The 57,236-nt window shown below is 70.4% G+C and carries 57 protein-coding genes and 1 pseudogene (2 of these 58 only partly in view); 17 read left to right on the top strand and 41 right to left on the bottom strand.

The annotated features are described in order from the left end of the window. Positions 1-88: the beginning of an LPXTG cell wall anchor domain-containing protein gene (locus tag BW982_RS10355; protein ID WP_254845586.1), read on the bottom strand. 200 nt of this gene lie to the left of the window's left edge; 88 of the gene's 288 nt are visible here — the first part of the coding sequence; it begins with the start codon at positions 86-88; the stop codon falls past the left edge of the window. 226 nt (positions 89-314) lie between these two features. On the opposite strand from BW982_RS10355, the gene BW982_RS10350 reads away from it, so the two are divergent. After that, positions 315-1,184, top strand: coding sequence for a pyruvate, water dikinase regulatory protein (locus tag BW982_RS10350; protein ID WP_076492962.1), 870 nt, complete (start codon positions 315-317; stop codon positions 1,182-1,184). Beyond that, the gene (gene ppsA, locus BW982_RS10345; protein ID WP_076492960.1) at positions 1,181-3,598 is read left to right on the top strand and encodes a phosphoenolpyruvate synthase; all 2,418 of its coding nucleotides are present in this window, start codon (positions 1,181-1,183) and stop codon (positions 3,596-3,598) included. Before BW982_RS10350 ends, ppsA begins: the two co-directional genes overlap by 4 nt. A gap of 48 nt (positions 3,599-3,646) precedes the next feature. Here ppsA and BW982_RS10340 read toward each other — a convergent pair whose 3' ends face one another. Beyond that, on the bottom strand, positions 3,647-5,773 hold the full coding sequence (locus BW982_RS10340) for an MMPL family transporter (protein ID WP_076493662.1): 2,127 nt from the start codon (positions 5,771-5,773) through the stop codon (positions 3,647-3,649). An 82-nt stretch (positions 5,774-5,855) separates the two neighbouring features. On the opposite strand from BW982_RS10340, the gene BW982_RS10335 reads away from it, so the two are divergent. Together BW982_RS10335 and BW982_RS10330 are read left to right on the top strand one after the other, a co-directional pair. Beyond that, complete coding sequence (locus BW982_RS10335) at positions 5,856-6,350, top strand: MarR family winged helix-turn-helix transcriptional regulator (protein WP_254845574.1); 495 nt, start codon at positions 5,856-5,858, stop codon at positions 6,348-6,350. A 186-nt stretch (positions 6,351-6,536) separates the two neighbouring features. After that, positions 6,537-6,944, top strand: a complete 408-nt coding sequence (locus BW982_RS10330) for an NUDIX hydrolase (protein ID WP_076492958.1) — start codon at positions 6,537-6,539, stop codon at positions 6,942-6,944. 28 nt (positions 6,945-6,972) lie between these two features. Here BW982_RS10330 and BW982_RS10325 read toward each other — a convergent pair whose 3' ends face one another. The 10 genes from BW982_RS10325 to BW982_RS10285 all read right to left on the bottom strand — a co-directional run bounded on the left by BW982_RS10325 (position 6,973) and on the right by BW982_RS10285 (position 17,438). Beyond that, on the bottom strand, positions 6,973-7,554 hold the full coding sequence (locus tag BW982_RS10325) for a TetR/AcrR family transcriptional regulator (RefSeq protein ID WP_254845573.1): 582 nt from the start codon (positions 7,552-7,554) through the stop codon (positions 6,973-6,975). 25 nt (positions 7,555-7,579) lie between these two features. After that, positions 7,580-8,365, bottom strand: coding sequence for an HpcH/HpaI aldolase/citrate lyase family protein (locus BW982_RS10320; protein ID WP_076492956.1), 786 nt, complete (start codon positions 8,363-8,365; stop codon positions 7,580-7,582). Then, positions 8,362-10,338: an ATP-binding protein gene (locus BW982_RS10315; RefSeq protein WP_175611087.1), complete on the bottom strand. Its 1,977-nt coding sequence runs from the start codon at positions 10,336-10,338 to the stop codon at positions 8,362-8,364. The genes BW982_RS10320 and BW982_RS10315 overlap by 4 nt, the downstream gene beginning before the upstream one ends. Before the next feature lie 5 nt (positions 10,339-10,343). Further along, positions 10,344-11,894 carry a carboxyl transferase domain-containing protein gene (locus tag BW982_RS10310; RefSeq protein ID WP_076492954.1) on the bottom strand — a complete coding sequence of 517 codons (1,551 nt, stop codon included), beginning with the start codon at positions 11,892-11,894 and terminating at the stop codon, positions 10,344-10,346. 212 nt (positions 11,895-12,106) lie between these two features. Beyond that, entirely contained in the window at positions 12,107-13,594 is a 1,488-nt protein-coding gene (locus tag BW982_RS10305; protein ID WP_076492952.1) for an SDR family oxidoreductase, read from the bottom strand. A 52-nt stretch (positions 13,595-13,646) separates the two neighbouring features. Continuing rightward, complete coding sequence (locus tag BW982_RS10300; RefSeq protein WP_139327409.1) at positions 13,647-14,045, bottom strand: hypothetical protein; 399 nt, start codon at positions 14,043-14,045, stop codon at positions 13,647-13,649. 8 nt (positions 14,046-14,053) lie between these two features. Continuing rightward, a complete protein-coding gene (locus BW982_RS10295) occupies positions 14,054-14,683 on the bottom strand; it encodes a nucleotidyltransferase family protein (RefSeq protein WP_076492950.1) in 630 nt (209 codons plus the stop codon). A 217-nt stretch (positions 14,684-14,900) separates the two neighbouring features. Next, positions 14,901-15,062: a hypothetical protein gene (locus BW982_RS18245; RefSeq protein ID WP_175611086.1), complete on the bottom strand. Its 162-nt coding sequence runs from the start codon at positions 15,060-15,062 to the stop codon at positions 14,901-14,903. 145 nt (positions 15,063-15,207) lie between these two features. After that, positions 15,208-16,377 (bottom strand): acyltransferase family protein, encoded by a 1,170-nt coding sequence (locus BW982_RS10290; RefSeq protein WP_175611085.1) that lies wholly within the window; start codon positions 16,375-16,377, stop codon positions 15,208-15,210. 455 nt (positions 16,378-16,832) lie between these two features. After that, positions 16,833-17,438 (bottom strand): TetR/AcrR family transcriptional regulator, encoded by a 606-nt coding sequence (locus BW982_RS10285; RefSeq protein ID WP_254845572.1) that lies wholly within the window; start codon positions 17,436-17,438, stop codon positions 16,833-16,835. A 106-nt stretch (positions 17,439-17,544) separates the two neighbouring features. Between BW982_RS10285 and BW982_RS10280 the strand changes: the two genes are divergently transcribed. From BW982_RS10280 to BW982_RS10260, 4 genes are all read left to right on the top strand, one after another. After that, entirely contained in the window at positions 17,545-18,375 is an 831-nt protein-coding gene (locus tag BW982_RS10280; RefSeq protein ID WP_076492945.1) for a sugar phosphate isomerase/epimerase family protein, read from the top strand. Next, positions 18,372-19,499: a Gfo/Idh/MocA family protein gene (locus tag BW982_RS10275; protein ID WP_076492943.1), complete on the top strand. Its 1,128-nt coding sequence runs from the start codon at positions 18,372-18,374 to the stop codon at positions 19,497-19,499. Before BW982_RS10280 ends, BW982_RS10275 begins: the two co-directional genes overlap by 4 nt. 336 nt (positions 19,500-19,835) lie before the next feature. Beyond that, a complete protein-coding gene (locus BW982_RS10265) occupies positions 19,836-20,297 on the top strand; it encodes a GNAT family N-acetyltransferase (protein WP_076492939.1) in 462 nt (153 codons plus the stop codon). A 154-nt stretch (positions 20,298-20,451) separates the two neighbouring features. Further along, positions 20,452-21,972: an HNH endonuclease signature motif containing protein gene (locus tag BW982_RS10260; protein WP_139327408.1), complete on the top strand. Its 1,521-nt coding sequence runs from the start codon at positions 20,452-20,454 to the stop codon at positions 21,970-21,972. 286 nt (positions 21,973-22,258) lie between these two features. Here BW982_RS10260 and BW982_RS10255 read toward each other — a convergent pair whose 3' ends face one another. From BW982_RS10255 to BW982_RS10230, 6 genes are all read right to left on the bottom strand, one after another. Beyond that, the gene (locus BW982_RS10255) at positions 22,259-22,990 is read right to left on the bottom strand and encodes an MBL fold metallo-hydrolase (RefSeq protein ID WP_076492937.1); all 732 of its coding nucleotides are present in this window, start codon (positions 22,988-22,990) and stop codon (positions 22,259-22,261) included. A 133-nt stretch (positions 22,991-23,123) separates the two neighbouring features. Beyond that, a complete protein-coding gene (gene yicI / locus BW982_RS10250; protein WP_076492935.1) occupies positions 23,124-25,355 on the bottom strand; it encodes an alpha-xylosidase in 2,232 nt (743 codons plus the stop codon). A gap of 58 nt (positions 25,356-25,413) precedes the next feature. Continuing rightward, positions 25,414-26,301, bottom strand: a complete 888-nt coding sequence (locus tag BW982_RS10245; protein WP_083696632.1) for a carbohydrate ABC transporter permease — start codon at positions 26,299-26,301, stop codon at positions 25,414-25,416. Further along, positions 26,298-27,263, bottom strand: coding sequence for a carbohydrate ABC transporter permease (locus BW982_RS10240; protein ID WP_076492933.1), 966 nt, complete (start codon positions 27,261-27,263; stop codon positions 26,298-26,300). The genes BW982_RS10245 and BW982_RS10240 overlap by 4 nt, the downstream gene beginning before the upstream one ends. Beyond that, complete coding sequence (locus BW982_RS10235; protein ID WP_076492931.1) at positions 27,263-28,585, bottom strand: ABC transporter substrate-binding protein; 1,323 nt, start codon at positions 28,583-28,585, stop codon at positions 27,263-27,265. Before BW982_RS10235 ends, BW982_RS10240 begins: the two co-directional genes overlap by 1 nt. 115 nt (positions 28,586-28,700) lie before the next feature. Beyond that, positions 28,701-29,717: a LacI family DNA-binding transcriptional regulator gene (locus BW982_RS10230; protein WP_076492929.1), complete on the bottom strand. Its 1,017-nt coding sequence runs from the start codon at positions 29,715-29,717 to the stop codon at positions 28,701-28,703. 88 nt (positions 29,718-29,805) lie between these two features. On the opposite strand from BW982_RS10230, the gene BW982_RS10225 reads away from it, so the two are divergent. The 3 genes from BW982_RS10225 (at position 29,806) to BW982_RS10215 (ending at position 34,357) form a co-directional block, all read left to right on the top strand. Continuing rightward, positions 29,806-31,452 carry a helix-turn-helix transcriptional regulator gene (locus BW982_RS10225; RefSeq protein ID WP_139327407.1) on the top strand — a complete coding sequence of 549 codons (1,647 nt, stop codon included), beginning with the start codon at positions 29,806-29,808 and terminating at the stop codon, positions 31,450-31,452. Between the two features lie 149 nt (positions 31,453-31,601). Then, entirely contained in the window at positions 31,602-33,431 is a 1,830-nt protein-coding gene (locus tag BW982_RS10220; RefSeq protein ID WP_076492925.1) for an AMP-dependent synthetase/ligase, read from the top strand. Continuing rightward, positions 33,428-34,357 (top strand): DUF1295 domain-containing protein, encoded by a 930-nt coding sequence (locus BW982_RS10215; protein WP_076492923.1) that lies wholly within the window; start codon positions 33,428-33,430, stop codon positions 34,355-34,357. The genes BW982_RS10220 and BW982_RS10215 overlap by 4 nt, the downstream gene beginning before the upstream one ends. A gap of 19 nt (positions 34,358-34,376) precedes the next feature. On the opposite strand, the gene BW982_RS10210 is transcribed toward BW982_RS10215, so the two are convergent. The 10 genes from BW982_RS10210 to BW982_RS10170 all read right to left on the bottom strand — a co-directional run bounded on the left by BW982_RS10210 (position 34,377) and on the right by BW982_RS10170 (position 43,197). Continuing rightward, a complete protein-coding gene (locus BW982_RS10210) occupies positions 34,377-36,182 on the bottom strand; it encodes an ABC transporter ATP-binding protein (RefSeq protein ID WP_254845571.1) in 1,806 nt (601 codons plus the stop codon). Next, positions 36,179-37,318: an ABC transporter permease family protein gene (locus BW982_RS10205; RefSeq protein WP_076492921.1), complete on the bottom strand. Its 1,140-nt coding sequence runs from the start codon at positions 37,316-37,318 to the stop codon at positions 36,179-36,181. The genes BW982_RS10210 and BW982_RS10205 overlap by 4 nt, the downstream gene beginning before the upstream one ends. Next, positions 37,315-38,019 (bottom strand): ABC transporter ATP-binding protein, encoded by a 705-nt coding sequence (locus BW982_RS18240; protein ID WP_076492918.1) that lies wholly within the window; start codon positions 38,017-38,019, stop codon positions 37,315-37,317. Before BW982_RS18240 ends, BW982_RS10205 begins: the two co-directional genes overlap by 4 nt. Then, entirely contained in the window at positions 38,016-38,834 is an 819-nt protein-coding gene (locus tag BW982_RS10195) for a class I SAM-dependent methyltransferase (protein ID WP_076492915.1), read from the bottom strand. The genes BW982_RS18240 and BW982_RS10195 overlap by 4 nt, the downstream gene beginning before the upstream one ends. Then, complete coding sequence (locus tag BW982_RS18600; protein WP_303046684.1) at positions 38,831-38,959, bottom strand: hypothetical protein; 129 nt, start codon at positions 38,957-38,959, stop codon at positions 38,831-38,833. Before BW982_RS18600 ends, BW982_RS10195 begins: the two co-directional genes overlap by 4 nt. Before the next feature lie 11 nt (positions 38,960-38,970). Then, positions 38,971-39,540, bottom strand: a complete 570-nt coding sequence (locus tag BW982_RS10190) for a hypothetical protein (protein ID WP_076492912.1) — start codon at positions 39,538-39,540, stop codon at positions 38,971-38,973. Further along, positions 39,540-41,381: an alpha/beta fold hydrolase gene (locus BW982_RS10185; protein ID WP_076492908.1), complete on the bottom strand. Its 1,842-nt coding sequence runs from the start codon at positions 41,379-41,381 to the stop codon at positions 39,540-39,542. The genes BW982_RS10190 and BW982_RS10185 overlap by 1 nt, the downstream gene beginning before the upstream one ends. Before the next feature lie 37 nt (positions 41,382-41,418). Continuing rightward, entirely contained in the window at positions 41,419-41,628 is a 210-nt protein-coding gene (locus tag BW982_RS18235; RefSeq protein WP_076492905.1) for a hypothetical protein, read from the bottom strand. A gap of 2 nt (positions 41,629-41,630) precedes the next feature. Then, positions 41,631-41,867, bottom strand: a complete 237-nt coding sequence (locus BW982_RS10175; protein ID WP_139327404.1) for a hypothetical protein — start codon at positions 41,865-41,867, stop codon at positions 41,631-41,633. Between the two features lie 142 nt (positions 41,868-42,009). Further along, on the bottom strand, positions 42,010-43,197 hold the full coding sequence (locus BW982_RS10170; RefSeq protein WP_076492899.1) for a sensor histidine kinase: 1,188 nt from the start codon (positions 43,195-43,197) through the stop codon (positions 42,010-42,012). Positions 43,198-43,408: 211 nt separating this feature from the next. Here BW982_RS10170 and BW982_RS10165 point away from each other — a divergent pair, with 211 nt between their 5' ends. Then, on the top strand, positions 43,409-44,068 hold the full coding sequence (locus BW982_RS10165; protein WP_076492897.1) for a response regulator: 660 nt from the start codon (positions 43,409-43,411) through the stop codon (positions 44,066-44,068). A gap of 16 nt (positions 44,069-44,084) precedes the next feature. Here the strand turns inward: BW982_RS10165 and pdxH are convergent, their stop codons facing one another. Further along, a complete protein-coding gene (gene pdxH / locus BW982_RS10160) occupies positions 44,085-44,726 on the bottom strand; it encodes a pyridoxamine 5'-phosphate oxidase (RefSeq protein WP_076492894.1) in 642 nt (213 codons plus the stop codon). Positions 44,727-44,936: 210 nt separating this feature from the next. Between pdxH and BW982_RS10155 the strand changes: the two genes are divergently transcribed. Beyond that, on the top strand, positions 44,937-46,013 hold the full coding sequence (locus BW982_RS10155) for an alkene reductase (RefSeq protein ID WP_076492891.1): 1,077 nt from the start codon (positions 44,937-44,939) through the stop codon (positions 46,011-46,013). Positions 46,014-46,093: 80 nt separating this feature from the next. On the opposite strand, the gene BW982_RS10150 is transcribed toward BW982_RS10155, so the two are convergent. The 9 genes from BW982_RS10150 to BW982_RS10110 all read right to left on the bottom strand — a co-directional run bounded on the left by BW982_RS10150 (position 46,094) and on the right by BW982_RS10110 (position 52,437). After that, complete coding sequence (locus BW982_RS10150) at positions 46,094-47,281, bottom strand: ABC transporter permease (RefSeq protein WP_083696631.1); 1,188 nt, start codon at positions 47,279-47,281, stop codon at positions 46,094-46,096. Continuing rightward, positions 47,278-47,991: an ABC transporter ATP-binding protein gene (locus tag BW982_RS10145; protein WP_175611084.1), complete on the bottom strand. Its 714-nt coding sequence runs from the start codon at positions 47,989-47,991 to the stop codon at positions 47,278-47,280. The genes BW982_RS10150 and BW982_RS10145 overlap by 4 nt, the downstream gene beginning before the upstream one ends. A 3-nt stretch (positions 47,992-47,994) precedes the next feature. Continuing rightward, the gene (locus BW982_RS10140) at positions 47,995-48,609 is read right to left on the bottom strand and encodes an efflux RND transporter periplasmic adaptor subunit (protein ID WP_139327403.1); all 615 of its coding nucleotides are present in this window, start codon (positions 48,607-48,609) and stop codon (positions 47,995-47,997) included. A gap of 206 nt (positions 48,610-48,815) precedes the next feature. Next, complete coding sequence (locus BW982_RS10135; protein WP_139327402.1) at positions 48,816-49,217, bottom strand: hypothetical protein; 402 nt, start codon at positions 49,215-49,217, stop codon at positions 48,816-48,818. A 142-nt stretch (positions 49,218-49,359) separates the two neighbouring features. After that, the gene (locus BW982_RS10130; RefSeq protein WP_076492878.1) at positions 49,360-49,794 is read right to left on the bottom strand and encodes a hypothetical protein; all 435 of its coding nucleotides are present in this window, start codon (positions 49,792-49,794) and stop codon (positions 49,360-49,362) included. Positions 49,795-49,979: 185 nt separating this feature from the next. After that, entirely contained in the window at positions 49,980-50,441 is a 462-nt protein-coding gene (locus BW982_RS10125; protein ID WP_076492875.1) for a hypothetical protein, read from the bottom strand. A gap of 16 nt (positions 50,442-50,457) precedes the next feature. Then, the gene (locus BW982_RS10120) at positions 50,458-51,315 is read right to left on the bottom strand and encodes a hypothetical protein (protein ID WP_139327401.1); all 858 of its coding nucleotides are present in this window, start codon (positions 51,313-51,315) and stop codon (positions 50,458-50,460) included. A 128-nt stretch (positions 51,316-51,443) separates the two neighbouring features. Next, complete coding sequence (locus BW982_RS10115; RefSeq protein ID WP_076493646.1) at positions 51,444-51,950, bottom strand: RNA polymerase sigma factor; 507 nt, start codon at positions 51,948-51,950, stop codon at positions 51,444-51,446. A gap of 178 nt (positions 51,951-52,128) precedes the next feature. Next, positions 52,129-52,437, bottom strand: a complete 309-nt coding sequence (locus tag BW982_RS10110) for a hypothetical protein (protein ID WP_076492870.1) — start codon at positions 52,435-52,437, stop codon at positions 52,129-52,131. Positions 52,438-52,522: 85 nt separating this feature from the next. On the opposite strand from BW982_RS10110, the gene BW982_RS10105 reads away from it, so the two are divergent. Further along, on the top strand, positions 52,523-52,966 hold the full coding sequence (locus BW982_RS10105; RefSeq protein ID WP_076492867.1) for a helix-turn-helix domain-containing protein: 444 nt from the start codon (positions 52,523-52,525) through the stop codon (positions 52,964-52,966). A 56-nt stretch (positions 52,967-53,022) separates the two neighbouring features. Further along, the gene (locus BW982_RS10100; protein WP_175611082.1) at positions 53,023-53,310 is read left to right on the top strand and encodes a HepT-like ribonuclease domain-containing protein; all 288 of its coding nucleotides are present in this window, start codon (positions 53,023-53,025) and stop codon (positions 53,308-53,310) included. Here the strand turns inward: BW982_RS10100 and BW982_RS10095 are convergent. Further along, positions 53,277-53,861 (bottom strand): dihydrofolate reductase family protein, encoded by a 585-nt coding sequence (locus tag BW982_RS10095; RefSeq protein ID WP_076492863.1) that lies wholly within the window; start codon positions 53,859-53,861, stop codon positions 53,277-53,279. The genes BW982_RS10100 and BW982_RS10095 overlap by 34 nt on opposite strands. Positions 53,862-54,037: 176 nt before the next feature. Between BW982_RS10095 and BW982_RS10090 the strand changes: the two genes are divergently transcribed. Next, the gene (locus BW982_RS10090; protein ID WP_076492860.1) at positions 54,038-54,874 is read left to right on the top strand and encodes an aquaporin; all 837 of its coding nucleotides are present in this window, start codon (positions 54,038-54,040) and stop codon (positions 54,872-54,874) included. Between the two features lie 50 nt (positions 54,875-54,924). Here BW982_RS10090 and BW982_RS10085 read toward each other — a convergent pair whose 3' ends face one another. Next, positions 54,925-55,263: a dihydrofolate reductase family protein gene (locus tag BW982_RS10085; protein WP_175611081.1), complete on the bottom strand. Its 339-nt coding sequence runs from the start codon at positions 55,261-55,263 to the stop codon at positions 54,925-54,927. 836 nt (positions 55,264-56,099) lie between these two features. Between BW982_RS10085 and BW982_RS10080 the strand changes: the two are divergent. Next, positions 56,100-56,891 (top strand): annotated as a pseudogene (locus BW982_RS10080) (restriction endonuclease). Positions 56,892-57,068: 177 nt separating this feature from the next. On the opposite strand, the gene BW982_RS10070 reads toward BW982_RS10080, so the two are convergent. Next, on the bottom strand, positions 57,069-57,236 hold the end of the coding sequence (locus BW982_RS10070; protein ID WP_076492855.1) for a DEAD/DEAH box helicase family protein. The gene runs 2,331 nt beyond the window's last position; only the last 168 of its 2,499 coding nucleotides appear in the window; its start codon lies off the right edge, out of view; the stop codon is at positions 57,069-57,071.

Raw genomic sequence — 57,236 nt, 5'->3', positions numbered from 1 at the left:
CGATGACCTGGCTGTCCGGCGTCGAGCCGACCTCCGCCGCGGGCGGCGGCGAGACCGCGGTCGCGAAGACCAGCGCGAGCACGAGCATCACGGGCACGTCGGACTCCTTCCCCTCGCCACCGTGGCGCCCCCAGGTGGACGCCGACCTCTTCGCGCTCGGCCGGGCGGGAAACGCCGGGGGAAGAACGCACGACGGCGAACGGGCGGCGCTGTGGTCTGACCACAACGGAGATCCTTAGCACGGAGACAAGATTTTCGTTTCTTTCGTTCATTGAGTTCGTGAAGATCGCGAATCAGGCCCCTAACGTCGTCGCATGGCCCCTCCTTTCGACGCGTCGATCGCGCACGCCACTGCGGCTCGTGCGGTGTTCTTCGTGTCCGACAGCACCGGGATCACCGCGGAGACCCTCGGCAGTGCCCTGCTGGCCAACTTCCCCGGCGCGCACTTCACGCGGCACACGATCCCCTTCGTCTCGTCCGCGACGGCCGTCGACGGAGTCGTGGCCGCCCTGCAGCGCGCAGCCGCGGACGGGCACGCCCCCATCGTGTTCGCGACGCTGAAGGACGCCGGCGTCCGCGCGCGGCTGGTCGCGGCGGGGGCCGTCGTGATCGACCTGCTGGCCGGACACCTCACCGAGCTCGAGGCCGAACTCGGCGCGACCGCCGAGACCCGTGCCGGTCAGTACCACGGCCTGGGCGACCTCGAGCAGTACTTCCGCCGCATGCGGGCCGTGGAGTTCGCCATCGAGCACGACGACGGCCAGAGCGGGCGCGATCTCGCCAGCGCCGACGTCATCATCGTCGCGCCGTCCCGCTGCGGCAAGACGCCCACCACGATGTACCTCGCCCTGCACTACGGGCTGCTGGTGGCGAACTACCCGCTCACCGACGACGACTTCCCCACCGACGGCCTTCCGCGCATCGTCGCGCCGCACGCCGACCGCTGCTTCGGACTCACCACCACCGCGCTGCGCCTCAGCCAGGTGCGCCACGAACGCCGACCGCATTCGACGTACGCCAGCCTCGCGCAGTGCACCCTCGAGATCCGCCGAGCCGAAGACCTGTACCGCCGCACCCACATCCCGTTCCTCAGCTCCGCGACCCGGAGCGTCGAGGAGATGTCCGCCGTGATCCTGCAGTCCATGAACCTGCGCGACCGACCCCACGAAAGGCCCCTCACATGACCAACATCCTGCGCTTCGACGAGATCGGCATGGGCGACCTGGCTCGCGTCGGCGGCAAGAACGCCTCGCTCGGCGAGATTGTGTCGCACCTGGCATCCGCCGGCATCCGCGTCCCCCCGGGGTTCGCAACCACCTCGGATGCCTTCGGGCGCTTCCTCTCGCACGGCGATCTCGCCGCGCGCATCCGCGACGCGGTCGAGGGGATCGACGTCGACGACGTCGCGGCCCTCAGCCAGCTCGGCGGTCGCGTGCGGGCCTGGATCGAGGAGCAGCCTTTCCCGGCCGACCTCGAAGCCGACATCCGCGACGCGTACGCCGTGCTCGTGGCGGGCGAGACCGACCCCGAGACGGTCACCTGGGCCGTGCGCTCCAGCGCCACCGCGGAAGACCTCCCGGATGCCTCGTTCGCCGGGCAGCAGGAGACGTTCCTCAACATCGGCGGGATCGAGAACATCCTGCAGGCGATCCGCCGCGTCTTCGCGTCGCTCTACAACGACCGCGCGATCGCGTACCGCGCGCACCACGGCTTCGACCACCACGAGGTCGCCCTCTCCGCCGGCGTGCAGCGCATGGTCCGCTCGGACGTCGGAGCCTCCGGCGTGATGTTCACACTCGACACCGAGTCGGGCTTCGACGAGGCGGTGTTCCTCACCAGTTCGTACGGCCTGGGCGAAGCGGTGGTCCAGGGCGCGGTGAACCCCGACGAGTTCTACACCTACAAGCCCGCCCTGCGCGCGGGCCGGCCCGCGATCCTCAAGCGCTCCGTGGGTGAGAAGGCCATCGCCATGCGGTACACCGACGGACGGCACGTCGACGGCAGCACGGCCTTCGTCGAAGTGGATGCCGACGACCGCCGCCACTTCTCGATCACCGACGCGGAGGTCGAGGAACTCGGCCGCATCGCGCTCGTCATCGAGGAGCACTACGGCCGCCCGATGGACATCGAGTGGGGCAAGGACGGCATCGACGGGCACCTGTACGTGCTGCAGGCCCGCCCCGAGACGGTCGTGTCGCGCAGATCCGCGAACGTCCTGAGCCGGTACGTGCTGGCCGAGCGCAGCGCCGTCCTCGTCGAGGGGCGCGCGATCGGGCAGCGCATCGGCGCCGGCCGCGTCCGCGTGCTGCGCTCGATCGACCAGATGGCGGACTTCGCGCCCGGCGACGTGCTCGTGGCCGACATGACCGACCCCGACTGGGAGCCCATCATGAAGCGCGCCGCCGCGATCGTCACCGACCGCGGCGGGCGCACGTGCCACGCCGCGATCATCGCGCGCGAGCTGGGCATCCCCGCCGTCGTCGGCACCGGCGTCGCCACCCACGCCCTCACCGACGGACAGGGGGTGACCGTCTCGTGCGCCGAGGGCGACGACGGCGTCGTGTACGACGGCATCCTGGACTTCGCCGAGGAGGTCACCGAGCTCGACCGGATGCCGGAGGCCCCCGTCAAGATGATGATGAACGTCGGCACACCCGACCAGGCGTTCGCGTTCTCGCGCCTGCCGAACGCCGGGGTGGGCCTGGCACGGCTGGAGTTCATCATCAACCGGCAGATCGGCATCCACCCGCGCGCGCTGCTCGAACTCGACCGCCTCGACGGCGAGCTCGCCGACGACATCCGCGCCCGCATCGCCGCCTACCCCTCGGCGGAGGAGTACTTCATCCAGCGCGTCGCCGAGGGGGTGTCGATGATCGCCGCGGCGTTCGCACCCGAACCGGTCATCGTGCGACTGTCGGACTTCAAGTCGAACGAATACGCCAACCTCATCGGGGGGACGCTCTACGAACCCGACGAGGAGAACCCGATGCTCGGGTACCGCGGCGCCGCCCGGTACGTCTCGCCCGAGTTCCGCGCGTGCTTCGACATGGAGTGCGAGGCGCTCCGGCGTGTGCGCGACGAGATGGGGCTGACGAACGTCCAGATCATGGTGCCGTTCGTGCGCACGGTCGGCGAGGCCGCGGCCGTCGTCGAGCTGCTCGCGCAGAACGGCCTGCGTCGCGGCGAGAACGGGCTCAAGGTCGTGATGATGTGCGAGCTGCCGGCCAACGCGATCCTCGCCGAGCGGTTCCTCGAGCACTTCGACGGCTTCTCGATCGGTTCGAACGACATGACCCAGTTGACCCTGGGACTGGACCGCGACTCCGCGCTCATGGCATCCGCCTTCGACGAGCGCGACCCCGCCGTTCTGCACCTGCTGGGCCTGGCCATCGACGCGTGTCAGCGGCAGGGCAAGTACGTCGGCATCTGCGGGCAGGGCCCCAGCGACCACCCCGACTTCGCCCAGTGGCTCGTGGCCCGTGGCATCCAGTCGCTGTCACTGAACCCCGACACGGTCGTCGAGACCTGGCTCGCCCTGGCGGCGGACGAACGGCCCAAGGCGGAGATCCTCGCCCAGGTGCACCTGTCGCGGTTGTGACGGGCTCCGGGCCGGGAGGTATCTGGGGCATCCCCCGGCCCGGAGGTCTCAGGAGACCGGCTCGCGCTTCCGGCGCGCGGCGCGGGTCTGCGGGATCTCGGGCTCGGCCTGGGCGGCGGCCTCGGCATCCGTCACCGCCGGGCGGCGCGGCCACCAGAACCTGTCGCCCGCGATGAAGGCCATCGCGGGGACGATGACGGTGCGCACGAGGAGCGTGTCGATGAGCACGCCGATGCAGACGATCACGCCGATCTGGGTGAGCGTGATCAGGGGGAGCACGCCCAGCACCGCGAACACGGCGGCGAGCAGGATGCCGGCACTGGTGATGACCGCGCCGGTGGCGGCGAGCGCACGGATCATGCCGTTCGTCGTGCCGAGGGTGCGGGTCTCCTCCTGCGCGCGGGTGACGAGGAAGATGCTGTAGTCCACGCCGAGGGCGACGAGGAACAGGAAGCTGAACAGCAGCACGTTCGTGTCGATCGCGGGGAACCCGAACAGCGGCGTCTGGAACAGCCACCACGCGGCGCCGACCGCCGAGAAGAAGCTGGCCACCACGGCGATCAGCAGCAGGATCGGCGCCAGCAGCGCCCGCAGCAGGATCACGAGCACGAGGAACACGAGCACGAGGATCAGCGGGATGATCAGGTCCTGATCGCGCTGCTGTGCCCCGGCGACGTCGAGGGCCTGCGCGTCGAGACCGCCCACGAGCGTCTGACCCGAGCCGATCGAGTCGAGGTCGGCGCGCAACCGCTCGATCGTGGCGAACGCTTCCGGCGTCTCGGCCGACGCGTTGAGGGTGACGTCGATGCGGGTCCAGTCGGTCGTCTCCTCGACGACGCGGGCGGAGTCGACGCCCTCGATCTTCCCGGCCGCGTCGACGACCGCCTGGGCGTCGTCGACCGGCGCCATGACCGTCGCGGGCGACGTCGCCCCCGCCGAGAACGCCTCGGCGAGCACCTCCTGCCCCTTCACGGCGTCGGGCTTCTGCAGGAACCGGTCGTTCTGCGACAGGCCGGTCTGCACGAAGAACAGGCCGCTCGCGAGCGCGCCGAGCACGACCGCGCCGGTCAGGGCGACGACGACGGGACGCTTCGACACGCCACGGCCGAGCTTGCCCCAGGGGCTGCGCGAGATCGCATCGGGCGAGCCGAAGCGCGGGACGTACGGCCAGAACAGCCACCGGCCGAAGAGCACGAGCGCGGCGGGCAGCACGAGGAGGGCGAACGCCATGGCCACGACGACACCGACGGCGCACGCGAGCCCCAGCGCGCGGTTGCCGGACAGCTCGCCGAGCAGCAGCGTCGCCAGAGCCAGCGCGACGGTCGATCCGCTCGCGATGATCGCGGGGCCTGCGCCCCGCACCGCACGGCGCATCGCTTCGCGGCGATCTTCGGCGAGGCGCAGCTCGTCGCGGTAGCGCGCGATGAGCAGCAGGGCGTAGTTCGTTCCCGCGCCGAACACGAGCACGGACAGGATGCCGGTGACCGAGGCATCCAATTCCACTCCGGCGAGCGCGGCGACACGGCGGGCCACGATGCCGGCGGAGGCGTCGGCGGTGCCGATCACGATGAGCGGCACGAGCCACAGCCACGGGCTGCGGTACGTGATGAGCAGCAGAACGGCGACCACGATGACGGTAGTGAGGAGCAGCGTGAAGTCGGCGCCGTCGAACACCGCGGCGATGTCGACCTCGAAGCCCTCGGGGCCGGTGAGGTAGGTGGTCACGCCGTCGAGACCGTCGGCGGCGAGGGTGCGGATCTCGGCGGCACGGTCGGCCTGGGCGGTGACGTCGGTCTCGGGGGTGAGCGGAACGACGAGGAGCGCGACGGTGCCGTCCTCGGACACCTGCGCGGGCGGGATGAAGCCGTCGGGCGTGAGCTTCACCAGGTCGCCGAAGGCCTTCTGCTGGATCGCGGCGACGGTGTCGGCGGGGAGGGTCTCGCCGTTCTCGGATGCGAACACGAGCAGGGCCGACGTGGTGTCGGCATCCGGGAAGGTGTCGAGGATCTTCTGGACCTGGACGGACTCGGCGGAGTCGGGAAGGCCCGAACCCGGCGCGGTCTCGGACGAGGCCCCCGATCCGAGGGCGAAGAGCGCGGCGACGCCGGCGAACGCCACGACGAGCACGATCCACGAGGTGCGGGCCGAGGTGAGGAAACGTAGGAAGCCGTTCATCGCCATCTTTCACTAGATACTGAAGTATCTCGAATATCGAGATACAAGAAAGGTAGCGTAATCCGGACGTAGGATGCCAGTCATGGAAGCGATGGAATCTTCCGCTCCCCCCGCCGCCGCCGGCGTTCCCCCCGTGCGACCCGCGACGGCACTGGTGCGCGCGCTGTTCACGGCCGGAGCGGAGTTCGAGAAGTCGCTGCAGCAGGAACTCGCGGTCAACCCCACCGGCCTCGACGCGATGGGGCACCTGGTGATGTCGGGTCCGCTCTCGCCCGGCGAGCTCTCGCGCCGCCTCGATCTCACCACCGCCGCGACCACCGCCGCCATCGACCGGCTCGTCGCCCTCGGGCACGTCACCCGCGCCCCGCACCCCACCGACCGCCGGAGCCTCCTCGTCGTGCCGACCGAGGCGTCGGTGCAGCGGGCGATGAGCCGCCTCGCCCCGATGATCGCGGGCGTGGACGCCGTGCTCGACGACTTCAGCGACGACGACCAGGCCGTGATCACCCGGTACCTCGAACGGGTGGTGGCCTCGTACGGGATGCCGCCCGACGACGGCACCGCGCGGCCGCGCTAGCGGGGGCGGGACCCCGCCGTCGTGCGGATCTCGTCGGAGACACGCCGTCTCCCTGGAGGCCGGCACGGCGTGTCGCGACCGGACTCCGCGGGACGGCCCGCGGCGGGCCCGGCCGGGGCCGCAGCGCGGGCGCGCGGTGCGTCGGCGCGACACGGGCGGGCGACGCGCCGGTGCTAGCGTGCGGGGGTGACCCCGGATGCCACGACCCCCCGCCTCATCCACGTCTCGGCCGCGGTGATCACCGACGCCGACGGGCGTCTGCTGCTCGTCCGCAAGGCCGGCACCACCGCCTTCATGCAGCCCGGCGGCAAGCCCGAGCCCGGGGAGACGCCGGCCGAGACGCTCGCGCGCGAACTCGCCGAAGAGGTCGGGCTCCGAGTCGACCCCGACGCCCTCGAGCCGCTCGGCGAGTTCACCGCCACGGCGGCGAACGAACCCGGCTTCGCGGTGGTCGCCGACGTGTTCCGCGTCGACATCGGCGAGCAGCAGCCGATCCCGGATGCCGAGATCGCCGAGCTCCGCTGGGTGACCGCCGCGACGGCATCCGGGATCGAGATCGCCCCGCTCGCGCGGGAGTACTTCCTGCCGGCCTGAGCCGGACGCGCCGGAACGCGCGGCCGCGTCAGCCGGCGTCCCGACCGACCAGCGCCCGCAGGGCCATGGCGGCGAGGACGTCGGCCGCGGACGCGGCGACCGCACTGTGCGGGGTGGAGTTGAGCAGACCGAAGGTGCCGAGGAGGCGCGTCTGCCGGTCGGCGGCATCGAGTTCGGGACGGACGGATGCCAACACGGCATCCCACTCCTGCACGTACTGCCGCTGCAGACTCCGCACCTGCTGGTTCGCGTCGAGGGGCAGCTGCGCGAGTTCGCGGTCCTGGATGCGGATCGTGTCCGGGTCGGCCGTGGCGAAATCGAGGTGGAAGCGGACGAGCCGCGACAGCGCCTCATCAGGGGTGCCGGGCTCGGCCACGAGGGCGCGGCATCCCTCCAGCAGGCGTCGGCTGGCGTCGATCAGCACCTCCGCGAGGAGCGCCTCTTTGCTCGGGAAGTAGTTGTACAGCGCCGGACCGCTCATGCCGACCGCGTCGCCGAGGTCGGCGGTCGACACCGCGGCGAACCCGCGCTCGGCGAACAACCGCGCCGCGGACCTCATCAGCGAGGCGCGGCGGTTGGCCTTCTGCGTGGCCCTCCACGTCGCGGTCACGGCGTCACTCCTCTCACGGATCTGCTCAGCGCAGCATCTCACGCGCCTGCCGCAGCACGGGTTCGTCGATCATCCGGCCGCGGAAGCGGAACACCCCGTGCTGCCCCTCCGCCGCCGCGAGCACGGCCGCGGCCCACTCCCGCTCCGCGTCCGTGCCGGCGTACGCGGCCCGGATGACGGCGACCTGACCCGGATGGATGCAGGCCGAGGCGGTGAAGCCCGAGGCGGCGGCATCCTCGCATTCCGCGCGGAGGCCGTCGATGTCGGCGATGTCCAGGTGCACGGCGTCGATCGCGGCGCGACCGTACGCGTGGGCGGCGAGGAGCACCGACGAGCGCGCCGCGCGCGCCACGTCGCGGTAGCGGCCGTCGGCGAAGCGACTGGAGCGCCCGTTCATGCTCGCGATGAGGTCTTCGGCGCCCCACATGAGCCCCACCGTCGCGGGGTGCGCCGCGATCTCGGCGGCATGGACGACGCCGCGGGCCGTCTCGCACAGCGCGACGACCTCGAACGCCGCGGTCGCCTCGACGTCGGCGGACGACTCGGTCTTGGCGAGCATCACGCGGGTGTAGCCGGCCCGGCGGACCGCGTCGAGATCGCGCGCGTGCGCGTCCGTGCCGGCGGGATTCACCCGCACGATGGTGCGCGCCGGGTCCAGCGGCGTCGCGGCGAGCGCCTCGCGCGCCCCCGCCTTGTCGGCCGGGGCCACGGCATCCTCCAGGTCGAGGATGACGGTGTCGGCCGCAGCCGCCGCCTTCGCGTAGCGGTCGGGCCGATCGGCCGGGCAGAAGAGCAGGGCGGGTCCGTTCATGTGCGGGCTCCTTCGATCGGGGTGGGCGCGGCGGGCGTGACCACGGCGAGCGTCTGCCCGCGGGTCACGGTGTCGCCGACGCGGGCGTGCAGCGCCACCGTCCCGGCCACGCTCGATCGCACGACGTGTTCCATCTTCATCGCCTCGACCGCCATCACGGCGTCGCCGACCTCGATCGCGTCGCCATCGGCGACTCGCACGAGCACCACCGTGCCGGGCATCGGCGACACGAGGACCGGGTCGATCTCCGCCGCCGCCGCGGTGCCGTGATGTGCGCGCGCGGGCTCCGCCCGCCGCACCGCGCCGCGGTCGGCGATCCAGACGGTCTCGCCGTCGACGAGGGCCGCGAAGGTCCGCGCCGCCCCGCCGACATCCACCGTCACCGTCCCCGCGTCGTGCGATCGCACCCGCGCGGGCCGGCCGCCGACCGACAGCGTGTCGCCGGACCCGCGCACCTCGACCGTCCGCCCCTCGCCCGCCACGACCAGCGGAAACCGGCGCGCCGCCGGCCGACCGAGCCGCCACCCGTCGCCGCGCCCCCACGGTCCGGGTACGGCGGCCGCGGCACGATCGAGCAGCAGCGCCGCCTCGGCGAACACCCGATCGTCGACGGAGGTGGCCGAAGGCGTGCCCGACTCCCGGGCGATGAGTCCCGTGTCCATGGTGCCGGCCACGACGTCGGGGAGCCCGAGCAGCGCCCGCAAGAACTCGACGTTCGTCGGGAAGCCGAACACCGCCGTGTCGCCCAGGGCGGCGACGAGTTTCCGCCGCGCGCTCTCCCGGTCCGGCCCCCACGCGATGATCTTCGCGAGCATCGGGTCGTAGTCGACCGAGACGTCGAGGCCATCCTCCAGCGCCGTGTCGACGCGGATGCCCGCACCCTCCGGGTGCACCACGCGAGCGACGTGTCCGCCCGTCGGCAGGAACCCGGATGCCGGGTCCTCGGCGTACACGCGCGCCTCGAACGCGTGCCCGGTCAGGGTCACGGCATCCTGGGTCAGGTCCAGCGGCTCGCCGGCGGCGATCCGCAGCTGCTGCTCGACGAGGTCGAGCCCGGTGATCTCCTCGGTGACGGGGTGCTCGACCTGCAGGCGCGTGTTCATCTCCATGAAGAAGAAGGCGTCCGGGGCGTCGGCCGAGACGATGAACTCGACGGTTCCGGCGCCGCGGTACCGGACGCTGCGGGCGGTCTCGCACGCGGCCTCGCCGATGCGGGCGCGGGTCGCGGCGTCCAGCAGGGGGGACGGCGCCTCCTCGATGACCTTCTGGTGCCGGCGTTGCAGCGAGCACTCGCGCTCGCCCAGGTGCACGACCGCCCCGTGGGCGTCGGCGAGGACCTGCACCTCGATGTGCCGCGGACGGTGCAGGTATCGCTCGAGGAACAGCGTGTCGTCGCCGAAGCTCGCGGCCGCCTCGCGCCGCGCGGCGGCGAGCGCCGGGGCGAGGTCGGCTGCATCCTCGACGACGTGCATGCCCTTGCCGCCCCCGCCCGCGGAGGGCTTGATGAGGAGCGGGTACCCGATGCCGTCCGCCGCGGCGATGAGGTCGGCATCCGTCATCCCGGCGCGCGCGATCCCGGGGACGGTCGGCACGCCGCGGGCCTCGACGGCGTGCTTCGCGGTGATCTTGTCGCCCATCGTCGAGATGGCATCCGGGGTCGGACCGATGAACACGAGCCCGGCCTCCGCGCAGGCGCGGGCGAATGCCGCGTTCTCGGCGAGGAAGCCGTACCCGGGATGGATCGCCTGCGCCCCCGTGTCGCGCGCGGCCCGCAGGATCGCGTCGACGTCGAGGTAGCTCTGCGCGGCGGCGGCGGGTCCGATGCGTACGGCGACGTCCGCGAGGTGCACATGACGGGCGGCCGCATCGGCGTCGCTGTACACGGCGACCGAGCGGATGCCGAGACGGCGGAGGGTGCCGATGATGCGGCAGGCGATCTCGCCCCGGTTGGCGATGAGGACGGTGTCGAACATGCGGATCACATCCGGAAGACGCCGTAACCCGGCGCGTCGAGGGGGGTGCGAGAGACGACGTCGAGCGCGAGGGCGAGCACATCGCGGGTCTGGGCGGGTTCGATGATCCCGTCGTCCCAGAGCCGCGCGGTGGAGTAGTACGGGCTCCCCTGTTCCTCGTACTGCGCCCGGATCGGCGCCTCGAACACCGCCTGATCGTCGGCCGACCATTCGCCGCCACCGGCCTCGATCTGGTCGCGACGGACCGTGGAGAGAACGGATGCCGCCTGCGGACCGCCCATGACCGAGACCCGCGCGCCCGGCCACAGCCACAGGAACCGCGGCGAGTAGGCCCGTCCGCACATCGAGTAGGTGCCGGCGCCGAACGATCCGCCGACGACGACGGTCAGCTTCGCGACCGAGGCGCACGCGACGGCGTTGACCATCTTCGCGCCGTGCTTCGCGATGCCCGCCGACTCGTACTCGCGCCCCACCATGAAACCGGTGATGTTCTGCAGGAACACCAGCGGGATGCCGCGCTGGTCGCACAGCTCGATGAAGTGCGCGCCCTTCAGCGCCGATTCGCCGAACAGCACGCCGTTGTTCGCGATGATCCCGACGCGGTGCCCCTCGATGCGGGCGAAGGCGGTGACGAGGGTCTCGCCGTACTCGCGTTTGAACTCGTGGATGCTGCCGGCGTCGACGATGCGCGTGAGGATCTCGCGGGCGTCGTAGGGGGTGGTGAGTTCGACCGGCACGACGCCCTCGAGCTCTCGCGGGTCCTTCTCGGGTTCGGCGGCGGGTTCTGGCATCCGCTGTTCGGGGGGCGGCAGCGTCGCGACGATGTCGCGCACGATCTCGAGGGCGTGCGCATCGTTCTCGGCGAGGTGGTCGGCGACGCCCGAGACCCGGGTGTGGACGACTCCGCCGCCGAGGTCTTCCGCGCTCACGACCTCGCCGGTCGCGGCTTTCACCAGCGGCGGCCCGCCGAGGAAGATCGTGCCCTGGTTCCGCACGATCACCGTCTCGTCGCTCATCGCCGGCACGTACGCCCCGCCCGCGGTCGACGAGCCGAGCACCGCGGCGATCTGCGGGATGCCGTCGCGCGACATCCGCGCCTGGTTGTAGAAGATGCGGCCGAAGTGGTCGCGGTCGGGGAAGACCTCGTCCTGCATCGGCAGGAACGCCCCGCCCGAGTCGACGAGGTACACGCAGGGGAGGCGGTTCTCCGCCGCGATCTCCTGCGCGCGGAGATGCTTCTTGACCGTGATCGGGTAGTACGTCCCGCCCTTCACCGTCGCGTCGTTGGCGACGACCATCACGTGCCGACCGTGGACCAGGCCGATCCCGGCGATCACTCCCCCGGCGGGACAGTCGCCGCCGTACATGTCGAACGCCGCGAGCGGCGCGACCTCGAGGAACGGGCTGCCGCGGTCGAGCAGCGCGTCGATCCGGTCGCGGGCGAGCATCTTGCCGCGGCCGGTGTGGCGCTCGCGCGCCCTCTCGGGCCCGCCTTCGGCCACGACCTCGCGCCTCTCGCGCAGCTCCTCGACGAGCGCGCGGTAGTCCTGCGCCATGACGACCCTCCGTTGGGTTATCGGTCTGTAACTGAATTCAGGTTACTGCTCGATAACCGAAGTGTCGAGGGCGCGGGCGACGGGCGCACCCAACGACGCCGTCGACCCGGCGAGTGTCCAAGACACGCCGTATCGCGCCCCCCCGCCAACGGCGTGTCTTGGACACTGGGCAGCAGGTACCGCGCGACACCGCGCGACCGAGCGCCGTCACCTCACCAGGAGCTCTTGCGGTAGTCCTTCAGGAAGATGCCGAAGAGGTCTTCGCCGGCCTCGCCGCGCACGATCGGGTCGTACACGCGGGCGGCGCCGTCGACGAGGTCGAGCGGGGCGTGGAAGCCCTCCTCGGCCAGACGCACCTTGGTGAAGTGCGGGCGCTCGTCGGTGATCCAGCCGGTGTCGACGGCGGTCATCAGGATGCCGTCGGACTCGAACATCTCGCGGGCGCTCGTGCGCGTGAGCATGTTCAGCGCAGCCTTGGCCATGTTCGTGTGCGGATGACCGGGACCCTTGTACCCGCGGCCGAACACGCCCTCCATCGCCGAGACGTTGACGATGTACTTCCGCCGCGCCGTCGACGCCGCCATCGCGGGCCGCAGTCGGCTCACCAACAGGAACGGCGCGGTCATGTTCGCCAGCTGCACCTCGAGCATCTCGAGCGGCTCGACCTGGTCGACGTGCTGCGTCCAGCTGTTGATGCGGTCCTCATCGGGGATGAGGCCGCCCGCGTCGATGGCGGTTCCCGTCATGAGGCGCTCGAGCGACGACGACCCGGCGGCCATCGCTTCGACGGTGAGTTCCTCCGCCGTGCGCGCCGCGGACGCCAGGATCGGATGCGCCGACACCGACTGCGCCAGCGCGAGCGGGTGCGCGTCGTTGGTGTGGCCGAACGTGACCAGCTCGGGCAGCGGTCCGTCCGGGAGCGGGGCGAGCTCGGCATCCACCAGGGGTTTGTACGCACCCGGCGAGCGCCGCACGGTCTGCGCGGCGTTGTTGATGAGGATGTCGAGCGGGCCATCGGATGCCACCGACTCGGCGAGCCCGATCACCTGGGCGGGGTCGCGCAGGTCGATGCCGACGACCTTGAGCCGGTGCAGCCAGTCCGCGCTGTCGGGCAGCGACGAGAAGCGCCGCACCGCGTCGCGGGGGAAGCGGGTCGTGATCGTCGTGTGGGCGCCGTCGCGCAGCAGGCGCAGCGCGATGTACATGCCGATCTTCGCGCGGCCACCGGTGAGCAGCGCGCGCTTGCCGGTGAGGTCGGTGCGCGCGTCGCGCTTGGCGTGGCTCATCGCCGCGCAGTCGGGGCACAGCTGGTGATAGAACGCGTCGACGAGGGTGTAGTCCTCTTTGCAGATGTAGCAGGCGCGGGCCTTGATGAGCTCGCCCGCGAACGGCGTCTCGACGCGGGTCGCGAGCGGGATACCGCGCGTCTCGTCGTCGATGCGGTCGGGGGCGCCGGTCGCGGTGGCGGCGACGACCGCGCGGTCGGCGTCGGCGATCCGCTGCCGCTTCTCTTTGCGGGACTGCCGCTTGACGTCTTTGTAGAGCTTCCCGGTCTGCCGGCGCAGCGCGATGTAGGCCGGGTCTTCGGGGTCGAGGGCCGAGGCCGCGTCGAGCACGCGCAGCGCGATCTCGAGCTCGTGGGGATCGATGGATGCCACGCGGCCGGCCTCGCGATCGGGTGTCGGGAGTGTTTCGGGCACGGAAGAGTGTACCGAGGCGCGGCTGGGAGGCGTCCCGACCGCGTGGCGGGCGTCAGGAACGCAAGATGTTCGCCGCGGCTTCGACCAGCCGGCGCGCGTGCAGAACCAACCGCTCTGCCTCAGAACGCGTGGGGAGGCGATCTCCGTACGACTGAGTAGATTTCGCCGCGACCAGAACTTCCAAGTGTTTCGCCACCGAGGAGGTCGCGGCCTCGCGGAGCGCGGTCACGGCGTCGCGATGAGAGTCCGCGGCGATCTTGTAGCCGAGGACGTGCCCGCACACGGCATCGCTCGCAGCGATCCCCGCGCTCACCGCGATCTCCGCCGCGTGCTTCCACTCGTGCGGGCTGTCTCCGGCGAGCTGGAACTCCGCCGAATCGAGACGCGTATGGGCATCCTTCATCCGGATACCGACCGCCGAGGCATCCATTTGATGTCGGCGTGAGCTCATCCGCGGGCTCATGCGGCTGCCCACGTATCGGGCTGAGGACCGAAAAGGTGGATACCGTCTCGGAGCACGTTCGCGAGAAAGACATCGCCGTCGGCGGCACGCGCGAGGAACTCGCTCCGATCCATGGCGTTGACTTGCGCGGCGTTTCCGGTGAGCTCTTCGATTCGCTCCGCGAGCGTGAGGAGCAGATCTGCGCGAGCTTCGACGTCGAACAGATCCGGGAAGACCACGAGCACGTCCACGTCCGATTGAGACGTCGACGTCCGGCGGGCGACTGAACCGTACAGGGTCGCCGTGACCTGCCAATCGACCGGTACCTCTTCCGGCGCCTCGTCGACGAAGAACAGGCGGATCCTGTTGATCGCTTCATCGCGGGCATTCAATGCAGAGTCGACCGCCTCCCAGAGAACGTGCGCTCGATTCGCTCGATAGATGAGCGCCGGAGGCCGCGATTCGACGCGCACGAGGCCCGTCCGCACCAGACGCGTGAGCGCCCGGTGAACACCGGAGGTCGACCCGACTCCGGCAACTGCGTGCACCTGCCGGCCGGACATTCCGGCATCGGTCCGGCTGAGAACCCGGATGACCGCCGCTTCCACCGGTGGCATGAGGCCCTCGAGAGGTTCGGACAAGTTCATGTATCAATTTTGACACATTCGTACCCATTTGGGGACGTTTGTCTCCATTTGGGAACGGTCGTACCCACATGGGGATGATCTTCCCCCTTCTGGGCCCGTATACCGAGGAGACCTGCACCGCCGATGACGCGATCGCCGCGCCATTGCCCGGGACCGCGCGAAACGCCCCCAGAGCGGAGCCGGGATACGTGGTCACGCTCTTCAGCGCGACCGCCTTTCACCGGGAAGGCTTGCCGTTGTCGACCCACCGCGTGTGCGACTTGAGCGCGTGCGTCACCGCGAGTCGCACCGCGAAGTACACCGCCCCACCGATCACCGCGAGGCCGACAGCCCACGCCAGCAGGAGAACGATCACGTGGAGCCCGCCCATTGCCACCATCCGGCGACTCTAGCCGCGGGTATCGGCGAGGCCAAGCGTCCTGGCATCCCCTCACGAGAACAGGGGATGCCACGAGAACAGGGGATCGCGCGGGAACAGGACGCCGGCGGCGTCACCCGTCCTGTTCTCGGCGAATCGCCTGTTCTCAGCGCACCGCCACCGCCGCGGCATCCACCGCGCGCGGAGCCGATGCTGCCCGCCGGTCGGGGTCGAAGCGCAGCAGCACGCGCTGCATGCGGACCTCGACTCCCCGGTGCAGCACCCAGGCGAGGCCGAGCGAGATCGCGAACGCCACCGCGGCGAGTCCGATGGCTCGGGGCCAGTGCAACTCCGGGTGTCCGTCGGGCCACGCCGACGAGACCGACGCGATGACGAGCAGGTGCACGAGGTAGAACGCGAACGACAGGCGTCCGAGCTCCTGCCACACCGGGCCGGCGAGGAACGTCGACGAACGGTGCGCGTCGGCCGACGCGAGCGCGGCGACGAGCAGCGCGAAACCGCCGACCGTGATCGCGAGGCCCGGGTGGATGTCGGTGCCGGGGAGCGCCGGCGCCTCGGAAACGGCGTACCCGAGCACCGCGAGCGGCACCGCGAAGCGGAGCGACGCCGGACGCCACGCCGTCTGCTTCATCAGCAGCGCCAGCACGACGCCGAGCACGAACTCGGGCAGTCGAAGGAGAGGAGTGGATGCCACGGACATCGGCACGGGCGAGCCGGCGGCGATCGCGGGGGCGAGGGCGACGAGCACGAGCGCCCCGGCCGCGACGCCCCCGAGGACGCGGGCCGAACGCCCGGCGACCAGGCGGATCACCAGCGGGAAGGTCAGGTAGAAGAAGGCCTCGCAGACCAGCGACCAGCTCGCGGGATTCCCCGCCTGCCACCAGTCGGGAACCCACCCGCTGAGCAACAGCACGTTCGCACCGAGCGGCGCGACGCCGTCGGTGCGGATCTCGGGAATCAGTGTGGCGGCGGCGATCACCGCCAGCATCACGCCCACGACGTGCAGCGGGTAGATGCGGGCGGCGCGATGCAGCCAGAACGAGCGTGCCGTCTGCGCGGGCTTGTACCCCCACGCCAGCACGAACCCGGACAGGATGAAGAACAGCGTGACGCCGGTCTTCCCGGCTTCGAAGACGAATCCCCACAGGTCGCCCGCGCGCCCGCCGAAGTACTCGACGGCCATGAGGTGGTGGCCGAAGATGAGCATCGCGGTGAGCCAGCGGAGTCCCGTGAGCGAGGGAAGGTGCCGCGCGGCCGGCGGACGACCGGATGCCAGCGCCCGGACGTCCGGACGGGGAGCTGTCGTGGTGGTCATGCTGGTCATCGCCTCCCGGAACGCTCGCGTCGGCGGCGCGAAGGCCGCGCAGACCCGGGAACGTTACCCGTTCGTGATGTAGAGAAGCCTGAGAGACGCCGGGCTTGACGAGCACCGCGGGCCGTGGCATCCGCTCTCCTCCCTCGTCCCACTTCTGGCGACGCATGTCCCACTTTCGGCTGCCCCAGAGCCTCTGAAGCAGCAAGAAGTGGGACAAGGGGTGTCGGACCCGCAGCGCGCCTCCCCGCGCCGCACGCGGCAGGTCCCACTTGGCGCAAGAACCCGCCCCGGAACCTGTACGAAGTGGGACGCCGGATGCCCGCCGCCACCCCGACCCATCCGCCCCCACCGGACGCACTGCACCCACACTCGGCGATCCGCACGACCTCAGCGGCATCCGGATGCCAATGACAGAGGCACCGCGAATCACTCAGGTTGCGCCGGGGCGGTGCGCGTCACCCGCGCGGCGCCTGCAGCAGCATCCCGAACGTGCGCAGCGTGTCGCTGAGGCCGACGGACGCGTCGAGCAGCCACTGGATCTGCAGACCGTCGGATGCCGCGATGAGCAGCGCCGCCAGATGGTCGGCCGACACGTCGTCGCGGATCCGCCCCTCGGCCTGCTGCGCGCGGAACGTCTCGCCGAGTTCGGCGCGCAGCCGCTCGAATCGCGTCGTGAAGTAGTCCTTGCCGACGCCGCTGTCGACCTCGAGCGCGGCGGCGACGAGCGTGGAGTAGAGCTGCACGAACCCCGGAACCTCGACGTTCGCGGTCGCGGCGGCGATCATGCCTTCGACGCCCCCGTCCACCGGATGCGCCGCCTCCGCCTCGGCCTGCTTCGCGGCGGCGTGGTCGTAGACCGCGACGAGGAGTTGCTCGCGCGAGTCGAAGTAGTGCAGGAGCGCGGCGTGCGAGACGCCGATCGACTCGGCGATGCGCCGCAGCGACGTCCCGTCCGCGCCGCGGCGACGGAACACCTCGATCGCCCGGTCGAGGATCTCCTGACGTCGCTCGACACCTCGCCGCCGCTGCCCGGGGCGGCCGATCGTGGCATCCTCGCTCATCCGCCCACCTTCTCGCATCCGTCGGGACTAGCGTAACCTCCACATGGAGGTTAGAGTGACGGCACGGCCCCTTCGGCCCTCAACGACGATCTGTAGAAGGACTCCGATGACCACCTCCCTCCCCGAAGCCTCGGTGCAGCTGTACACGCTGGCATCCGAGTTCTCGGCCGACATGTCGGGCTCGCTCGACAAGCTCGCCGCCCTCGGCCTCCGCAACGTCGAGGCGTTCGCGTTCGTCGACCGCCCCGCCGAGATCCGCGCGGCCCTGGATGCCAGCGGCCTGGCCTCCCCCACCGGCCACGCCCCGCTGCTCAGCGACGAACTGTGGACGCCCGACGGCTCGATCCCCACGCCCGCACCCGAGGTCGTGTTCGAGGCCGCAGCCACGATCGGCATCCAGACGGTCATCGACCCGTTCGTCTCGGCCGACCGCTGGCTCACCGAGGACGGCGTCGCCGACATCGCCGAGCGCCTCAACCGCGCCGCCGACGTCGCCGCGACGTTCGGCTTGAGCGTCGGCTACCACAACCACGCGCAGGAGTTCGTGGCCGACTTCGACGGGCAGACCGCCTACGACCGCTTCGTGTCGCTCACCGACGCGCGCGTGCAGCTCGAGCTCGACCTGTTCTGGGCGCTCACCGGCGGCCAGGACGTGCCCGCCCTCGTCGCGAAGCTCGGCGACCGCCTCACGGCCGTGCACGTCAAGGACGGCGTCGTCCCGGCATCCAACCCCTGGGGTCCGGACGCCGCCGAGCTGTCGACCGCGACGCTCGACCAGCGCCACGCCGGCACCGCCGACGTCCCGCTCGCCGAGTCGCTCCGCGCGGGCAGCGGCATCCGCTACGCCGTGATCGAGTACGACCGCGCCCCCGGCAACGTGTTCGCCGACATCGCCGCGAGCCTGGCGTTCCTCAAGGACGGCGGGTTCGTCGCATGACCCGGCCTCTCGGAGTCGGCGTCATCGGCGCCGGCGTCATCAGCCAGACGTACCTCGAGAACCTCACGTCGTTCCCCGACGTGAACGTCGTCGCCGTGGGCGACCTGTTGCCCGACCGCGCGCGGGCGAAGGCCGAGGAGCACGGCGTCCCCTCCGCCGGCACGCCCGATGACGTCCTGGCGAACCCCGACGTCGATCTGGTCGTGAACCTCACGATCCCGCAGGTGCACGTCGAAGTGTCGTCGGCCGCCATCGCCGCGGGCAAGCACGTCTGGACCGAGAAGCCGATCGGCCTCGACCGCGACGCGACCCGCGCCCTCCTCGCGCAGGCGGATGCCGCGGGCCTGCGCATCGGCTCCGCGCCCGACACCCTGCTCGGACCGGGATTCCAGTCCGCCAAGCGCGCGATCCAGAAGGGCGTCATCGGCGAGCCGATGTTCGTGCAGACGTCGTTCCAGACGCAGGGCCCCGACCTGTGGCATCCGGATCCCGAGTTCCTGTTCGCCCGCGGTGCGGGTCCGCTGCTCGACATGGGTCCGTACTACTTCTCGGCCCTGGTGAGCCTGCTCGGTCCGATCGCCGCGGTGACCGCGCGCGGCTCGCGCCCGCGCCTCGAGCGCACGATCCACGCCGGACCCCGCGCGGGCGAGACGTTCCCGGTGGAGGTCCCCTCGAGCATCCAGGTGCTGTCGTCGTTCGCGGGCGGCCAGCACGGCACGCACCTGATGAGCTTCGACTCCGCGCTCGAGCGCCACGGCGTGCTCGAGATCCATGGCACCGAGGGCTCGATCGTGCTGCCGGACCCCAACCGCTTCGACGGCCGCATCGCGTACGTGAAGCCGCTGGGCGTCATCCGCGACGGCATGCGCTTCGAGCAGGAGTGGGTCGAGATCCCCAACGAGGGCACCGTCGTCGGCCGCGGCATGGGCGTGCTCGACATGGCCCGCTCGATCGCCGCCGACCGTCCGCACATCGCCACGGGCGAGCTCGGATTCCACGTGCTCGACGTCATGCTGTCGGCCGAGGAGTCGTCCGCCACCGGCCAGACGCTCGAGATCGGCAGCACCGTGGCCCCCGTGCCGCTGCTCGACGAGGGCTTCGACCCCTTCGCGTCGACGCTCTGACGCGCACACTTCCGCCCCGTGGTGTCCTGTGGATGCCACGGGGCGGTGGTGTTCTCGGGGCGCGAGGGGTGGGGCGGCGGGGTCGGGCGGTGTCCCGGCGGCGAGGGGGGGCGGGGCCGGGCGGGCTCGGGGGCTCGGGGCCCCGGCTCGGCTCGGGCTCGGGCTCGGGGCTCGGCTCGGGCTCGGGCTCGGGCTCGGGCTCGGGCTCGGGCTCGGTGTCCAAGACACGCGGACGGGATGCCATGGCATCCGCGTGTCCTGGACACCCGACGCCGCACGAGCGAGGGCGCCGGGCCCGGTCACAGGTCCGCCACGGCAGGGTGCTTGACTGAGGGGGTGGATCTCGAGCGGTGCGGGCCGGACGATATCGAGGCACTCACGGCGTTCCTCGGCGAGGTGGATCTCACGCGGAGCGGCCTGGATGCCGCGAGCGTGCGGCTCTGGCTCGAGCACGACGGCGCGGGCGTGATCGTCGGCAGCACCGGGTACGAGATCAGCGGCGACGGTGACCACGCGCTGATCCGCAGCGTCGCGGTGCGTGCGGACCGGCGCTCACGCGGTCGCGGGGGTGCCCTCGCGACCTTCGCGCTCGCGCGCGCGGCCGAGGAAGGCGCGCGCAGGGCGTGGCTGTTCAGCCGGCGGTCGGGTCCGTTCTGGCAGAGCCTCGGGTTCGAACCCGCCGATCGCGGCGAGCTCGCCGAAGTCCTGGCCGACACGCACCAGGTACGACTCTTCCGGCAGACCGGCCAGTTGGCACGGGAGGTCGCCTGGTCGCGCCCCCTGGCGGCGGGCGAGTAGCTGCGGGAGATTTCACCCGATTCACTCTTTTCCCAGGTCATGTGCTGTTCCCGGGATGGCTAAGGCTCCTCCACAACGCACAGACGAAGGGATCCATCCCCCGTCGCCCGTTCGAGCCCGCTCTGATGTCGGACCCCCTCGCTAGCATGCAGACATGTCTTCAAAGCCACCTCCCGCACCACCGGATGACGGCGCTGCCGCCCTGTCCGCGGTGCTGAGTGAGGTGCGGGAAGTGGATGCCGAGGTCGCCTCCGCCGAGGCCCGGCGGGTGCGGGCGTTGGCTCGGGCGGGGCACCTCGCCCTCGATGCTTCCGCGGGGCTGCGGGCGTCGGCGCGGGCGGCGGAGCTGGCGCTGCGGGAGGTCGCGTCCGAGATCGCGGCCGCAGAGTGCGTGTCCGATCGCGCTGTGCAGGGGCAGATCGGGCGGGCGATGACCCTCGCCGACGATTTCCCCGTGACCCTCGACGCGTGGGAAGCAGGGGCGCTCACGCGCGCGCACGTGCGGGTGATCGTGGATGCCGGGCTGCCCCTGCCCCAGGAGCGTCGGGCCGAGTTCGATGTCCTCGCCGTCGCCACCGCCGACGGACTGAGCCCCGGGCGGTTGAAGGCGCGCCTGGCGGCGTTGGCCGAATCCCTGCAGTCCACCACCCTCACCGAACGCCACCGACGGGGCCGGGAGACCCGGTGCGTGCGGGTCGTGACCGGGGAGGACGGCATGTCCGACCTGATCGCGACACTTCCCACGGTGCTGGCGGTGGGGATCTACGACCGACTCGTACAGCAGAGCGCGGCGATCATCGACATGCGACGAGACACCCCGCGAGAGGGGCTGCGGTCTCCCGCGGGCACCGCGATCGCCGCGGACGCGCCCGGCACCGCGATCGCCGTGGACGCGCCCGGCGCCGAGGGTCGGACCGTGGGCAGCGGCGAGCCGGTGGAGGGCACCGCTGCAGGGCACGGCAGCACGGCGACTTCCGCACCCGCCCCCGACACCCGCACCGCCGACCAGGTCCGCGCCGACATCCTCGCCGACCTCCTCCTGACCGCGGCACCCGACGCCGACCCCACCCGCGCGGACGACGGCCCCGGTGTCCTGGGTGCGATCCGCGCGCGCGTGCAGGTCGTCGTCCCCGCGTTGACGATGCTCCGCCCCGGCGACGAGAACTCCGATCCCGCCGCCCTCGTCGGCCACGGCCCCATCGACGCCGACACCGCCCGCGGCCTCGCCGAAGCCACCCCCATCCCCTGGGACCGCGTCATCACCCACCCGGTCTCGGGCGCGGTGCTCCGAACCGACACCTACCACCGCACCGCCGCGATCGACCGGCACCTCAGAGCCCGCGACCGCCACTGCCGGTGGCCCGGCTGCACCACCCCCGCCGTGAGATGCGAGGTCGACCACACCCACGACCACGCCCTCGGCGGCCCCACCGACACCCGCAACCTCGCCCACCTCTGCCAGAGACACCACACCCAAAAGCAATTCACCCGCTGGAAAGCGAGACAGGTTCCGGGCGGGGTGCTCGAATGGACCTCCCCCACCGGACGCGTCTACACCGACGAACCACAGCCCTACGCACCCGCAGTCAGATTCCTGCCCGACGAGCTCGCACCACCCCCGCCACCACGCCCACCCAGCGACCGTGACAACGACCGCGAACCGGCGCCGTTCTGACGTCGTTCGCCAGCGCACCCGCGCGGACGCACGGGACTGGCGCGGCGCGGACGCACGGGACTGGCGCGGCGCGGACACCCGGGGGCTCCGCGCGACCACAGACGCAGGCGAGAGGCGAGCGTTGGGCTCGGCTACCCGCGGGAGCGTGAGGGTCGAGGTGTCCACGGAAGGACGCCGGCCCCGACATTCCCGCGCGAACGCGAGGTACTCGCGTGCGCACAGCCACGCGTACTCGGCATCGAGACGACATCCACCATGTCCGTGCCGATTCCGTTCCGTGCCGGAGCTACGCCAGCAGCTCCCGAAGCCGCTCGTACTCTTGGGCCATGCCGGGGTTCGCGCGGCGCGGGTCAGTCGACTCGCCGACCCGCCGCATGTCGGCGAGATATCGCCGGTCCGCCTCGAGCCGCGCGAGCGCATCCGTGCCGACGTTGCCGTGCCCCGGGATCACCACCCGAGCCGACCGCGCGTACGGCTCCAGCACGTCGAGCGCCCGCTCGTACGCGGGCACGTCATCCGGCCAGAACGGCAACGGCAGCTCGACATCGCTCAGCATGTCGCCCGCGACCAGCACCCGCAGCTCCGGCAACCACACCGCCGTGTGGCCGGGGGCATGCCCGTCGTGCACGACAAGTTCCACGTCGAACGTCGGGGAGCCGGCATCCACCCGCCCCATCAGCTCGACCAACTCGGCGGGGAAGCCCGCCCCGAGCGCCGCCACCAGAGCATCTCTTTCGAGACGCGCGAGCTCAGCCGTCCGCGCCGACGCCCACCGCGGCACCGAGCCGAACTCCGGATGCCACAGCAGGTGATCGTGATGCGCGTGGGTCGCGAATCCCTCGGCGACCGTCAGCCCCCGCTCCCGCAACGAGGCGACGAGCGCGTCGAGTTCGTCCGGCATCCACGCCGGATCGATCAGCAGAGCACGACCAGCCTCGACGACCACGGTCGACGTCGTCTGCATGACCCGGCTGGTGGCGACGAGCACGCCGGGCGCGACCTCGTGAAGGGCGAGCATGCAGCCAGCCTACGAACCCCGCAACACCTTCGCCGAGCGGAGGAGAAACGGGGAGGGGAGGACGACTGCCGCGGCATCCATCCTCCGCTCCCGTAATCTCCTCCCCAGCGGGGCCGGCGCCCGGGCCGCGCCCCTACTCCGTCACCTCCGCGCGGTCCACGCGGAACGTCTCCGTCCGACCGTCGGGGGCCGTCACGGTCACCTCGGCCACGCCCGAGCCTCCCGGGAAGACCCGCAGCGTCAACCCGTCCAGGTAGTCGTAGTCGGGCCGGTCCTCGCGCGCCCCCCAGGGCAGCACCGCGCCCGGCCGCACGTACAGCGGCAGCGAGTCGAAGCCGTGCGTCTCGCGACGCCACACTCCGCCGGTGACCCGCTCCCCCGAGAGCAGGTGCGTCCACTCCCCCGACGGCAGGTAGAACGTCACGTCCCCGGATGCCGAGAACACCGGCGCCACGAGCACATCGGGTCCGAGCATGTACTGCCGGTCGAGGTGCAGCGTCGTCGGGTCGTCGGGGAACTCGAGCGCCATCGGCCGCATCATCGGCACGCCGGTGGACGCCGCCGCGCGCGCCGCGGCGTACAGGTACGGCATGAGCCGGAGCTTCAGGCGCGAGAACTGCCGCGTCACGTCGACGGCTTCGTCGTCGAACGCCCACGGCACCCGATACGAGTCCGAGCCGTGGAAGCGGCTGTGCGACGACAGCATCCCGTAGGCGATCCACCTCTTGAACACGGCCGGGTCGGGCGTGCCCTCGAAGCCGCCGATGTCGTGGCTCCAGAACGAGAAGCCGCTCCACGCGAGCGACAGACCGCCGCGCAGCGTCTCGGCCATCGACGCGAACGTCGAGGAGTTGTCGCCGCCCCAGTGCACGGGCATCGTCTGCCCGCCGGCCGTCGCCGAGCGCGCGAACAGCACGGCTTCGCCGACGCCCCGCTCCTCGACGAGCACCTCGTGCACGGCCTGGTTGTACAGCTGCGCGTAGAGGTTGTGCATGCGCTCGGGGTCGGTGCCGTCGAAGTACACGACGTCGGTGGGGATCCGCTCGCCGAAGTCGGTCTTGAAGCAGTCCACCCCCTGCGCGATGAGGCGCCGCAGGTACGACTGGTACCAGCGCACGGCATCCGGGTTCGTGAAGTCGACGAGCGCCATGCCGGGCACCCACAGGTCCCACTGCCACGGCGTCCCGTCCGGACGCCGCACGAAGTAGCCGTGCTCGACACCCTCGGCGAACAGCGGCGAGCGCTGCGCGATGTACGGGTTGATCCACACCGACACGCGCAGGTCACGGTCGTGGAGGCGCCGGAGCATGGCATCCGGATCCGGGAACACCCGCTCGTCCCACGTGAAATCGGTCCAGTTGAACTCGCGCATCCAGAAGCAGTCGAAGTGGAACACCGACAGCGGCAGGTCGCGCTCGGCCATGCCGTCGATGAACGAGTTCACGGTCGCTTCGTCGTAGTCGGTGGTGAACGACGTCGTGAGCCACGTCCCGAAAGACCACGCCGGCACGACGGGCGGCCGCCCGGTGAGGGCCGTGTAGCGCTCGAGCACGTCCTTCGGCGTCGGGCCGGCGATCACGAAGTACTCGAGCGCCTCGCCCGAGACCGAGAACTGCACGCGCTCGACGTTCTCCGAGCCGATCTCGAACGACACGTGCCCGGGGTCGTTGACGAGCACCCCGTACCCGCCGGACGACACGTAGAACGGCACGCTCTTGTAGGCCTGCTCGCTCGAGGTGCCGCCGTCGGCGTTCCAGATGTCGACGGTCTGCCCGTTCTTCACGACGGGCCCGAAACGTTCGCCGAGGCCGTAGATCGCCTCGCCGACGCCCAGGTCGAGCTGCTCGTGGACGAAGTGCCGCGAGAACGGCACGCCCGTGTCGGCACCGGCGTTGCCGATCACCCCGGTCTCGACATCGGCCCCCTCGGCGAGGCTGACCCGACCGAGCGATCGGATGCCACTGCCCGTGACGCGCGTCCCGTCGACTTCGAACGACAGGTCCCACGGCGCTTCCGGTGCCACCCGCGCGGTGAGCCGCCCCGCGGTGAGCGTGCCGCCCAACTCGGTCACGGAGGCCGACCCCCCGCCCACCACCGCACCCGGCAGGGCGAAACCGACCGGTCGGCGGGCGCCGTCGTGGTGGACGACCCGCACGCGCACGACGCCCTCGAGCGGCGACGACAGCGTCACGGTGAGGACGCTGCGGTTGAGCACGTCGCCGCGTTTGGCGATGACCTTCGTCGGGGCGTGCACGATCAGCCCCGGCCCGTCCGGGGTGTCGGTGGGCGCGATGTCGTACGCCTCGGCGGCGTAGTCGACGGTGACACCCGGCCGCATGAGCCAGAAACCATCGGTGAACTTCATTGCGTGACTGCTCCTGCCGTGATGCCGCGGGTCGGCGTAGACGAAAAGGGGAAGACCCTCACTTCACGGCCCCCGCCGTGATGCCGCGCGTGAGCGTGCGCTGGAAGATCAGGAAGAAGATCAGGGTCGGGATGATGCCCAGCAGGGCCGAGGCGCTGATCGTGGTGACATCCATCAACCGGTCGCCCTGCAGCACGCTGATGGCCACGGGGACGGTCTGGTTGTCATTGGATGCCAGGAACGTCAGGGGGATCAGGAACTCGTTCCACGTCCAGATGAAGAAGAAGATGACGAGCACCGACAGGGTCGGGCGGCTGATGGGGAAGACGACGCGCCACAGGATCTGCCAGCGGGTCGCGCCGTCGATCGACGCGGCCTCGAGGATCTCACGGGGGAACGTGCCGTACACCGACGACAGCAGGTACGTGCCGAAGGCCGCCTGGATCACCGTGAACACGATGATGACCGACAGCAGGTTGTCGTAGAGGCCGACAGATTTGAACATGTAGTACAGCGGGTACAGCAGCGCTTCCTGCGGCAGCAGGTTCGCGAGCAGGAACAGCAGCACGATCCCCGTGCGACCCCGCACGCGCCCGATGCCGATCGCGAAGGCGTTGAGCATCGAGATGCCCACGGCCAGCACCGCGACGACTCCGGAGATGAGGATGGAGTTGCCGACCTTGCGGGGGAAGTCGACGCGGTTCCAGAAGTCGATGATCCCGCCGAAGTCGAGCTGCTGCGGCAGCGCGAGCGGACCCGACGTGGCGTAGTCGACCGGCGACTTGAACGAGTTCACGAGCACGAGGTAGAACGGCGCGAGCACGAGCAGCGCGCCGACGACGACGAGCGCGAGCAGCAGCCAGTCGACGGGACGACGACGGGTCATGCCACCCCGGCCGCTGCGCCGCGGCGGGCGTCCGGTGGTGATGACGGCGGTGGCGGTCACAGTCCGGCCCTTTCCTTGCGTTCGAGCGAGGTCTGCACGCGGATGAACACGATCGACACGATGACGACGACGATCGTCAGCACCGTCGCGATGGTCGCGCCGTAACCGACGTTCCGCTTGGTGAAGAACTCGAGGTAGGCGTAGTACGCCGGGACGATGGTGGATCCGGCCGGCCCGCCCTGCGTGATGACGTACACGGGTCCGAATACCTTCAGCGCCGCGATCGTGCAGGTGAGGGTGACGACGAAGATCTCGGGGCGGATGATGCTGACCGTGATCGCGGTGAACCGCTGGAACCAGTTGGCCCCGTCGAGTTCGGCGGCTTCGTACAGCTCGGGGTCGACCCGCTGCAGGGCGGCCATGAACACCACGACCGGGTAGCCGATCTGCACCCAGACCAGCACGACCATGAGCACGATGAGCGCCGACGGCATCTGTCCGAGCCAGTCGTACGAGGGGATGCCGAGGCTGCCCAGGATCTGGTTGAGGGCGCCGGTCTCGCCGGGCCGGACGATCCAGCCGATGACGATGCCGGCCACGGCGATGGGGAGGATCTGCGGCAGGTAGTAGGTGGCACGGAGGAAGCTGCCGACCTTGCCGCCGAACTTCCGACCGACGACGTCGAACAGCAGCGCGGCGACGGCGAGGCCGATCACGGTGGGGACGACGACCATCGCCAGGACCATCCACACCGAGTTGGTGAAGGAGGTCCAGAAGTCCTCGTCGCCGAGGAGCTTCACCCAGTTGTCGAGGCCGATGAACTCGGGGTCGCCGACACCGCGCCACTTCGTGAAGGTGAGCAGCACGTTCCACAGCAGGGGGACGATGACGATCACCAGCAGCAGCACGAAGCCGGGCAGCAGGTAGAGCCAGTACCCGGCGGTGCCGCCGCGGCGTTGGGGGATGGCCGGCTGCTCGGGCGGGAGCGCCACCCGAGCAGCCGGTCGGGTGAGAAGGGCCATCAGCGGAAGTCCGCCGTGCCTTCGTCGTACTTCTTGCCGAGGTTGGCGTTGGTGGTCGCCGGGTCCTGCGAACCGGTCACCAGGCCCTGCAGCTCCTGCACGAGCACGTCGTAGAAGCCGGGGGCGGGCCAGTCGGGGTAGAACGACAGACCGTCGTCCTGCAGGATGCCGTTGAACGTGTCGATGAGCTCCTTGCTCTTGGCATCCGTGATGTCGGCGGTGTCGGCCGCGACGGGAACGCCGCCGTTGTTGCCGATGATGGCCTGGATCTCGGGGCTCATCGTGATGTCGATGAACTGGTACGCGAGGTCCTTCTGCTTCGAGCGCTCGGGCACGACCCACAGGTTGCCCGACGATCCGAGCGACAGCTTCGACCCCGGGAAGGCCGAGAGGGTCCAGTCGAAGGTTGCGTCCGAGGCGAAGCGGCCGTACCACCACGAGCCGGACACGAAGATCGGCGAGGTGCCGTTGATGAACGAGACGCCGGCGTCCTCGGCCTTGACCGACGAGACGTCCTTGGCGATGTATCCCTTGTCGACGTACTGCTTGAGGGTGTCGGAGGCGTAGGTCACCTCGGAGCCGTTCCAGTCGACGGGGTTCTTGTACAGCTGGTAGTCGTCGACCCACGAGCGGTCGGCCTTCGACAGGGCCAGCTGGTACCAGAGCTGTCCGAGGGGGTATTCGGCACCGGCCTCGGCGAGGGGGGTGATGCCCTTCGCGACGAACGCGTCGAGCACCTTGGTGAACTCGTCGTAGGTCTTCGGGACCTCGAGGCCGGCTGCCTTGAACGCGTCGAGGTTGTAGTAGACGCCGACGAACTCGCCGTAGTTGGGCACGCCGTACCAGGTGTCGCCGCCCATGACGCCGTCGGAGCTGTACTTCGCCGTGGTCTGCAGCGACGGGGCGAGCTTGGCATCCCATCCGTACTGGGTGACGGCGTCGCTGATGTCGGCGATCAGGCCGGTGCTGGCGAGGAAGCCCGCGGTCGCGTTGCCCTTGTTGAACTCGAGGAGGTCGGGGGCGGCGTCGGTGTCGAGCACCTGGCTGGCGGTCTTCTGGATCTGCTCGAAGGACTTCTCCTCGACCTTGACCGTGGCGCCGGTCTGCTTCTCGAAGATCGGGATGGCGGCGTTCCAGGCTTTGGCCATCGCGCTGTCGGCGCCTTCGTAGTGCCAGAGCGTGAGGGTCTTGCCGGCGCCGTCGGTGGAACCGGCGTCGCCTCCTCCTCCGCTGCAGGCGGAGAGGGCGAGGGCGGCGACGGCGATCGAGCCGACGGCCGCGACGGTTCGGGTCGCGCGTCGTTGTGCGGTGGTGCGTGCCATCGTTGGCACTCCTTTCACTGTGATCCGCTGGGTTGGTGGGTGTCCGCTAGCGGGGGCGGATGTGTCGAAGCGTTTCGATGACGGGCGAACGACACAGGCTGTGGGGTGGGCGGGGTCAGGCGGAGCGGGCCGCGGCGACGGAGCCGCGGTCCAGGTAGGTCGGTGGGATGAGATGGAGACCGGATGCCACGGGACGTCCGGCGATCAGCTCGATCGCGAGGTCGACCGCGAGCTCGCAGGAGCTCTGGGGCACCAGCGGGATCGAGTCGACCGGGGTGGGCTGCGCGTCGGTGTCGAAGCTGCTGCCGACCGACACGATGGAGACGTCGCCCGGCACGCTCTTGCCGAGTGCGGCGAGTTCGACGAGGACGACCTGCAGCACCTCTTCCGGGGCGTGCAGCACGATGCCGGTGACGCCGGCGGCGACGAACTCGCGCACCGACTCCCGCACGTGGGCGCGGTCGGTGACGATCTCGCCGGATGCCACGGCCCGGGCGTTCCCCCCGCGTTCGGTGGCGCGCGACACGACGGCGGCGCGCACGCGGGGCGGGAAGTTCGACTTCTCGTACGCCCGCCGCGACCCGCCGATCAGGCCGACCTCGCGGTGCCCCGCGTCGGCGAGGCGGTCGACGGCCTCGACGGCCGCGCGCTCGAAGTCGAGGTCGACGCACACGAGATCGTCGTGGTCGTTCGGGATGCCGACGAACAGCGTCGGGGTGGCGCTGGAGCGCGCGATCTCCACGCGGGGGTCGTCGGGGGCGACGTCGAGCACGAGGATGGCGTCCACGAGTCCGCTCGCGGCGACGCGCTTCATGCCGGCCGACGCGTCTTCGTCGGTGAGCAGGAGCATGTCGTACTCCTTGCGGCGCGCCGCCACCGTCATGGCGTGCATGAACGCCATGTGGCTCGGGGCGTGGCTGTCGGCGCGCAGCGGCTCGGACAGCGCGAAGATGTTCGTCTGGCTGCCGGCGAGCATGCGGGCACCCGCGTTGGGGCTGTACCCGAGCTCGTGCACCGCGGCCTGGATGCGGCGGCGCGTCTCGACTGACACCGGACGCTTGCCGCTCAGCGCGTAGGAGACGGTGCTGATCGACACACCCGCAGCGCGGGCGACCTCGTCGATCCCTGCCATAGCGACTCCTTCGTTGCTGTCTAAGCGCTTCCGGGAAGCGCTTCGACGGCAAAGCTAGGCCACATCGCGCGCGAGCGCAAGAGGTAAGTTGGCGCAGGCAACAAAAGGGCGAGGGGCGCAGCTCGGAGGTCGGCCGAACCCGCAATGGTTAGCATGGGGGCGGGGGCTGAATCCGCTCTGGGTGAGGAGCTGCATTTCATTGGGGCATTCAGAGGTTTCTTCGCTGATTCAACGCGAAGAATGGGACGACCTTGCGAACTACATCGAAGAGCACTGGGTCGAGCTGACGCATTCGCATCGTGAGTCGCTCGTTTCCGCATTGAACGCGATGCCCGCTGCGCTGTGGAAATCGAATGCGCGCTTCGCCGCGGCACACGAGTACGCCAATTTCATTCCGGCACGCGGCGCTGCGCGGCCGACCCGCTACCAGCACGCGCCGGGTGCGGAGGAGGGCCTGCTCGACACCCTCGCCCGGCTGACGAGCCAGAGCGCCGGTGCCCGCATGGTCGGCCGGTTCGACGACGCCGTCGCGGCCGCAGAAGAGGCGCTCCGCGTGCTCCGGCAGAGCCCGGCGGCCGCCACCCAGGCCATCCGGCCCGTGCTGCCCGACCTGCGCCTCCAGTGGGCGATCTCACTGCAGCTCGGCGGCCGGCTGTCCGAGGCCGTCCGCGCGTACGAACGGGCGTACGACGAGGCGATCCGCCACGACAACACAAGGATCGCCGTCGAAGCGGCCGGGACCATCGCCTTCGACTTCGCGATCCTGGGAATGCCTACGCAGGCCCGGGAATGGCTCGCCCGCGTGCCCGTCTATGTGCATGACGGATCGGACACCGTACACGAGATGGCGGCGCTCGCGGCGGCTCTGCTGGCCACGCACGAGCTCGACCTCGACGAGGCGGGACGCATCCTCGCCGACACGCCCGCCGTCTCCTCGGAGACCTGGGCGATGCGCTTCTTCGCGGAGTCGTCGGTCGAGAGTATTCGTGGAAGCAACGAGACCTTCGCGACCACGCTCTTCGCTCTTCGCGCCGCCCACCCCGCCGCTCTCAGCGCATCGGGGCTGAATGACATCCTGCTGAGGATCGCCGCGGCCGAAGCCGCACTGCAGACGAACGAGCCGGCGCGGGCGGACATCGTCTTCGCCGATCTCGCGGCACGCGCGAGCACACTTCCGCCGGGCGTGCTCGAACCGCTGCGCGCGTGGCGTGCGATAGCCGACGACGACCTTTCGGCCGCCTTCGTCATCGCCTCCGGACCCCTGTCCGAAGGAACGGCGAGCCCCGGAGTCGCGGCTGAGCTGCGCGCGGTGCTGGCAGTGGTGCACCTGCGCCACGATCAGCGCGACGACGCGGTCGCCCAGTACGTCGCCTGCCGGAAGATCGTGTCGGACGAGCGTCTGTTCGACGTGTTGCACAGGGTCGCACCCGATGACCTCGACCGACTCGAGCAGCTCTCCGGTCAGCCGATCCCGCCCGCAGCGCGGGCTGCGCTCGCGTCGAGTCCGCCCCGGGTGCGCCGCCCCCGCCGGACCGCCGCGCGACTCACTCCTCGAGAGATCATCGTGCTGCGTCATCTGGTGCAGGGCCGATCGCGCGCCGAGATCGCGCACGCCGAGAACCTGTCGCAGAACACCATCAAGACGCAGACCACGTCGATCTACCGGAAGCTGAACGTAACCAATCGCGACGGCGTCGTGCGTGCCGTCATGGCCTCGCCCGGCCTCCTGCGCTGACCGCGCCGGGCCGGTGATGGCATCGCGGGCGGAGCCGCGACCCATCCGATCGCTCGGCCTCTCCGAAGACAAAAGATGGTGACGCACTTCGCGCACCGCAGAGCCCGGTCTTCGACCGCGTCCTGCACGACCCGACGTGGGAGCACGAGATGCGCGAATCGCACACGCGGGCGTTGGCATCGCTTGACGACGACGCCAACGTCACCGATCTGCTGGTCCGTCGCGCCGCCGAGGCGCCCGACCACGTGGCCTTCGAGGTGCCGCCGCCCGCCGGAGCCGGCACGGACGCCTGGAGCCCGATCACCACGGCGGCCTTCCTCGCCGAGGTGCGCTCCCTCGCGAAAGGCCTGATCGCCGTCGGCCTGGCTCCGGGAGACGCGGTCGCCATCATGGCGCCCACACGCTACGAGTGGGCGGTGGCCGACCTCGCGACGTGGTTCGCCGGCGGCGTCGTCGTGCCCGTGTACGAGTCGTCCTCGGCGTCCCAGGTGGCCGCGATCGTGTCCGACGCGCGTGTGCGCGTGGGCATCGGCGGGGGCCCCACGCACATCGCGCTGCTGACCGACGCCCTGGCATCCGTCGACGACACCATCGGCGTGTGGGGCATGGACGACCTCCCGGCCCTCTCCGCCCGGGGCGCCGGGGTCTCGGACGACGAGCTCGAGCACCGCCGCACCCGCGCCGGACACGACGACCCCGCGACGATCGTCTACACCTCCGGCACCACCGGCGAGCCCAAGGGCGCCGTCCTGACCCACGCGAACTTCCTCGGCCAGGTGCGGAACATCGCGGCGGCCTACCGCGAGGTCGTGCATCCGGAGGGCAACACGATCATCTTCCTGCCGCTGGCGCACGTGCTCGCCCGCGGCCTACAGCTCATCTGCATCGCCAGCGGCATGCGCATCGCCCACCTGGCGGATCCCGCCGCCGTGGTGCCGACGCTCGCGACGCTGCGCCCCACGTTCCTGGTCGTCGTGCCGCGGGTGCTGCAGAAGATCCAGGCCGCGGCGGGCGAGAAGGCCGCCGCGAAGGGGCTGTCGGGCGTGTGGGCGCGGGCGCGCGCCACGGCCGTCGCCGCCGGTCGACTCGCCGAGCGGAAGGATGCCGGCCTCCCCCGCCGCATCCCGCTCGGGCATCGCGTGCGTCACGCCGTCTTCGACGCCCTGTTCTACCGGCGCCTGCGGGCCGTGATGGGCGGACGGGTCGACTACATGCTGTCGGGCGGGGCGAGCCTCGACGCCGAGCTCTCGCTGTTCTTCCGGGGGCTCGGCGTGCCGGTCATCGAGGGCTACGGACTCACCGAGACCACCGCGCCGCTGACGGGCAACCTCCCCGGCCGGATCGCATCCGGCACCGTCGGTCTGCCGCTCCCGGGTTCCACCGTGCGCATCAGCGAGGAGGGCGAGGTGCTCGCGAAAGGCGTAGGCGTGTTCGCGGGCTACCGCGATCCGCGTCACGACGCCGAGGCCTTCGTCGACGGCTTCTTCCGCACCGGCGATCTGGGTCGCCTCGACGACGCGGGACGGCTGGTCCTCGAGGGGCGCGTGAAAGACGTCATCGTCACCTCCAACGGCAAGACGATCGTCCCCGTCCGCTGGGAGGCCGCGGTCGAGGCCGACCCGCTCGTCCAGCACGCCGTCATGGTCGGCGAGGGGAAGCCGTACCTCAGCGCGCTGCTGATCCTGGATGCCGAGCAGGCGGCCGCGTGGGCGGCATCCGCGGGTCTGCCCTTCGATGCCGGCACGCCCGCGGGCCTGCGCGCCGTGGACGAACCGCGACTGCACGCCCACCTGCAGCGCACCGTGGACGCCGCGAACGCGCTGGTGTCGCGCAGCGAGCAGGTGCGCCGGTTCGAGCTGGTCGTCGCCGACCTCGACGACCGCGAGCTGGTGACCCCGACCCTGAAGATCAAGCGGACCGTGGTGGTCGACCGCGCCGCCGAGACCATCGCATCCCTGTACCGAGGAGCCCCGTCATGAGCGCCCCCGTCACCACCTCCATCGGCTCGCCCGCGAAGCAGAACCGATCCGCGCTGATCGCGGTGGTCGTCGCCGTGCTGATCGGCGCGGGACTCGCCGTCGCCGGGAGCTTCTCGGGGGCGCGGGTGGCCGGCATCCCGGTGTTCGCCCTCGCGGTCGCGGCGGCGTTCGTGATCCAGTTCCTGGTGTTCATCCCCTCGGCGCTGCGCCGCACCGAGCGCTTCTTCGACCTCACCGGCAGCCTCACGTTCATCGCGGTGTCGGTGGCGGTGGCCCTGCTCGCCCCCGGCCAGGACGCCCGCGGCTGGATCCTCGCGGCGATGGTGGTCGTGTGGGCCGCACGTCTGGGGTCGTTCCTGTTCGCACGCGTGCACCGCGCCGGATCGGACGGCCGCTTCGACGAGATCAAGACGAAGCCGCTGCGGTTCCTGCAGGTGTGGGCGATCCAGGGACTCTGGGTCTCGCTGACCGCGTCGGCCGCGTGGATCGCGATGAGCGCGGATGCCGATCACCGGGCACCCCTCGACGTGTTCGCGATCGTCGGCATCGTCGTGTGGATCGTCGGCCTTGTGGTCGAGGTCGTCGCCGACCTGCAGAAGCAGGCGTTCCGCGCCGACCCGGCGAACACGGGCGAGTTCATCCGCACGGGCCTGTGGTCGCGCTCGCGGCACCCCAACTACTTCGGCGAGATCCTCGTCTGGGTCGGCGTGTTCGTCGTGGCCGCGCCGGTGCTGCAGGGCTGGCAGTGGGTGGCGGTGCTGTCGCCGCTGTTCGTGATCCTGCTGCTCACGCGGGTCAGCGGCATCCCGCTGCTCGAGAAGCGCGCCGACGAGAAGTGGGGCGACCGCGCCGACTACCGCGCGTACCGCGACAGCACCCCGGTGCTGATCCCGGCGCTGACCGCGCGCGCAGGCGTGCGGCGGTAGACCCGGCCCGGCCCTCGGCTCACGAGGGCACGGGCGTCGCCGCGTCGGCTCCATCGAAACGGTCGACGGTCTCCGCCCGCGCCTCGATCCGGAGTGCCTGGATCAGACCGCGGTAGAGGTCGTCGCGGCGCAGCAGTTCTTCGTGCGTCCCGGCGTCCCGCACCGAGCCCGCGTCCAGGACGACGATCTGATCGGCCTCGAGGATCGTCGACAGGCGGTGCGCGATCGTGACGACGGCACCCGTGGCCGCGGTCTCCGCGATGATCTCCTGGATCGCCGCTTCCGCCCCGGCATCCAGCTGAGCGGTCGCCTCGTCCAGCAAGAGGACGGACGGTCTCCGCACCAGCGCACGGGAGACCGCCAGCCGCTGCCGCTCGCCGCCGGACAGGCTCGTCTCGACCACCGCCGTGTCGAGCCCGTCCGGGAACGATCGGACCCGCTCGTCCAGCCCCACGGCCGTCAACGCCGACCACGCCTCGTCGTCGGTGCCGTCGTCGACCCGGAAGAGCACGTTGTCGCGCACGGTGCCCGGGATGACGGGCGTCTCCTGCTCGACGTAGGCGATGCGGGATCGGACGTCGTCGATGCTGAGGTGGGCGTACGGGATGCCGTCCAACTCGAGGTGACCCTCTCGGGGGTCCAGGAAGCGGAGCAGGAGCGAGAAGACCGTCGTCTTCCCGGCCCCGGACGGTCCGACGAGCGCGACGTGACCGGTGCGGGGGATGTCGATGGTGACATCGCGGAGGACATCCCTCGAGCCGTCGCCGTATGCGGCCCGGACGGCACGCACGGAGAGGACGGGGGCGTCGCGGTCGATGCGCCTCGACTCGGCGACCGGGCGACGAGCGGTGTCTTCGAGCTCGAGATGCGAGGTCTCGGTGATGCGGGCGGCGGCCGCCAGTCCCGCCTGGATCGAGGCGAAGGCCCCGGCGAGGGTCGTGATCGGGTCGATGATGTTGACCGCGTACAACAGGAACGCCACCAGACTCGAGACGGCGAGCTCGCCCGACGACACCCGCCACGCGCCGAGCCCGAGCACCGCGACGAGCGACAGCTGCATCCCTCCGCCGGCGACGGCCCACACGAGCGCGGAGAACCAGACCGAGCGGATCGAGTGGCGCGCGGAGTCCTCCGCGCTGGCCGTGACCCGGGCGATCTCCCGGTCCTCGGCCCGGCTGGACTTGATGGTCCGCAGCGCACGCATGCCCCCCTCGAGCGACGAACCCAGGTCGCCCATGGCATCCTGCGCGCGTTTGGTGGCCCGACCGATGCGCGGGAGGAACACCGCGAACAGGCCGCCCACCAGGACGAGGGCGGCGAGGGTCGTCAGCAGCAGGACCCCGTCGAGGAACGCCATCAGGATCACCGTTCCCACCAACGCGACCGCGCCGTTGATGAGCTGGACGACGCTGCTGGTGGCGGCGGCGCGCAGCAGGACGGTGTCGCTGGTGACCCGGGTGACCAGTTCGCCGGTCCGGAAGCGCTGGATCTGCTCGAGCCGGGCCCGGAAGAACCGCTGGATGAGGGAGCGTCGGGCATCCAGCACGATGCGCTCCGCCAGACGCCCCAGCACGACCGTCTGCGCGAACCCGGCGCAGGTGCCGACGAGCAGGAGGAGCACGAGTGCCCCGACCGGTCCGGCCAGGTCGATCCCGGCACCGAGGCCGTCGAGCACCCACTTCGCCGCGAGCGGCGTCGCCAGGGTGACCCCGGTCGCGAACAGGCCGAGGAGCACACCGATGCCGATGCCGAGACGATGGGGACGCGCGTACGCGGCGATCAACGCCAGACCGCCCGTGCGCGGACCCGAGGGACGCGGGCTCACGAGGACACTCGCGCCTCGGGCCGACGACGTCGGAAGACCTCGCGCCACATCGCCGCCGCATCATCGGTCCGGGTCGCCGCACGCCAGACGCGCAGCGAGAGCCACAGCAGGATGCCGATCGTGGCCGCCATCGCCAGGCCGGCCACCGTGGCATCGCCTACGTCGACGCGCCCCTCGGCCACCCCGACCGGCAGGAGCACGATCGAGACGGGCGGGATGAGGCTGGCCGCACCGATCCACGCCGCGTCCGGGTCGAGCACCGCGACGATCAGCACACCGAACGCCAGGAACCCGATGAGCTGCACGACGATCCCGAGCGACGCGGTCCCCCCGCCCCGGAAGAGCAGGACGAGCACCGTGGCGAACGCGACCAGCATCGCGATGCCCGCCGCGGCCCACAGCGCGAGCGGCACCGCGAGCTGCGCCACGCGGAGAGCCGTCTCACGTTCTCCGACGACGACGAGAAGCGATGCCGCGAGCGCGCCGAGGGCGCCGATCTGCACCACACCGCCGACGACGGCGGCGACGAGGCGCCCGCCGATGACCCCGAGCGGCGACGTGCGCGACAGCACGCCGTCGAAGAGTCCCAGCGTCAGGTCGCGCGACAGGGCGCCGAAGGTCCAGGCCGCGCGGCCCGCGATGACCGAGAACGTCAGCAGCGTGGCGACGAGGGTGAGGACGCGCGTGAGGACGGCGTCGCCGTCGTCGACGTCGAAGCCGTAGACGATCGCGGGGGCGGGTTGCGCGGCGGCGACGGCGAGCGCGGCGGTCGCGAACCGGTCACCGACCGCGCTCGCGCCGGCCGCCTGCGACGCCTTCTCCACGCGGACCTCGACGACGCCCCCGGTGACGACCACCGCCACGTCCGCGCCCAGTTCCGCGGGGATCGCGGTGGCGGGCTCGACGTCCCAACCGGGTTCGGCGGCCTCGACCGCCGCGATGACCTCCGGGGAGGCGACCGCGTGGATGCGCGGCGGTGCACTGGACGAGCCGACCAGCTGCGGCGCCAGCACGAGCAGCGCGACGATGACCGCCATCAGCGCGAACAGGGTCAGCTGCGCGGCGGTGAAGAGCTGCCGAAACAGATCCCGGCGCAGAACGGTCGTGAACGAGCGCCACGCGGCGGCGGCGTTCATGCCGCTTCCCCCAGCAGCTCTCGGAGGGACGACCCGGATGTGCCCACGACGTCCGACAGCGGCCCTTCGGCGACCGCCCTGCCCCGGGCGATGACCGCGACGCGATCGGAGATGGATGCCACGACCTCCAGCTGGTGACTCGAGACGAGCACGCCCACACCGTCGGATGCCAGGCTGCGCACGACGTCCGAGACCTGTGCGAGGCCGTCGATGTCGAGTCCCGAGAACGGCTCGTCCAGCAGCAGGTACCGGGGGTGGCCGAGGAGCGCGAGGGCCAGCTGCGCCCGCTGGCGATTGCCCAGGCTCAGCGCGGCGAAGCGGCGATCGCTCAACTCGGCCACGCCGACGCGTTCGAGGATCAGATCGACGTGCTCGCCGACGGAACGCGGCGGGATGCCGACGAGTCGGGCGAAGTAGCGCAGCTGAGCGCGCACCGTCTCGTCGAGGTAGAGTCCGCGCTCCTCCGGCATGTGCCCGATGCGGACGCGGTCATCGGGGGACATCCGGCGCCCGTCGACGAGGACCTCCCCGCCGTCCGGCTCGCGCAGCCCTCCCAGCAGCCGCATCGCCGTCGATTTGCCCGCGCCGTTCGGCCCGACGAACGCCGTCACCCTCCCCGAGGGCACGGTGAGCGAGTAGTCGGCGAGGGCCACGGTGTTCCGGTACCGCTTCTCGACCGCGCGGAGCTCGAGCGCGGTCACGACGTGCCGGCCGCCGCGTCGCGGCGCAGGGTCACGGCGTAGAGCGGCGACGACGGCGAGACGAACTCCCCACCGGCGAGACCGCCCGTCAGACCCGTCACCGACAGACCGGCGTCGGCGGCGAGCGCCTGCAGGTCGGACGGCGCCGTCAGGACGCTCCGCTCCAGGACCGAGGTCGTCCGATCCCCGTCCATCCAGGTCTGACGCATCCGCCAGATCCCGTCCTCGACGGACGAGAAGCACGCCAGCCCCGTCTCGTGCCGCGCGTAGGGGATGAACATCGAGGTCGGCGCCGATCCGATGACCTCGAGCACGAACGCCGGGGAGTGGGTCTCGATGACGGCCACGCCGTCGGGCGCGAGCATCGCCGCGATGTTGCGGAGGGCGGCGACCTGGGCCGCGGGGTCGGGCAGCATCGAGAACGACGCGCACACGCAGAAGACGAGGGCCGCCGAGCCCGAGGGGACGATGGCGTCGAGCCCTGCGCCGCTGAAGTCGCTCTCGTGCAGGTCGAACGGAACGTCCGGGTACCGCTCGGCCGCCTGCGCCAGCAGGGCGGCGGAGCCGTCGATGCCGACGAAACGCAGCCCGGGCTCACCGGCGAGCGACCGCGCGAGCGGGCCCAGCACGCGGGCCGTTCCCACGCCCAACTCGACCACGGCTCCGCGCCCTCCGGCCCGCAGGACCCACTCGCGCAGCGCGGTGATCTCGGCGGAGGCCTCGTCGAGCTCGCCGTAGATGTCGTCGTACACGCCGACGATGGCGGAACCGTACTCCTCGGAGATGACCTTCGCGGCGGACGGCGCGGCCGTCATCGTCCGCCGCCCGCGCCGAAGAGGCGCTTGATGGAGGCGCGCGTCGAGGGCGCGAGCCACAGACCGGCGGCCACGACGACCAGGGCGGCACCGCCGACGAGGATGAGGATGATGAGCGAGGTCATGGGGGACTCCTTCAGGGACCGACCGGGGACAGGGGGGAGGGGGCGGATGCACCGTCGGACGGCGCTCCGAGGGCGGGCGAGAGCAGCACGACCTCGGGCAGCACGGCGTCGTCGGATCCCGCGTGGGTGATGATCGCGAACTGATGGACGGGGGTCTCCCCCTCGACGCGGACCGAACGTCCGACGGTGGCGGCGATGGTGCGGTACGACGACGACAGCACGAGCTCGACGGGGTCGACCGTCACCGCCAGCTGGGCCAGCTCCGAGGCGTGGTCGAAGACCCCTTTGTCGGCGCGGCGACCGGGGAACCAGACGAGGTGCAGGAAGCGGCGGGGCGCCGGCGGGGAGGTCCGCTGCCAGTCCTGCCAGGTGCCGTCGGGGTTGCGCAGGCGGTGGAAGACCTCGTGGTCGCTGGTGGCGGGCACCGGCGCGAAGAACTTCCAGTTCGGGATCAGCCCGAACAGGTCGCGCCGCCGCATGCGGTCGAACGAGTGGCTGGGGAGCTGCGACAGCACCGTCAGCGTCAGGGCTCCGGAGAACAGCAGCATGCTGCCGCCCCGGACGAGACTGCGGATCTCCATCACGCGGCCTCCGTCCGCTGCACGAACTCGAGGATGCGGTCGGTGACGTCGCCGGCGATGAGGGCGTCGGTGAGCAGCGTGTCGTGGGTGGCGTCGAAGACGACGGGAGCGCCGTCGCTCTGCGTGCCGAAGGTGCTCGCGAGCGAGGCCTGGAATCGGGCCGAGTCGGGGTCCGCCATCGTTCGGGATGCCGAGATCACCAGGCCCTCGACACCGGGGAGGAGTCGGATCTCGGGGGGAGCGGCGACGTCCAGTTCGGTCTCGACCGCGCGCAGCTCGCGCGCACCGGCGCGCCACATCCGGCCGTCGCGGTAGTTCCGTTCGGCGTTGACGCGGAACGGGGTGGGCAGCCGTCGCGCCCAGGCGGGGTGATCCAGGAAGACTCCGAGGCCGGCCCGCACGAGCGTGCCCATCTGACGCTGCGCATCGCGCACGAGCTTCAACCCCTCCCGCTGCGACGCGGACTGGGCGAACTGCGCGGGGTGGGTGGCATCCAGGAAGACGAGCCCGGCGACGGCGCCGTCGGGAAGCGTCTCGGCCGCGCGACGGATGACCTCTCCGCCGTACGAGTGTCCGGCGAGGATCACCCGCTGTCCGGGGTCGGTCAGGGCGGTGACGAGGTCGACCAGATCGGCCACGGCATCCTCGATCCGGAAGGCGTCGCCCTCCGCCTCGCGGGAGGCGCCGTAGCCGGCACGGTCGTACGTGATGAAGTCGACGGATTCGGATCGGTCGAGGTTGCCGGTGATCCACCCGAAGTGGTCCTGGGTCGCGAAGAGGGCGTTGACCAGGAAGACGATCGTCCGATGTCCCCGCTGCTTGCCCCCGTAGGAGAGCACGCTCCCCCGTCGGGTGGTGAGCCGCGAGAGGTAGGCGGGGCCGTCGAGGACGCGCATGCGGCGACGCACGGCGTCGACCGCGGTCCCGGCGACGGCGGTCGCGAGGACGGCTCCCGCGACGAGGGGCAGGGTGTCGGAGCGGTCGCGCCCGCGGGACCAGCCCGACGTGGTGTACGCGATGGCGGGGTGGAACGCGGCGAACCCCCAGACGAATCGGCCGAGACCCATGATGACGCCGTTGGCGGCGTGGAAGGCCATCGCGACGGCGGAGTATCCGGCGCTGACGACGGGGCCGGCGACGTAGACCAGGGGATACGACGACTCGAAGGCGAGCATGCTCGCGGTCGCGGCCTTCTCGAGGCGCGGATGCCGGCGGAGGACCTTCCAGACCCCCTCGTGCCCGTAGGTGTGGGTGCGCATGACTCCCGAGACGGCGACGCCTTCGCGCCACGGGCGGCCGGCGAGCTTGACCCAGCCGGACACGCCGTACGACAGGACGCCCTGCAGCGACAGGTACCACAGGCCCGCGTCGACGGATTTCGCGTCGCCGCCCGCGCGGGCGAGCGCGGCGGCCGTGTGGACCTGCAGCGCGGCCTGGTCGGAACCGTCGCCGCCGTACCGGGAGCGCGCCTGGTTGATCATCCCCAGGACGCTCAGCCCGGCGTCGGCACCCAGACGGATGCCGTCCCACGTCCGACCGCGACCGGGGAGCAGCACGGCGATCCCCAGCGCGCAGCGCACCGCGTGGAAGACCTTGTCCGCGCGGTCACTGTCGAGGGCGTCGAGAACGCGGGCGACGACGGGCGCGTCCTCGGCGAGACCTCCGCGCAGCACCCGCCAGTCGTTGAGTTCGCCCGCCCCGGTGTCCCGCCGGGTGGAGAGGGCCTCGAGGCTCGCGAGCGCGGCGGTGACGGCGGCGAGCGACTCACTCGCGCGCAGAGCCCGCTCGCGCGATCCCGCGGCTCGCCGAGTCGCCGTACCGACCCGCTTCCAGACCTTCATGTCCCTCTCCTCCCGACCGGACGTTCCGTGGCTGCGCTCACCCGCCGGCGACGGCGCGGCCGGCCTCGAAGGCCGCCACGAGGCCGCCACCGATGGCTGCTCCGCCGGCGAAAGCGCCCGCGAGGGCGAGAGGGGTTGCGAGCACCGGGCCATCGGCATCCGATCGGACGCGGACGGCCTCACCGATCGCGGGCCGCGAGCTGAACACCGTGACGGCGTCGCCCACCCGGGCTTCGAGCGTCGCCACGGTCACCACGTCCCCACGGCGCGACCGGCGACGTAGGCGCCCACGACGCTCACTCCCCCGCCGACGGCGGCGGCGGCGAGCTTCCATGTCGCGACGGCGGCCGGCGCCGCCGCCACGGTGGCGGGGGTTCCCAGGACGGGAGCCGACACGGCGTTCCCGAACGGACCGTCGTCGGGGATCGCCGCGACGGCGGCCCCCACGCGAGCGGACAGAGCGGCATCCCTGGACATCATCGTCATCGTCATCATCTGGACCTTTCCTCGAATGGACGAACGGCCCCCAGGCTGACGCGCGGCGCCGCGGTCCTCAAGCGATGCGGGGAGAATCCATCCCAAAGTGCAGGTGGTCTGCGACTTTGGGGGGAGATGACGGGCGCAGCGGTCAGCGGACGGGGAGCGCGGCCTCGACGTGCCATCCGTCATCGCGCGGGGCGGCGTCGAAGGTGCCGCCGAGGAGGAGCACCCGCTCGCCCATGCGCACCAGCCCGTACCCGCCGCGCGTCGCATCGATCGGATCGGGCCGTTCCGGCAGCGAGTTCCACACGCTCACGCGGGCCTCGGTCGTCGAGGCGCTGACGCGGATGTTCACGGTCTGCGAGCCGGAGGCGTGCTTGAGGACGTTCGTCCCCGCTTCCCGCACGATCCGGGCGAGCGTGCCGCTGACGAGGCGGTCGACGTCCGTTTCGTCGGCGATCGTGCTCTCCACGGTCACCCGGTAGCCCGCGGCGGTCAGTTCGTCGCGCAGGTCCGCGACCGCCGCGACGATCCCGTGCTGGTACACCGTCCGACCGGTGCCTTCGTCGGTGTCGCCCACGAGGAGCACGACGCGACGGATGTCTGCGAGGGCCTGTCGTGCGGAGTCCACGATGGCCTGTTGCGAGATGCGGCGCTCGTCGGCGTCGGTGGTGTACCCGAGAAGTCGGGCGTGCATGGCGATGACGGTCAGGTCGTGGGCGACGACGTCGTGGAGGTCGTCGGCGATGCGGCGGCGTTCCTCCATCGCGATCTCCCCGCGTGCCTGTTCGGCCACGAGCAGTCGACGTCGGCTCTGCACGTCGCGGGCCGCCAGGGCGCGCAGGACGAGCCCGATGATGCTCGCGCCGACGGCCACGACGAGGGCCGCGACGAAGCCCGAAGCGGGTTCCTGAGCCGGCAGGACGAGGCGGATGCCGACCGCGGAGCCGACGAAGGCGACGAAGTAGACGACCTGGAACACCGCGGAACAGCACCGCACGACGATGACGCACCCCAGGGCGAGGGCGAGGATCGCCTCCTGCTCCGCGTCGAGCGCGACGGAGGCCGCCGTGAGCAGCAGCATCGCGCCGACGAAGATGCTCGACCGCCAGACGGGCAGTGCGAAGCAGAGCGTGAGGATGCCCTGGAAGACGACGTCGTCGACCCCGGCTCCCTGCGCGGCGCTGAGGATGAGGTGACCGACGAAGCCGACCGCCACCATGATCAGGAGGGCCGCGGATTCGGTCCGCGTCAGGTCGGACGGCTCTCGCAGCGAGTCCCCGAGGGAGCCGAGCCAATCGATCCGCGGGCGCGAGGTCCCTCGGCGCGACGTCATCGCACCATTATGCAGACCGCCGGCTCACAGCTTTCAGCTGCAGACGCCGAAGAACTTGCAGAGGGCGGTCCAGATTCCATTCGCTTCGTACACGGCTTCCCCTTTCGGTCACGTTCCACTCTTGCCGGAGGCGAGGGCCCGCGCCTCCCGCGGAGGTCGGAACCGCTCTGCCACTTTCGACGGGTGCGGGCAGAGTCCGTAAGGTGGCCGCATGGGGCGGATACGGGTGTTGGTCGTCGATGACGAGTCCCTGCTCCGCCGAGCGCTCAGCGTCTTCGTCAGTGAGGCCGACGACATCGAGGTCGTCGGCACCGCCGCGGATGGCGAGGAGGCGCTGGCTCAGATCGCGGCCATGTCGCCGGACGTGGTGATGATGGACGCGCAGATGCCCCGGATGGACGGCGTCACGGCGACGGGGGTGATCACGCGCGACCATCCCGGCATCCAGGTGTTGGCGTTGACGACGTTCGGGTCGCTCGACACGATCGTGCCGATGCTCCAGGCGGGGGCCGGGGGGTATCTCCTGAAGGATTCGGAGCCGGATGACATCATCGCGGGGATCCGCGACGTCCACCGCGGCCTGCGCGTGCTGTCTCCCGCGGTCGCGGGGGCGCTGGTGTCGTCGTTGACCCCGGCGACGGAGGGGCGGACCGTGCGTCTCACCGCCGCCGAGCGCCTCACTCCCCGCGAGGCCGCGGTGGTCGAGTTGCTCGCGCGGGGGCTCTCGAACGCCGAGATCGCGCGGCAGCAGAGCGTCACCGAGGCCACCGTGAAGTCGCATCTGAGCAACGTGATGGCGAAATGGAATGTGCGCGACCGGATCCAGGTCTTGATCCGGGCGGTGCAGGCGGGGCTCGTGAGCCTCGACTGAGTCCGCGGGCTGCCGCTCAGGGCTGCCGCCGCACTCCCTGCCACGCGTCGCCGGCGCGCGTGAACACGATCCGGTCGTGCAGCCGCGACGGGCGCCCCTGCCAGAACTCGATCTCGCGCGGTTCGATGCGGTAGCCGCCCCAGTGCGGTGGTCGCGGCACGGGGACCCCGTCGGCGAACCGCGCTTCGACCGCCGCCATCTGCTCCTCGAGGGCGGCTCGGGATGCCACGGTCTCCGACTGGTGGCTCGCCCAGGCCGACAGCTGCGACCCGCGCGGACGCGACGCGAAGTACGCGTCGTCGCGCTCGGGCGGCAGCGGGGTCGCTGTGCCGAGCACGATGACCTGCCGCTGCAGCGCGTACCAGGGGAAGAGCACCGACACCGCCGGATTCTCCGCCAGCGCGCGCCCCTTCCGCGACTGTCGGTTGGTGAAGAACCAGAGCGCCCCGTCGTCGTCGATGCCGCGCAGCAGCACGGTGCGCGAGGTCGGCGCGCCGGTGGCATCCACGGTCGAGACGACCATCGCGTTGGGTTCGGGAAGGTCGGCGGCATCGGCGAGCCACCGCTGGAACAGGTCGATCGGCGAGGCGGCGAGCGCGCCGTCGTCGAGTTCGGCGAGCGTGTAGTCGAGCCGGTGGGCGAGGGGGTTCTCGGTCATCGCGGGGTCCTCCGGTGGGGCTCGGGAGCACCATCGTATGGCTGTGGAAGCGGGCTGAGCGGAGGATATGGGCCGAGCGGAGGACGATTCCCGCGGCATCCGTCCTCCGCTCGCCGTTTCTCCTCCGCTCGCCCCGGGGCTCCCGCGGAATATCCGCAATGCGCAACGGGTTGGCCCTACCCGGCCCTGTTCCCCCTCGAAAGGACTCCCGTGAGCCTGTTCAGCCCCACCACCGTCGGAGACGTCGCCGTGCGCAACCGCGTCTCGCTCGCCCCCATGACCCGCCTGCGCGCCGGCGCCGACGGTGTTCCCGGACACCTCGTCGCGACCTATTACGCGCAGCGCGCGGGCATCGGCCTGCTGGTGACCGAGGGTGTCTTCCCGAGCGCCGAGTCGCGGGCGTACCCGGGTCAGCCGGGCATCGTCACCGATGCGCAGGCGGCGGGCTGGGCGAAGGTGGCGGATGCCGTGCACGCCGAAGGCGGAGCCGTCTTCATGCAGCTGATGAACGGCGGACGCGTCTCGCACCCCGGCATCACCGGCACCGACCGCATCGTCGCCCCCTCGGCGATCGCGATCGAGGGCGAGACCCGCCTCGCCGACGGCACGAAGGTCGCCTTCCCCGTGCCGCACGCGCTCGAGACCGCCGAGCTCGCGACCGTGCGCGACGAGTTCGTCGCCGCCGCCCGTCGCGCGGTGGATGCCGGTATCGACGGCGTCGAGCTGCACGCCGCCAACGGCTACCTGCTGCACGAGTTCCTCTCCCCCGCCTCGAACCAGCGCACCGACGGCTACGGCGGTTCGCCCGAGGCCCGGGCGCGGTTCGTCATCGAGGTCGCCGAGGCCGTGGTGGCCGAGATCGGCGCCGGTCGTGTCGGCATCCGGATCTCTCCCGCCCACAACATCCAGGACGTCTGGGAGACGGACGACGCCGAGACCCGCGCCACCTACGAGGCGCTCATCGCCGGCCTCGCGCCCCTGGGCCTGGCGTACCTGAGCGTGCTGCACGCCGACCCCGCGGGCGACCTGATCCAGGACCTCCGCCGCGCCTTCGGTGGCACGGTCATCGTGAACTCCGGCTTCTCGCGCGTCACCACGCGTGACGAGGCCGTGTCCGCCGTCGAGGACGGCATCGCCGACCTGGTGGCCGTGGGGCGCCCCGCGATCGCGAACCCCGACCTGGTGACGCGCTGGGAGCAGGGCGCCGACGAGAACGAGGTCGATCAGGCTTCGGTATACGGCGACGGCGAGCGCGGGTACACGGACTACCCGTTCCTGGAGGGCTGAGATCCCGGATGCCAAAGGCGGGCGGTCTCACGAGGGTGATGCCGTCCGCCCGCCGGTCCGTCGGGGTACGCGAGGTTCGATCACTCGCGCAGAGCCAGCGCAACCGGCAGGCGGGCCGCCTTCATCGCGGGAATCGCCGCGCCCGCGATCGCCGTCAGCGCCGCCGCGGCGCATCCGACCGCACACGCCACCCAGGGGAACGGCGGAGCGCCCACGACCGAGCCCGCGGGAACCAGAGAGGGCGCGACGGCGTAGACGAGAACCACCGCGGCCCCCGTCGCGAGAAGCGCAACCACGGTGGCCATGGCCAGTGACGAGCCCATCACGAGCAGGAAGACGTCCCACCGATTCGCGCCGATCGCGCGCCGGATGACGAGCTCCCGTGCTCGTTCACCGACCGACGACAGGCCGACGTTGAGCAGACCGATCGCGGCGACGAGCAGCATGACAACCGCGAAGAGCGTGAAGATCACGCTGAGGGTTTCGATCTGGGCAGCAACTCGCCACGTCGTGTCGGTCCGCACCGCCGGCGACGAGAGGGCCAGGCCGAGGTCCGCTGCCGCGTCGGCGACGAGCCCCGCGCTCACCTGCTGCGAGATGTGCGGGCTCGTGACCCGGATCGCGAGCGGCCCGAGACCCGAGGTACCGAGGAGCGAAGCGTAGGCGCTGAGATTTCCGTAGGCCTTTGGGTCGGTGCCACCGTCGGCGATCACGGCGGCCACGGTGAAGAGCGCTCCACGCTCGTCCGGCGAGGTTCCCAGAAAGAACGACGCGCGTTCAGGGAATCCGAGCTGGCGCGCAGCCACCTCGTTCACCGCGATCGCGGGAGGGAGTTCTTCGTCGGAGAGGGGAAAACGCCCGTACGTCACGGCGAGACGCCGTATGGAGGTCAGGTCGCCTGCATCCCATTCGATGTCCAGGACGCTCGCGGCTTCATTGTTCGCAAGCTCCGCGGGAGTCCGGAGGAAGACGGTCGATTGGGCACTCACGACCGCATTGCCGACGTTCCCGAGCCGCGTGTGGAGGACACCCACCAGCGCTCGTCCGGCGGAGCCGAGGTCCTGCGGGGGAACGTCGACCTGAGCGGTCATCGTCACGGCCCGCCCGCCGGTCTGCTCCTCGTACGCGACGAGCATGTCGCTCGCGATCGAACTGGCGGCCGAGACCCCGACCAGGGCGAGCACGCCGATGAACATGGTGCCCGCCGACAGGAGATTCCGGAGGCGATGGCGGCGAAGATCCCGGAGGGCCGCGACGAGTGCTCTCATCGCAGACCGCCGGGAGTGGGGGCGGAGTGATGCGGGCGCAACGCTCCGTCGAGGAGGTGCCACTGGCTCTCGGTGGAGTCCGCTATCGCCGGATCGTGGGTCACGATGACGAGACCGCTCCCGGAACCGACCGTGGCATCACGCAGGACGCTCATCACGTGATGCCCCGTATCGACGTCCAGGGCGCCAGTGGGTTCGTCGGCGAGGATGAGCCGCGGATGCCGTACCAGTGCTCGGGCGATGGCGACACGTTGCTGTTCCCCACCGGAGAGCTGCGCCGGTTTGCGCGCCGCGAACGACGTCATGGCGACGAGATCGAGAGCCCTCTCGACCGCTCTCCTCATCTCGCGCGGCCGGGGACTCGGGCCGAACGAGAAGGGCAGTTCCACGTTCTCCCGAACGGTGAGGTGCTCGATGAGCGAATAGTTCTGGAAGACGAAACCCACCAGAGAGTTGCGGAGCCGGGCGGCCTCCCTGTCGCGGAGGTTCGACACGTCGGTTCCTGCAATCGTGAGTTCGCCGCCGTCCGGACGATTCATCAACCCCAGGATCGCGAGCAGCGTGCTCTTCCCGGAGCCCGATCTACCCAGGATCGCCGCCGAGGTCCCTTCACGGACGCGGAAGGAGACGTCACGCAGAATCGACAATCGGTTCCCGCTGGGGAGGCGGACCGCGGCAGTGAGATCGTTCGCGACGACCACGTCAGCCACCACCTAGCCGACCCCCGGCGGAAGTCCCGCAACAGTGTCTCCGGCTTCGAGCCCGCTGACGATTTCGATGTAGACACCATCGGTGAGTCCGAGCCCCACGGTGACGGTCTCGCGGGAGCCGTCGTGATTGACCCGTGAAACCCGACCTTGCCCCGCCCTTCCCGATACCGCCTGCAGCGGAAGCGCGAGCACATCGTCTCTCCGTCCGGTGTTCAATCCCACCTTGGTCTCCAGGCCCGAAGCCACAGCGGTGTCCAGCGGGAGGAGGCAGAGAACGCCGACGCTTTCCTTCGTGTCGGGGGCTTGGGCCGGCGGAACGAGCTGGCAGCCGATGCCGGAGGGACCGCCCGTGACGTTGACGGTCGCGGTGACCGCCCCCTCGTAGAGCCTGTACTGCTCGGAGACGGGAACATCGACCACCACGCCGAACCCCCGATAGGAGACGACCGCGATCGGAATTCGTGAAACGACTTCTGTGGCATCCGCCGCACGCATCTCCGCGATGGTGCCGGGTGCGGGCGAGACGACGGGCTGTCCGTCGACCCGTGCGATGGCGTGATCCGCATCGACGGAACTCCCCGCCGCGGATCGGTCCGTGTAAGCGACCTGCCCCGCCACGGGCGCCTCGACCAGGAATCCGGGGCTCGGCACGACCGTGCCGCTCAGAACCACCGTCGAGGTGAGCGACCGCTTCTCCACTTGGACCACGGCCGGCGGTGCGTCGGCACTTCGTTCAGGGCTCGCGGCCTGTTGCGCGGTGCATGCCGTCCCGCCTCCCCCGATGACGACAGCGACGACGAGCGCGGAGCCGAACCGAGCCCGCGTCATGACGGGCAATTGGCACTGATATCGGCTTGGATCTGCGAGGCATCGCCGAGTTCCGCCGCTTCCAGCGCTGCTTCGAACGGAACCTGCATGCTGGCGGGGTCCCACGACTGCTGGTAGGTCTCCGTATCTTTCACGGAGGCGTAGATCGCAAGAGCGCGCGCGGCCTCGTCGTCGTCCACACCGCGGACCGCGAGCCACTCCCTGCCCCACGCACAGTTCCAGAAATACACCGCTCGATTCGCCCCGAATCCCTGCTGGTACATCTCATCGGTCCCGTCGAAAGGCACGTGAGGATACTCCGCGCCTTCGGGCAATGCGAGGGTCGCCGCGGTCTTCGCATACTCCGCCACCGTGGCGTCGTAATCGAGGATCGTCGTGTCGTGGGCTTCACGGTCCACCGGATCCGGGGAAGAACTCGCGCACCCCGTGAACAACAGAGGCAGGACGACCATCAACGACAGCGCCCCCTGCTTCCGACAACTCGTCATGTATGTCCTGCCTCTGTGGTCTTTCTGCTGAACGCGCGAAGAGAACGCCGGTTCAGTAGTGGAGATCGCCGCCCCAGGTGTTGTCGCACGCGCCGCTCGAGGGCTGCATGTGCGCCCGCATCGTGAATCGCGTGTTGACGACGTAGGCGCCGGAGGGGATGATCGTGCCCCACGGCGAAGATCCGGTCACCATGGTGGCCTGGTGGGTTCCCCCGGTCGCCGTGATCTTGGTTCCGACGGTGGTCTGCCAGCCACCCCACTGGCTGCCCGCTCCATTCGTCAGGTAGAGCTGGGTCGGTCCGGTGCTCGTCGTCCGGCGTTCGTTGGTGTAATTGACCCATGAACCGGTGCAGTTGACCTCTCCCCCGACCGTCGTCGTCGCGGCGTTCGCCGGCAGGACACTTCCCGCCAACAAGGCCATGGCCACCGCCCCGCCGGCCACGGACCGCCAGAGGAACGACCGATTCTTCTCACCTGTGCTGCGCATGACTACCCCCGTTTGCGTCGTCGGTGACGGCTCGTGCCGGCACCGGGTCGTGTCCGCGTTCGAGAAGCTGCGCGCCCACCGAACCCGTCGTCTGGGTTGTTTCCTGACGCCGGGAATCGGTTACACGGAGATTCGGGAATCTCCTCCCCACCGACCCGATCCCTCGCACGGACGGGAAAGGAGCCTCAGCACCCGAGGCGCGAAATGGTCGCGGTCGTGTTCTTGTACGTGCCGGACGCGCTGGATGCCACGACCGTGCTGCCGTTGAACGCATAGACGGTGCCCGCGGTGCGGGCGTTGGCGAAGCTCCGCACCGGGCTTCCCAAGGGAGCGACGGAGTTCGTCCCGGCGCAGTTCGTGAAGGCGATGCGGGCTCCCGACTGGTATGTGCCGGTGTATGCGCAGAAGCTCCCGGTGGCACAGGATCCCACCGACCGCGCCGAGACACCTCCGCTGAACGTCAGAATGACTTCACCGTTGTTCCAGCTGATCTGACCCTCCCCCGTCTGCGTACCGCCGGGGTATTCGGCGAGGACGTGGTCGACGCGATCCTGCAGTCGGTCGTCCGCGGCGTGCGCCGCAGGGGAAGCGAAGACGGACAGGGCGGCGATGGCGACCGTGGCGAAGATCGGCCGAATCGATTTCATTGAGGATTTCCTCCGACTACTCCCAGGCGATGTACTCGATGACCGCCGGAGCCTGGATATCCGTGCGCGAGGAACCGATGTAGGTGACTTCGTACGAGAGCACACCCTCGCTCGCGCTGAGCACGAGCGTGTCCCGGTACTCGCCGGGAGAGCGCGACTCGGTGCTGAACGCCACACCCAGTCGGCCCAGTCGGTCGGTCACGCTTCCCTCGACTTCGACGTCGGGAAGGGTCGCCAGGAACGCGATGAGCGCAGCTTCTTCCTCGCTGGACAGCTGCTTCTCGGAGAGCAGCAGGCGGATGGCGGAGAAGTACTCGCCGCTCGTCCGGTGAGGAACGGTGCCACTCGCCTCCAGGTACTCACCGACCCGCGACGCGACCGTCGGTGGAGCGCCGAACACGGTGACCACGTCTGCCGCCGCCTGGACGTCGGACCAGAGCACGGTGCCGGGTGCCGGCGTGGGATCCGAGACCAGCGAGCCGCTGGGTGCGTACGGGGTCCCGGCCCGGACCGTCACTCGCACACTTCCGTCGGGGAGGTGCTCGATCTGGTGCTGCTCGGGGGCGATGAAGCGAGGGGAGGAGCCGGCGTCGGGATCGAAGGCCAATGCCCACGACTGGAACCGGATCGTCCCCCCGCCCCCTTGTCCGGCCGCACGACGCGCGTCGCTGATGCTCATCAGGTTTTCTCCCGCCGTCCCCAGGATGGGCTCGGGTGTGAGAAGTCGGGGGGTCGCGGCCACGGCCGACGACGGCTGGAGGAACGTGATCGAGCCCACGGCGCCGAGCACGATCACCAGCAGAACGGACGCGGCAGCGAGCCACGCGGGTCGGCCACGCCATGCCCGCCGACGGTCAGGGGCCAGGTCACGCACGCCGTTCGCCTCCGACTCATCGGAAACGATTCGCTGAAGCACGGTCTCCGACGCGGCGCCGAGCGTCTCGCCGCGTCGAGGCGTCCGGGGCCGCGCAGCCCGGAGACGGTCGCTGAGTTCGTCGTCGTTCACCGCGTCCCCCTCTCGTCGTCGGCACTGGCATGGGAATCGAGCAGCTTTCTCAGGCGCTCACGCGCACGAAGCAGTCGGACTTTCACGGCGGCCACGCTGCACCCGAGGATCTCCGCCATCTCTTCGCGAGAGAGTTCCTCCCAATAGGCCATCCAGATCAACTCACGGTCGTCGAGGCGCAGCTTCGACACGACGTGCCGCAGCATGATGGCGTCGTCGTCGGCGAGGGCCGGTTGAGTTACCGACGTCTCCGCGACGAGTCGCTGGTATCGCCGCGTTGCCCGGGACCGGCGTCGGTACTCGTTCCCCACGACGTTCCGCAGTGTCGCGTACAACCAGCGAAGCGTGAACACGGCTTCGTGTTCACCGCGGTGACGCCATGCCGCGGTGAACACCTCGGCCGTCACGTTCTCGGCATCCTCGATGTCGTTCAATCGGTTGAAGGCGGCGGTCACGATCACCGCGTGATACTCGCGAAAGAGGACCTCGAATGAACGCGCCACGGTCGTCGCATGCGCACGCGGTGCGCGCGAGTTCGCGATGTCAGGGCCCACGTACTCTCTGTTTCCGCCTCGAACAGATTGGTTACGCGGATCCTTTCACGATGTGGTCCGCGCGGTTCCCTCGACCGGTAGCCGGGCCCCGATCTGCGCAACGGACGAGCCCGGATGCCACGGTGCTTCAGCTACTCAGCACCACGGACATCAGCACCCAAGCGACAGCGAGAGTCACCGCCGTCATAACGAATGCCGTGGCCCTCGTCGCTATCGCGAGCCGCGGCATCCGCTGCGCGTCCCACACGACCGCCAGGATCGCGAGAACGAGCACCGCGAAGAACGCCGACACGGTCGTGATGCTGGCGGCATCCACGAGATGGCCGGTGTTCCGCAGCGTTCCCATCACCGAGAGCGCGCTGCAAACGATCGCGACCCAGGTCGCGGCGAGGATCGGCGGCAGGAACCAGACGCCGACCTTCATGAGCTTCCCCATGGCGCCCCCCTCCTCGCGGACTCACACTCTGTCACGGACACCACAGCCATATCGCCCTCGATAACCCCCGCGATATCCTGTCGATGTGGACATCCGTGCGGAGCGACGAGCGGCCGGCCTGAGCCAGGCCGAGCTCGCCCGCGCTGCTCAGGTGCCGCAGCCGAACGTCTCGGCATACGAGAACGGCCGGCGCCAGCCGAGCCCCGAGGTGCTCGAACGCATTCGGCGAGCGCTCGCGGGCAACCTCCGCGAGCGGCTCGTCCGCCACCGCGACGAGATCCGCCGACTCGTCGCGGAGTATCACGCCTCCGATCCGCGCGTTTTCGGATCCGTGGCCCGTGACGAGGCCACCGAGTCCTCCGACATCGATCTCTTGGTCGACTTCACACCGGAGGCCGGCCTTCTCGACGAGATCGGTCTGCGCCTCGCACTTGCGGATCTCCTTCGCGCGGAGGTCGACGTCGTGGCATCCGACACCCTCCGAGGGGATCTGCGCGCCCGCATCCTGCGCGAAGCGGTGCCGGTGTGAACGCGGAGGCGCGGAAGGCTCGCGATGCCGCGACCCGGGTCATCGCGGTGTGTGACGTGATCGCCCAGATCGTGGCCGGCGGCAAGGACTTTTTCCTCACCGACGTCCAGGCCCAGTGGGCGGCGGAGATGGGGCTGATCCGGATCGGCGAGGGGGTCGCGAAGATCCCCGCGCCGGTGCGCGAGCGCTTCGCCGAGCAACCGTGGCGGCTACTCCTTGACATGCGTGACCTCGCGAGACGCCAACTCGACGACCTCGACCCGCACCGCGTCTGGCGGACGCTGACCGTCGACGTTCCCCGGCTGCGCGGCTACCTCGCCGAGGTGCTGATCCCGGGAGTGTGACCAGGCCGGTACCGCTGCACCGTGACTCCCGAACGGAACTCCCGCCGCTCGACGAGCTCGAGGTTCAGCTCCACGCCATCGAGCAGTCGCGGCCCGCGCCCGGCGATGACGGGCTGCACGACGAACGTGTACTCGTCGATGAGCCCCGCCGCGGCGAGCGCCGCCGGAAGCACCACACCGCCGAGCGAGATCCCCCGCCCCGGCTGCTCCTTGAGTCGCCGCACCGCGTCGACGAGATCGCCCTGAAGGAGCTCGGCGTTCCAATCCACGGCATCGAGAGTGGTGGATGCCACGACCTTGCGCATCGGATCCATCACCTCCGCGAACGCGACTTCGCTGGCATCCATCCAGTCCGGCCACTGGCCCGACACGGGTCGACGCCACGCGCCCTGCATCAGCTCGTACGTGACGCGCCCGTAGAGGAGGGTATCGGAGCGGCGCAGTTCGTCGGTCCAGAACGCCATGGTCTCGGCATCCGGCGGCAGGCCCGCCTCGTGGTGGACGCACCCGTCGAGGGAGACGTTGATGCCATAGCGGAGGGGTTGGGTCACGGCGGTCTCCTTCGACCCGGGGCGGTGGCGTCAGGCTACCCGCGCTCCCGCGCGATGGACAGGAGCGTTCCCTCGACACGCGTCCAGTCGCTTCCGGACGGCGGACGGAGAGCGACGCCGACGCGTCTTCCTATAGTCCTTCCCATCGACACCCCCGCCGAAGAGGAGGACCCACCGTGAACATCGCCATCACCCCGCCCGCGCCCACCGCGGCCGCCGCCGTGACGGGTCCGACGCCCATCCCCGTCGGCTGGGTCGCACGCCTCGGCGCCGAAGTCTTCGGGACGGCGGTGCTGGTGTTCGCCGTGACCGGCGCGGCGACCCTGTCGGCGGGCGTTCCCGGAAGCGCGGATGCCGGAGCCTTCCCCGTCGCTGTCGCCCTCGGTCTCAGCGTGCTGGTGTCGAGCTACGCCATCGGCCGCTACTCCGGTGGGCACTTCAACCCGGCCGTGACCGTCGGGCTCGCCGTCGCCGGACGCTTCGCGTGGCGTGACGTGCTCCCCTACGTCGTCGCGCAGATCGTCGGCGGTGTCATCGGCGCGTCGGTCGTGCGGCTGGTGCTGCGCGGCGGTGCCGGACTCAGCGCGGGCACATTCGCCTCGACCGGCTGGGGTGAACTGTCGCCCGGCGGATTCGACCTCGCCTCGGCGATGCTCGTCGAGATCGTGGCGACCGCGATCCTGGTCGCCGTCGTACTCGGCACGACCGCCCGTTCCGCTGATCCCGGCCACGCCGGCTTGGCGATCGGCTTCACCCTCACGCTCATCGGGATCGTCGCGATCCCCGTGTCGAACGGATCGTTCAACCCCGCCCGCTCGATCGCGACCGCGATCTACGGCGGACCGGTGGCCCTGGACCAGCTGTGGATGTCGATCGTGGCGCCGCTCGCCGGCGGAGTGCTGGCCGGGGGTGTGAGCGCGCTGTGCAGCCTGCGCCGCCGCCGGGCGCGGGCCGGGCGTGAGGCGTTGATCGGGTCGTCGCGGGTGGTGGTCGGGGCGGAGGTTCCGGCGTGACACCGAGCGCCGTCCCGCCCTGCGGGGGGGGGCGTCAGGGGGAACCGGCGTTACGGGTGCGCCAAGGCGACGACATCCCCGCGGAGGAGTTCGGTGCTCCAGTCCACGGCGTCGAGAGTGGTGGGTGCCACGACCTTGCGCATCGGGTCCATCACCACCACGAACGCGACCTCACTGGCATCCATCCAGTCCGGCCACGGTCCCGATACGGGTCGACGCCACGCACCCTCCATCAACTCGTAGGTAACGCGCCCGTAGAGGAGCGTGTCAGAGCGGCGCAGCTCGTCGGTCCAGAACGCCATCGACTCGGCGTCCGGCGGCAGGACCGCCTCGTGGTGGACGCACCCGTCGAGGGAGACGTTGATGCCGTAGCGGAGGGGTTGGATCACGGCGGTCTCCTTCGACCCAGGCGAGACTGCCAGGCTAGTGGCGCTGTCGTCCGATGAATTGAGGCGTCGCCGCGTTCGCGCGTTACTTGTCCAGTCCCAAGGGGATGACGACCGGCGAGCGAAGCCACCGACTCGGCCACCTGTCTCGGGCCGAGACCGTCGGCACAATACTGCCCCTCGTTGCGACCGTGTCAACACTCTCGGCGCGCGTTCTCAGGAGCCGGCCGCCGCCGCGTCCGCGAACGCCTTGGCCTCAGCGCTGCGGTGGCGAGCTAGGCGATAGCCACTATCCCGCTGGGCGTCGCACAACACCATGACCATAAGGAGCGGCCGACGGAGGCTGCTCGTAAAGTCAACACCCCGGCATAGTCGGCCCGAGGAAGATTGAGGGCACGCGTTGATGATGGCGCGAGTCGCACACGGAGCCGCCGCATCCTCGGCACGCGTATCCATCGCGAACATCGTGCATCACGGTGCCGCAACACTCGCAGCGCGGTTGCTGGACCGCATCGAAGAGTTCCACAGAGTGAGCATAGATTCTCCGACCTTCCGGCCCTCGCTCCGCTCCGAGGCAAAGTAGTGGGTGAGGCTCGCGCCGCCCCAGGCAAGGGAGCGGCGCCTGAGCGACGACCGGTTGGGTCTCGACGTGATCAGTCACCCCCACTTATCACCGCGATTGCCCGCCGTCACGTCCGAATGCTGGCTCACATCTCCACGCATCCGGGCGTTGACGCCGACGCCGTGCCGTGCGAGAGCGCGTCACCTCACCGTGTGCGCGGTAGCTCGCCCGAGTGTGATCGGCGCGTCACCAGGCCCCCGACGATCTCCGATCGTCGATTGCGTCCTTCCGGTACGGACTGACGGCATCACTCGCGTCGCCCAAGTCACCTTCTGTTATTGCAATTGAGCAATTCACTGAGGCGCAGCAAGACATGCTGCACAACGGCGGTCCGGAGACGGAGATTGGGTACCGAGTTGCATGGGCGCGGACATATCTGAAGTGCTTTGGGCTGCTCACGAACTCGCAGCGAGGAGTTTGGGCAATCACGGAAGCCGGCGATCAGTTCTTAAAGGACCCGATGCTGACCGAGGCGCGGCAGACGACTGAACTAATGCGAATGAAGGCAGAGAATTTGCGGAAAGCCGCCGCCGAACGTGCCGCGCGTGAGGACGCATCGGAGCCGCAAACAGCGTTGGTCGAGGAGCTTGACAGCGACGAGCCCGACGAATCCTTACAGCCCGTATCTTCCGCGACGTGGGAAGAGCGGATCATCGCCACCTTGACAGCCGACTCTTTCAGCGCATCTCAGTTTGAAAGACTGGCGAAGCGGCTCTTGAGAGAGGCCGACTTCGATTCCGTAACTATGACGGGGCGCGCCGGCGACCAGGGCATTGATGGTATGGGCGACTACCGCCTGGGGCTCCTCTCCTTTCGGGTTTAATTCTAATGCAAAAGATACAAAGGCAGCGTGGGCGCCGGAGAGGTGAGAGACTTTCGAGGCGCGCTTCAAGGACGGGGCGAGAAGGGGCTGCTGATCACAACGGGCACGTTCACCGCGGCCGCCAAGGCCGAAGCACCACGCGACAGACCACGCAGGTCGATCTCATCGATGGAGAGCGCCTCGTGAGTTGCTCTTGAGTTACGAGCTTGGCTCTGCTGTTCGACTCGTCGAGGAGGTTGTCGTGGACCCCGACTTTTTTCTGTTGCTTGAGGCGGCGGGCACCTCGATAGCCAGCAAAACGATGCGGGCTGCGCTTCTCTTACCATTCCTTTCGCGATCCTTGAGTTGAGCGGGAGTCGGCGGCTAAGCTCCGCCTAGGCCCTTCAAAGCAGCCCAAGATCCTTTCGCATCTTCGATATCAGACTCCGAGACCAGTAGATATGACCAGCGTGGCCCATGTGCGAATTCTGGCGAAGTGTTCACGTAGTTGGCCCACCGTTTGGCGGCCACCCGTTTGCCACTGACCTCGGC

Source organism: Microbacterium sp. RURRCA19A (genome assembly GCF_900156455.1).
Lineage (GTDB): Bacteria > Actinomycetota > Actinomycetes > Actinomycetales > Microbacteriaceae > Microbacterium.
The sequence above is the reverse complement of the archived record's forward strand: the minus strand, read 5'-3'. Positions and strand labels throughout refer to the sequence as shown.

Coding starts and splice junctions, on each gene's coding strand:
- BW982_RS10285 (WP_254845572.1), bottom strand. CDS start 17,438: ATGAGCGAGGATGCCACGATCGGCCGCCCCGGGCAGCGGCGGCGAGGT.
- BW982_RS10215 (WP_076492923.1), top strand. CDS start 33,428: ATGAGCGCCCCCGTCACCACCTCCATCGGCTCGCCCGCGAAGCAGAAC.
- BW982_RS10280 (WP_076492945.1), top strand. CDS start 17,545: ATGACCACCTCCCTCCCCGAAGCCTCGGTGCAGCTGTACACGCTGGCA.
- BW982_RS10165 (WP_076492897.1), top strand. CDS start 43,409: ATGGGGCGGATACGGGTGTTGGTCGTCGATGACGAGTCCCTGCTCCGC.
- pdxH (WP_076492894.1), bottom strand. CDS start 44,726: ATGACCGAGAACCCCCTCGCCCACCGGCTCGACTACACGCTCGCCGAA.
- BW982_RS10195 (WP_076492915.1), bottom strand. CDS start 38,834: ATGACGGCCGCGCCGTCCGCCGCGAAGGTCATCTCCGAGGAGTACGGT.
- BW982_RS10185 (WP_076492908.1), bottom strand. CDS start 41,381: ATGAAGGTCTGGAAGCGGGTCGGTACGGCGACTCGGCGAGCCGCGGGA.
- BW982_RS10295 (WP_076492950.1), bottom strand. CDS start 14,683: ATGAACTTGTCCGAACCTCTCGAGGGCCTCATGCCACCGGTGGAAGCG.
- BW982_RS10240 (WP_076492933.1), bottom strand. CDS start 27,263: ATGGCCCTTCTCACCCGACCGGCTGCTCGGGTGGCGCTCCCGCCCGAG.
- BW982_RS10220 (WP_076492925.1), top strand. CDS start 31,602: ATGCGCGAATCGCACACGCGGGCGTTGGCATCGCTTGACGACGACGCC.
- BW982_RS10275 (WP_076492943.1), top strand. CDS start 18,372: ATGACCCGGCCTCTCGGAGTCGGCGTCATCGGCGCCGGCGTCATCAGC.
- BW982_RS10310 (WP_076492954.1), bottom strand. CDS start 11,894: ATGGCGCAGGACTACCGCGCGCTCGTCGAGGAGCTGCGCGAGAGGCGC.
- BW982_RS18245 (WP_175611086.1), bottom strand. CDS start 15,062: ATGGTGGCAATGGGCGGGCTCCACGTGATCGTTCTCCTGCTGGCGTGG.
- BW982_RS10130 (WP_076492878.1), bottom strand. CDS start 49,794: ATGCGCAGCACAGGTGAGAAGAATCGGTCGTTCCTCTGGCGGTCCGTG.
- BW982_RS10320 (WP_076492956.1), bottom strand. CDS start 8,365: ATGAACGGACCCGCCCTGCTCTTCTGCCCGGCCGATCGGCCCGACCGC.
- BW982_RS10205 (WP_076492921.1), bottom strand. CDS start 37,318: ATGAACGCCGCCGCCGCGTGGCGCTCGTTCACGACCGTTCTGCGCCGG.
- BW982_RS10175 (WP_139327404.1), bottom strand. CDS start 41,867: ATGACGATGATGTCCAGGGATGCCGCTCTGTCCGCTCGCGTGGGGGCC.
- ppsA (WP_076492960.1), top strand. CDS start 1,181: ATGACCAACATCCTGCGCTTCGACGAGATCGGCATGGGCGACCTGGCT.
- BW982_RS10170 (WP_076492899.1), bottom strand. CDS start 43,197: ATGACGTCGCGCCGAGGGACCTCGCGCCCGCGGATCGATTGGCTCGGC.
- BW982_RS10290 (WP_175611085.1), bottom strand. CDS start 16,377: ATGACCACCACGACAGCTCCCCGTCCGGACGTCCGGGCGCTGGCATCC.
- BW982_RS10125 (WP_076492875.1), bottom strand. CDS start 50,441: ATGAAATCGATTCGGCCGATCTTCGCCACGGTCGCCATCGCCGCCCTG.
- BW982_RS18600 (WP_303046684.1), bottom strand. CDS start 38,959: ATGACCTCGCTCATCATCCTCATCCTCGTCGGCGGTGCCGCCCTGGTC.
- yicI (WP_076492935.1), bottom strand. CDS start 25,355: ATGAAGTTCACCGATGGTTTCTGGCTCATGCGGCCGGGTGTCACCGTC.
- BW982_RS10335 (WP_254845574.1), top strand. CDS start 5,856: ATGGAAGCGATGGAATCTTCCGCTCCCCCCGCCGCCGCCGGCGTTCCC.
- BW982_RS10230 (WP_076492929.1), bottom strand. CDS start 29,717: ATGGCAGGGATCGACGAGGTCGCCCGCGCTGCGGGTGTGTCGATCAGC.
- BW982_RS10255 (WP_076492937.1), bottom strand. CDS start 22,990: ATGCTCGCCCTTCACGAGGTCGCGCCCGGCGTGCTCGTCGCCACCAGC.
- BW982_RS10300 (WP_139327409.1), bottom strand. CDS start 14,045: ATGAGCTCACGCCGACATCAAATGGATGCCTCGGCGGTCGGTATCCGG.
- BW982_RS10260 (WP_139327408.1), top strand. CDS start 20,452: ATGTCTTCAAAGCCACCTCCCGCACCACCGGATGACGGCGCTGCCGCC.
- BW982_RS10315 (WP_175611087.1), bottom strand. CDS start 10,338: ATGTTCGACACCGTCCTCATCGCCAACCGGGGCGAGATCGCCTGCCGC.
- BW982_RS10150 (WP_083696631.1), bottom strand. CDS start 47,281: ATGAGAGCACTCGTCGCGGCCCTCCGGGATCTTCGCCGCCATCGCCTC.
- BW982_RS10190 (WP_076492912.1), bottom strand. CDS start 39,540: ATGGAGATCCGCAGTCTCGTCCGGGGCGGCAGCATGCTGCTGTTCTCC.
- BW982_RS10340 (WP_076493662.1), bottom strand. CDS start 5,773: ATGAACGGCTTCCTACGTTTCCTCACCTCGGCCCGCACCTCGTGGATC.
- BW982_RS10110 (WP_076492870.1), bottom strand. CDS start 52,437: ATGGGGAAGCTCATGAAGGTCGGCGTCTGGTTCCTGCCGCCGATCCTC.
- BW982_RS10235 (WP_076492931.1), bottom strand. CDS start 28,585: ATGGCACGCACCACCGCACAACGACGCGCGACCCGAACCGTCGCGGCC.
- BW982_RS10350 (WP_076492962.1), top strand. CDS start 315: ATGGCCCCTCCTTTCGACGCGTCGATCGCGCACGCCACTGCGGCTCGT.